This is a genomic window from Myxococcus sp. AB025B, assembly GCF_006518215.1.
Classification (GTDB): Bacteria; Myxococcota; Myxococcia; order Myxococcales; family Myxococcaceae; genus Myxococcus; species Myxococcus fulvus.
The window spans coordinates 1-54531 of sequence record NZ_SRLW01000021.1 but is presented as its reverse complement, the minus strand read 5'-3'; the positions used below and the strand labels follow the sequence as shown (position 1 = coordinate 54531).

General features: G+C 70.3%; 43 protein-coding genes and 1 pseudogene. 31 read left to right on the top strand and 13 right to left on the bottom strand.

Translation table 11 applies throughout. The annotated features are described in order from the left end of the window. From FL311_RS05785 to FL311_RS05775, 3 genes are all read right to left on the bottom strand, one after another. The coding region (locus FL311_RS05785) for a response regulator transcription factor (RefSeq protein ID WP_141323934.1) at positions 1-541 on the bottom strand (541 nt) is incomplete at its 3' end. Continuing rightward, positions 538-1821, bottom strand: coding sequence for a sensor histidine kinase (locus FL311_RS05780; protein WP_141323933.1), 1284 nt, complete (start codon positions 1819-1821; stop codon positions 538-540). The genes FL311_RS05785 and FL311_RS05780, both read right to left, overlap by 4 nt. Positions 1822-1927: 106 nt before the next feature. Next, the gene (locus FL311_RS05775) at positions 1928-2425 is read right to left on the bottom strand and encodes a hypothetical protein (protein ID WP_141323932.1); all 498 of its coding nucleotides are present in this window, start codon (positions 2423-2425) and stop codon (positions 1928-1930) included. Positions 2426-2524: 99 nt separating this feature from the next. Here FL311_RS05775 and FL311_RS05770 point away from each other — a divergent pair, with 99 nt between their 5' ends. The 9 genes from FL311_RS05770 to FL311_RS05730 all read left to right on the top strand — a co-directional run bounded on the left by FL311_RS05770 (position 2525) and on the right by FL311_RS05730 (position 7990). After that, positions 2525-3292 (top strand): HesA/MoeB/ThiF family protein, encoded by a 768-nt coding sequence (locus FL311_RS05770; RefSeq protein ID WP_141323931.1) that lies wholly within the window; start codon positions 2525-2527, stop codon positions 3290-3292. Positions 3293-3580: 288 nt separating this feature from the next. Next, entirely contained in the window at positions 3581-3820 is a 240-nt protein-coding gene (locus FL311_RS05765) for a sulfurtransferase TusA family protein (protein ID WP_141323930.1), read from the top strand. A 7-nt stretch (positions 3821-3827) separates the two neighbouring features. Next, complete coding sequence (locus FL311_RS05760) at positions 3828-4100, top strand: MoaD/ThiS family protein (protein WP_141323929.1); 273 nt, start codon at positions 3828-3830, stop codon at positions 4098-4100. Positions 4101-4106: 6 nt separating this feature from the next. After that, entirely contained in the window at positions 4107-4739 is a 633-nt protein-coding gene (locus FL311_RS05755) for a ThiF family adenylyltransferase (protein WP_141323928.1), read from the top strand. Continuing rightward, entirely contained in the window at positions 4736-5158 is a 423-nt protein-coding gene (locus FL311_RS05750) for a M67 family metallopeptidase (protein ID WP_141323927.1), read from the top strand. The genes FL311_RS05755 and FL311_RS05750 overlap by 4 nt, the downstream gene beginning before the upstream one ends. A 193-nt stretch (positions 5159-5351) precedes the next feature. Then, positions 5352-6143, top strand: a complete 792-nt coding sequence (gene cysC / locus FL311_RS05745; protein WP_141323926.1) for an adenylyl-sulfate kinase — start codon at positions 5352-5354, stop codon at positions 6141-6143. Positions 6144-6246: 103 nt separating this feature from the next. Next, entirely contained in the window at positions 6247-7140 is an 894-nt protein-coding gene (gene larE / locus FL311_RS05740) for an ATP-dependent sacrificial sulfur transferase LarE (RefSeq protein WP_141323925.1), read from the top strand. A 56-nt stretch (positions 7141-7196) separates the two neighbouring features. Next, positions 7197-7766, top strand: a complete 570-nt coding sequence (locus FL311_RS05735) for a hypothetical protein (protein ID WP_228556688.1) — start codon at positions 7197-7199, stop codon at positions 7764-7766. 59 nt (positions 7767-7825) lie between these two features. Further along, positions 7826-7990 (top strand): ribbon-helix-helix domain-containing protein, encoded by a 165-nt coding sequence (locus FL311_RS05730; protein ID WP_074956984.1) that lies wholly within the window; start codon positions 7826-7828, stop codon positions 7988-7990. Between the two features lie 25 nt (positions 7991-8015). On the opposite strand, the gene FL311_RS05725 is transcribed toward FL311_RS05730, so the two are convergent. Then, positions 8016-8864, bottom strand: a complete 849-nt coding sequence (locus FL311_RS05725) for a tRNA pseudouridine(38-40) synthase TruA (protein ID WP_141323924.1) — start codon at positions 8862-8864, stop codon at positions 8016-8018. Between the two features lie 44 nt (positions 8865-8908). Here FL311_RS05725 and FL311_RS05720 point away from each other — a divergent pair, with 44 nt between their 5' ends. The 3 genes from FL311_RS05720 (at position 8909) to clpX (ending at position 12011) form a co-directional block, all read left to right on the top strand. Then, positions 8909-9826, top strand: a complete 918-nt coding sequence (locus FL311_RS05720; RefSeq protein WP_141323923.1) for an AgmX/PglI C-terminal domain-containing protein — start codon at positions 8909-8911, stop codon at positions 9824-9826. 45 nt (positions 9827-9871) lie between these two features. Further along, positions 9872-10510, top strand: coding sequence for a hypothetical protein (locus FL311_RS05715; protein ID WP_141323922.1), 639 nt, complete (start codon positions 9872-9874; stop codon positions 10508-10510). Between the two features lie 223 nt (positions 10511-10733). Further along, positions 10734-12011, top strand: coding sequence for an ATP-dependent Clp protease ATP-binding subunit ClpX (clpX, locus tag FL311_RS05710; protein ID WP_141323921.1), 1278 nt, complete (start codon positions 10734-10736; stop codon positions 12009-12011). Positions 12012-12091: 80 nt separating this feature from the next. Here the strand turns inward: clpX and FL311_RS05705 are convergent, their stop codons facing one another. After that, positions 12092-17407, bottom strand: coding sequence for an ATP-binding sensor histidine kinase (locus FL311_RS05705; protein ID WP_141323920.1), 5316 nt, complete (start codon positions 17405-17407; stop codon positions 12092-12094). A 180-nt stretch (positions 17408-17587) separates the two neighbouring features. Between FL311_RS05705 and crtI the strand changes: the two genes are divergently transcribed. After that, complete coding sequence (crtI, locus tag FL311_RS05700; RefSeq protein WP_228556687.1) at positions 17588-19084, top strand: phytoene desaturase family protein; 1497 nt, start codon at positions 17588-17590, stop codon at positions 19082-19084. Between the two features lie 148 nt (positions 19085-19232). Then, a complete protein-coding gene (locus FL311_RS05695; protein WP_141323918.1) occupies positions 19233-20039 on the top strand; it encodes a hypothetical protein in 807 nt (268 codons plus the stop codon). A 63-nt stretch (positions 20040-20102) separates the two neighbouring features. Here FL311_RS05695 and FL311_RS05690 read toward each other — a convergent pair whose 3' ends face one another. Then, a complete protein-coding gene (locus FL311_RS05690) occupies positions 20103-22292 on the bottom strand; it encodes a carotenoid oxygenase family protein (RefSeq protein ID WP_228556686.1) in 2190 nt (729 codons plus the stop codon). A 217-nt stretch (positions 22293-22509) separates the two neighbouring features. Here FL311_RS05690 and FL311_RS05685 point away from each other — a divergent pair, with 217 nt between their 5' ends. After that, entirely contained in the window at positions 22510-24531 is a 2022-nt protein-coding gene (locus tag FL311_RS05685; protein WP_194869070.1) for a response regulator, read from the top strand. 21 nt (positions 24532-24552) lie between these two features. Here FL311_RS05685 and FL311_RS05680 read toward each other — a convergent pair whose 3' ends face one another. After that, the gene (locus FL311_RS05680; protein ID WP_141323915.1) at positions 24553-26076 is read right to left on the bottom strand and encodes an Hsp70 family protein; all 1524 of its coding nucleotides are present in this window, start codon (positions 26074-26076) and stop codon (positions 24553-24555) included. Positions 26077-26394: 318 nt separating this feature from the next. Here FL311_RS05680 and FL311_RS05675 point away from each other — a divergent pair, with 318 nt between their 5' ends. The 6 genes from FL311_RS05675 to FL311_RS05650 all read left to right on the top strand — a co-directional run bounded on the left by FL311_RS05675 (position 26395) and on the right by FL311_RS05650 (position 34849). Further along, positions 26395-28644, top strand: a complete 2250-nt coding sequence (locus FL311_RS05675) for a PrkA family serine protein kinase (protein WP_141323935.1) — start codon at positions 26395-26397, stop codon at positions 28642-28644. Between the two features lie 126 nt (positions 28645-28770). Then, the gene (locus FL311_RS05670) at positions 28771-29646 is read left to right on the top strand and encodes a serine protease (RefSeq protein ID WP_141323914.1); all 876 of its coding nucleotides are present in this window, start codon (positions 28771-28773) and stop codon (positions 29644-29646) included. Between the two features lie 77 nt (positions 29647-29723). Beyond that, positions 29724-30176 (top strand): cytidine/deoxycytidylate deaminase family protein, encoded by a 453-nt coding sequence (locus FL311_RS05665; protein ID WP_046713582.1) that lies wholly within the window; start codon positions 29724-29726, stop codon positions 30174-30176. Positions 30177-30427: 251 nt separating this feature from the next. Continuing rightward, positions 30428-31078 (top strand): HAMP domain-containing sensor histidine kinase, encoded by a 651-nt coding sequence (locus FL311_RS05660; RefSeq protein WP_083560397.1) that lies wholly within the window; start codon positions 30428-30430, stop codon positions 31076-31078. 78 nt (positions 31079-31156) lie between these two features. Then, positions 31157-32593 (top strand): sigma-54 dependent transcriptional regulator, encoded by a 1437-nt coding sequence (locus FL311_RS05655; RefSeq protein WP_141323913.1) that lies wholly within the window; start codon positions 31157-31159, stop codon positions 32591-32593. 288 nt (positions 32594-32881) lie between these two features. Beyond that, a complete protein-coding gene (locus FL311_RS05650) occupies positions 32882-34849 on the top strand; it encodes an ArsA family ATPase (RefSeq protein WP_141323912.1) in 1968 nt (655 codons plus the stop codon). Between the two features lie 27 nt (positions 34850-34876). Here the strand turns inward: FL311_RS05650 and FL311_RS05645 are convergent. Next, a pseudogene (locus FL311_RS05645) lies at positions 34877-35670 on the bottom strand (hypothetical protein). On the opposite strand from FL311_RS05645, the gene FL311_RS05640 reads away from it, so the two are divergent. From FL311_RS05640 to cmk, 3 genes are read left to right on the top strand one after another with little or no spacing between them, the layout of a single operon-like run. Further along, on the top strand, positions 35664-36632 hold the full coding sequence (locus tag FL311_RS05640; RefSeq protein ID WP_141323911.1) for an acetyl-CoA carboxylase carboxyltransferase subunit alpha: 969 nt from the start codon (positions 35664-35666) through the stop codon (positions 36630-36632). The pseudogene FL311_RS05645 and the gene FL311_RS05640 sit on opposite strands and share 7 nt — an antisense overlap. 47 nt (positions 36633-36679) lie before the next feature. After that, a complete protein-coding gene (gene hisC / locus FL311_RS05635) occupies positions 36680-37771 on the top strand; it encodes a histidinol-phosphate transaminase (protein ID WP_141323910.1) in 1092 nt (363 codons plus the stop codon). Next, complete coding sequence (gene cmk / locus FL311_RS05630) at positions 37768-38463, top strand: (d)CMP kinase (RefSeq protein ID WP_141323909.1); 696 nt, start codon at positions 37768-37770, stop codon at positions 38461-38463. Before hisC ends, cmk begins: the two co-directional genes overlap by 4 nt. A 40-nt stretch (positions 38464-38503) precedes the next feature. Here cmk and FL311_RS05625 read toward each other — a convergent pair whose 3' ends face one another. Continuing rightward, the gene (locus FL311_RS05625) at positions 38504-40642 is read right to left on the bottom strand and encodes a transglycosylase SLT domain-containing protein (protein WP_141323908.1); all 2139 of its coding nucleotides are present in this window, start codon (positions 40640-40642) and stop codon (positions 38504-38506) included. Positions 40643-40994: 352 nt separating this feature from the next. On the opposite strand from FL311_RS05625, the gene FL311_RS05620 reads away from it, so the two are divergent. After that, positions 40995-41228, top strand: a complete 234-nt coding sequence (locus FL311_RS05620; RefSeq protein ID WP_046713590.1) for a hypothetical protein — start codon at positions 40995-40997, stop codon at positions 41226-41228. An 81-nt stretch (positions 41229-41309) separates the two neighbouring features. On the opposite strand, the gene FL311_RS05615 is transcribed toward FL311_RS05620, so the two are convergent. Both FL311_RS05615 and FL311_RS05610 read right to left on the bottom strand, forming a co-directional pair. Next, positions 41310-42899: a CAP domain-containing protein gene (locus FL311_RS05615; RefSeq protein WP_141323907.1), complete on the bottom strand. Its 1590-nt coding sequence runs from the start codon at positions 42897-42899 to the stop codon at positions 41310-41312. Then, a complete protein-coding gene (locus FL311_RS05610) occupies positions 42896-43195 on the bottom strand; it encodes a DciA family protein (RefSeq protein ID WP_046713591.1) in 300 nt (99 codons plus the stop codon). Before FL311_RS05610 ends, FL311_RS05615 begins: the two co-directional genes overlap by 4 nt. Before the next feature lie 179 nt (positions 43196-43374). On the opposite strand from FL311_RS05610, the gene FL311_RS05605 reads away from it, so the two are divergent. Together FL311_RS05605 and FL311_RS05600 are read left to right on the top strand one after the other, a co-directional pair. Continuing rightward, positions 43375-45993 (top strand): carboxypeptidase regulatory-like domain-containing protein, encoded by a 2619-nt coding sequence (locus FL311_RS05605; RefSeq protein ID WP_141323906.1) that lies wholly within the window; start codon positions 43375-43377, stop codon positions 45991-45993. A gap of 96 nt (positions 45994-46089) precedes the next feature. Continuing rightward, positions 46090-46965 (top strand): GGDEF domain-containing protein, encoded by an 876-nt coding sequence (locus tag FL311_RS05600; RefSeq protein WP_046717966.1) that lies wholly within the window; start codon positions 46090-46092, stop codon positions 46963-46965. Positions 46966-47010: 45 nt separating this feature from the next. Here FL311_RS05600 and FL311_RS05595 read toward each other — a convergent pair whose 3' ends face one another. Further along, positions 47011-48669 carry a lysophospholipid acyltransferase family protein gene (locus FL311_RS05595; protein WP_228556685.1) on the bottom strand — a complete coding sequence of 553 codons (1659 nt, stop codon included), beginning with the start codon at positions 48667-48669 and terminating at the stop codon, positions 47011-47013. A 779-nt stretch (positions 48670-49448) separates the two neighbouring features. Then, positions 49449-50414: an SDR family oxidoreductase gene (locus tag FL311_RS05590; protein WP_141323904.1), complete on the bottom strand. Its 966-nt coding sequence runs from the start codon at positions 50412-50414 to the stop codon at positions 49449-49451. Between the two features lie 101 nt (positions 50415-50515). Here FL311_RS05590 and mutL point away from each other — a divergent pair, with 101 nt between their 5' ends. The 4 genes from mutL to FL311_RS05575 form a co-directional block, all read left to right on the top strand. Continuing rightward, a complete protein-coding gene (gene mutL, locus FL311_RS05585) occupies positions 50516-52381 on the top strand; it encodes a DNA mismatch repair endonuclease MutL (RefSeq protein WP_141323903.1) in 1866 nt (621 codons plus the stop codon). Positions 52382-52509: 128 nt separating this feature from the next. Beyond that, entirely contained in the window at positions 52510-52668 is a 159-nt protein-coding gene (locus tag FL311_RS43960; RefSeq protein ID WP_170300476.1) for a hypothetical protein, read from the top strand. Between the two features lie 18 nt (positions 52669-52686). Beyond that, complete coding sequence (locus tag FL311_RS05580) at positions 52687-53415, top strand: outer membrane protein (protein WP_141323902.1); 729 nt, start codon at positions 52687-52689, stop codon at positions 53413-53415. A gap of 109 nt (positions 53416-53524) precedes the next feature. Next, positions 53525-54531 (top strand): tol-pal system YbgF family protein (locus tag FL311_RS05575; RefSeq protein ID WP_141323901.1); only part of this gene is annotated, 1007 nt, incomplete at its 3' end.

Below are 54531 nucleotides of genomic sequence, written 5' to 3'. Positions count from 1 at the left end.
GGGTCTTCGGACGCGAGGCGGCGGGGGCGGCGGTCAGCGGCTCGGAGGGGACGGGCGTGGCGTCCGGCTCCACGCGGAAGTGCCGCAGGAGCCTGCGGGCCAGGTTGGGCTGGATGACGGTGCCGCCCGCGCGGACCTCCTTGATGGCCTCGATGATCTTGTCGACCGGAGAGCCCTTGAGCATGTAGCCGGAGGCGCCCGCCTTCACGGCCTCCAGCACTTTGTCCTCCTCGTCGAAGATGGTGAAGATGAGGATCTCCATCTTCGGGTAGACGGCCTTGATCTCCCGCGTGACGTCGATGCCGCTCATGCGCGGCAGGCCGAGGTCGAGCAGCAGCACGTCCGGCATCAGCCGGGGCACGTCCTCCAGCGCGGCCTCACCCGACAGCGCGGTGCCGACGATGTCGATCTCCGGGTGACCCTCGAACAGGCGCAGCTGGTTCTTGAGGATCTTGGTCTGGTCCTCGACGACGAACACGCGGATGGGCGGCTGCGCGGGAGTGGAGGGAGGCTGCGGGGCGTCCACGGGGGCTCCGGTCATGTCGGGGGGCAGGGAAGGGAGAAGGCCACCTGGGCGCCCGAGCCGGGTGACGAATCGACGATGAGCTGACCACCGAGCTTCATGGCGCGCTCGCGCATGTTGAGCAGGCCGTAGTGGCCCCGCGGCGTGTGCTTCGGGTCGAAGCCCTTGCCGTCGTCCTGGACGATGAGGTGCACGCGGTCCTCGCCGTAGTCGAGCTTCACCTGCACGAGCTTCGGCTCCGCGTGCTTCACCGCGTTGGAGAGGCACTCCTGGAGGATTCGGAAGAGGGCCAATTGCACGTCGGGCGACAGCTTGCGCTGCGCGCCCGTGCGCTCGAAGCGGATGGGCAGGCCCGTGCGCTCCTGGAACGTCTTGGCGTAGTCCTCCAGGCCCTGCGACAGCTCGAAGTCCTCGCGCATCATCCGCAGGTTGCGCCGCAGCTCGTCGATGGACTCCTCCGCGGAGGCCTTCAGCTCGCGGATCTCCTCGCGCAGCCCGTCCTCGCGCGCGAGGTTCAGGATGTACTCGGCCTGGATGATCATCGAGGAGAGCGACGCGCCCAGGCCGTCGTGGATCTCCCGGGCCAGGCGGTTGCGCTCCTCGACGACGGCCAGCTCCTTGAGGTCCCCCTGGAGCGCCACGACCTCGCGGTGGGCCGCGGCCTCGCGCTCGTTCAGGTACACGAGCACGTAGACAATGATGAAGTTGAGCGCCAGGTACCAGAGCAGCGTGAGCAGCTCCACCGCCGTCACGTTGCGGTTGAGCAGCAGGTCCAGCCGCGTCGTGATTGGCAGCGCGAGCAGCGGCGGGAGGATGGCGAGCGGCTTGGGGTAGAGGATGGAGAACAGCGTGGTGAAGAGCAGCTGGGTGGCGAGCAGCGGGCTCTGCAGGCCGCCGCCCACCTGGGGCTTGGCGATGAGGACCACCAGGATGACCAGGTCCAGGCACAGCGTGGTGTACGTCACCCAGCGGCCGGCCTTGGGGTGGTCGATGACCAGCAGGTTCGCGACGCTGTAGAGCAGCATCGTGAAGTAGCCCAGGAAGGAGAGCGCTCCGGTGAGGCCGAAGTAGCCGCTCCACGTGGGCACCGCCAGGATGAGCAGCCCCAGCGTGAGGAACATCATGCGGGCGTAGAAGAGGGCGCGGGCCCGGGCGACGAACCGGTCCTGCTCCCAGGACGCGGTGGCCTGCTCGGTGGAGACGCTGTCCGTCAGCTTGCGGCGCGAGAGGACCTCGCGCACGCGCGCACGCAGGTCATTGGCCGGGGTCTCCTCGCCCAGGGCGAGATTCGAATCCATTGGGCCGGCAGCTTACGAGAGCCGCCGGGTGTGCGGGAATCCCTGGGGTGGTCCGTTCACCTTCTCGGCGAGCGAGAAGGCGGACGGGTGTCCCCGCGCGCCTTGGTCATCGGGAGGATGGCTGCATGCAGACCTTGCGGGCCTCGGGCCTGCTCCGGAAGATGAACTCCATCCGGTCCGTGGACTCGCCGGTGCGCTCGTCGAAGAGGGGCGTGCCGCCCGCGTACACCGTGCCCTCCTTGTTGCCGTACGGGTCCAGGTTCTGCTTCTTCAGCCAGCGGTCCACGCACGCCTCGAGCGCGGCGCGGCGAGACTCGGGAGCCCCCGCGTCCTTGAGGTTCGTCCCCGTGGCCGGGGTGGAGGCGTCGGGGGACTCGGCGACGAGCGTGCCGGAGTCCGTCCCGGTCTTCTCGGCGCCCGCGACGGGGGCTTCGAGGGTGGAGCCGCTGTCGACGGGCTTCGTCGCCTCGGCGGGGGCCGTGGCCTCGGCGGAGGGCTGGGTCGCGGCATCCGCGGGGCCGGCGGTCTCGCCGGTGTTCTTGTGGCACCCGAGCATGAGCAACAGGGTGGTGGAAAAGACGAGCACGCCGGTCAGGTTTTTCATATGTGTGGCAGCTGGTAGGGGCGCCTGCGCCCAACGGTCGCCTGATGCGACGCAGGGGTCCGCACGTTATTCGCATCCGCCTTCGCGGAGCAGCATTCGATGCACGGCCCAGAAGAACACCACCATCCCCGCATTCCCCACGCGTCCCGGATTGAGCGCGCGAGGGTGCTCGTCGTGGGAGCAGGCGGGCTCGGCTGCCCCGTCTCCCTGGCGCTCGCCCAGGCCGGTGTCGGCCACCTGACGCTGGCGGATCCGGACCGCGTGGACGTGACGAACCTGCCCCGACAGCTGTGGCACCGCGCCGAGGACGTGGGCCGCAACAAGGCGGAGTCCGCCGCGGCGGGGCTCGCCAGGGCGTTCCCGGGGCTGAGCACGGAGGTGCTGCCCGAGCGCGTGGACGCGGACAACGTGGAGGGCCTGTTCCGCTCGCACGACGCGGTCATCGACGCGACCGATGGCGTGGCGACGAAGTTCTTCCTCTCGGACGTGGCGGTGCTGACGGGTGTGCCGCTCGTGTATGGCGGCGTGCTGCGGATGCAGGGGCAGGCGATGCGCGTGGAGCCGGGAGGCCCGTGCCTGCGCTGCCTCTACGAAGCGCCGCCTCCGCCGGATTCCGTACCCACGTGCGCGCAGGCGGGGGTGCTCGGCTCGCTGGCGGGGCTGGTGGGCTCGGTGCAGGCGCTGCTCGTGCTGGAGCTGCTGGCGGGCGCGGCGCGGCGGGTGCCGGGTGAGACGGTGCTGCATGTACTGGACGGGCGGACGATGCTGGGGCGCGTGACGCGGGTGACTCGCGCGGAGGAGTGCCCGGGCTGTCAGGTCACCGCGGTTCCGAGCTTCCCGGACGAGGCCTCGGCATGTGCGCGATGAGTCGAAGCGGCGCTGGGGCGATGAGGCACGTGCTCGGATTCGATGCGAGGGTGAAGGCGTGTTCGAGCCCCATGCACGCGAAACGTGCTCGGGCGACGCCGCGTTCGTGCCTGGGCGGGTGGTGGTCGGCGCAGGACAGGCGTCGCGATGGAGCGACGGTATTTCGTGCTCGGCCCGGAGTGAACGGCTGCTCGAGGCGACGTTCCATGCACTCTCGTGCAGCCGGTGATGCGACGACGCCGCGGGAAGGCGCTGGCGCTCGTGCCTTCACGGAGTCGGGGGGCGTGCATGGGTGACACGACGGCGACGCTGGACATCACGCGCGAGGTCTGTCCGATGACCTACGTGCGCACGAAGCTGCGGCTGGAGTCCCTCGAGCCCGGCGCGCTGCTGGAGGTCTTCCTCCGTGGCGCCGAGCCCCTGAAGAACGTCCCCCGCAGCGCGCGGGAAGAGGGGCACGAGGTGGTGTCTCTCGAGGCTCGTGACGACGGGACGCATCGGCTGGTGCTGCGCAAGCAGGGAAGGTGAGTGGTTCATGGCGACGATTCGGATTCCCTCGACGATGCGCACGCTCACGCGCAATCAGGCGGATGTGGTGGTCCCGGGCGCCACCGTGCGCGAGGTGCTCGCGAACCTGGACGCGAGCTACCCCGGGATCGGCGCGAAGCTGCTCGACGAGCGCGGCGCCGTGCGGCGCTACGTCAACGTGTTCCTCAACGAGGACGACATCCGCGCGCTTCGCGAGCTGGACACGCCGGTGAAGGACGCGGACCGGCTCACGCTCATCCCCGCGATGGCGGGAGGGTGAGGGCGCATGGCTCTGCGTGAAGATCAGATCCAGCGCTACTCGCGGCAGATCCTCCTGCGCGACGTCGGCGGTCGAGGCCAGGAGGCGCTCCTGACGGGCTCCGCGCGTGTGGATGCCACGGGCGCCTCGGGGATGACGGCGACCGCGTACCTGGCGGGAGGCGGAACCCCGGTCGCGGGCGTGGGCTCGCTGACCCTGGGGCCGTGGGCTCCCGGCTTCCTGGTGTCGGCCGGGGACGTGGGACAGCCCGTCCCGGAGACCCTGGCCCGTGAAGTCCCCGCGCTGAACCCGGACGCCGCGAACCCCGAGCGCCGGGGCGGCCTCTTGGCAGAGCTGCCCACAGCCTGGAGCGGCGAGGCGCCCTGGGTGGCCCTCTGCGGCGACGGCGCGAGGGCCGGCGTCGTGTTCCGCGGAAGCGAGGGCTGTGTGTGGTGCTTCGGCGAGACGGTGCGGCACCTCGGCTCGCCACCGGATGGCGCGCTGGGCGTGGCGCTCGGAGCCCTGGGCGCGATGATCTTCCAGAACCTCCGCCTGGGCCTGGCCCCCTCGCTGGGAGGCCGCTGGCTGGTGCCTCCGGGCGGCCTGGAGGAGATGGAGCTGCGTCACTGCTCCCGCTGCGCCGCTCGCGCCGAGCCGTGAGCCCCTGGGTGGATCCGCGCTGGCCGGAGCCCGTGCGCGCGCAGCTACTCCGTCACCTGGAGGCGTCCTACCCGCTGGAGGGCTGTGGCGTGATCCTGGCGTCGCCCGATTCCGCCCGGGTCCTCCCCCTGCGCAACGTGTCCCCCCGGCCCGCCGTGGCCTACGCCTTCGAGCCCCAGGAGTGGTTGAAGGTGTGCCTCCAGGCGGAGTCGAACGGCGAGCGGATCACCGCCGTCTTCCACTCACATGTCGACAGCCCTCCCACCTTTTCCCCGGAAGATCGGGCCTGGGCGGCCCCGACAGGGCATCCGCTGCTACCGGGAGTTTCCTACCTCATCGCATCCGTACACCGAGGCTGTGTCACCTGCGTGTGTGAGTACGAGTGGAGCGGGGGAGAATTTCGAACGCGACAGGTTTGAATCCCGCATTGCAAGAACGAAAAAGCCGAGTCGGTGCAGGCACTTGGCTGCCCGTTACCCCTACCTGCGGAAAGGTGCGCGTGAATTGTCAAGTGCGTGGGTTTTCGTCTATAACCACGCGCATCTTCTGGATCTGCGGCGTCCCAACGCGGCGTGCAAGAAGCGCTCCGGACGCAGGGAGTTGAAAATCCTTATGGCCTCCAACACTGGATTCACCCTTTGGCTGACCGGCATGTCCGGTACGGGGAAGACCACCACTGCCGCGTACATCGCGGCGCGGCTCCGTCAGGTGGGCCGTCACGTGGAGATTCTCGACGAGGGTGAGCTCGCCGATGAGCTGTGGGCGGGGCTGGGCGACTCGAAGGACGAGCGCAATGTCATCGCGGGCCGGCTCGGCTTCGTGGCGAACGTGCTGACGCGCAACGGCGTCGCGGCGCTGGTGCCCTGCGTGAGCCCGTACAAGGCGAAGCGCGAGGAGAACCGCCGCGCCATCGGCCGCTACGTGGAGGTCTACGTCGACTGCCCCACCGAGAAGCTCATCGAGCGCGACAGCACGGGCCGCTACAAGAAGGCGCTCAACGGGGAGATCCCCAACTTCATCGGGATCACGGAGCCGTACGAGCCGCCCACGTCGCCGGAGGTCACCATCCACTCGGACGTCGAGTCGGTGGAGGACGGCGCCGCGAAGATCTTCCAGTCGCTGCTGGACCTCGGCTACATGTCCACCGAGGAGCTGAAGATCATCACGGGCAAGAAGATGAAGGCCAACCCGCTGCCGGCCAAGGGCGAGAGGGCCGAGAAGCCGGAGAAGAACGGCGGCGCGAAGGCGCGTCGCGCGGAGGAGCCGAAGCCGGCCGCCGCGACGAAGGCCAAGCCCGCGAAGGCCGACAAGGGCGCCAAGTCCCGTCCCGCCACGCGCGCGGCCCGGGTGGCCAAGCCCTCCAGCCCCGCGAAGAAGCCGGCGGCGAAGAGCAAGGCTCGCTGAGCAAGGGGGCCGACACCCGGCCCCGTCAGTGTCCATGACAAGGGCTCCTGGTTGCCGCGCGATGCGCGTGCAATCCGGGGCCCTTCCGTTTTAGGAGTCCAGCATGCTGAGCCCCGAGCGAATCCAAGCCCTGTGTGAGTCGTCGCGCCCCAAGCTGGAGGCCATGCGGGCCGCGCTGCGCACCCACGGCAGCGCGCTGGTGGCGTTCTCGGGCGGGGTCGACTCCACCTTCGTCCTGAAGATCGCCGTGGAGGAGCTGGGCGAGAGGGCCCTGGCGCTGACGGCGCTGTCGGCGTCCGTGGCGCCCGAGGAGGCGGAGGAGGCGAGGGCGCTGGCGTCGAAGCTGGGCGCCCGGCACGTGGTGGTGAGCAGCAACGAGCTGGCGAACCCCTCGTACGCGGCCAACCCCACCAACCGGTGCTACTTCTGCAAGACGGAGCTGTACGACCTGTGTGAGGCGCGGCGCCAGGAGCTGGGGCTGGCGGTGGTGCTGGACGGCTTCAACGCGGACGACTTCAAGGACCACCGCCCCGGTCACAAGGCGGCGCGGGAGCACGCCGTCGAGTCCCCGCTGGCCGCGGCGGGCCTGACGAAGGAGGAGATCCGCGCGTGGAGCCAGGCGCTGGGGCTGCCCACGTGGGACAAGCCGCAGATGGCGTGCCTGGCGTCGCGAATCCCGTATGGGACGTCGGTGACGCGCGAGCGGCTGTTGCAGATCGCCTCGGCCGAGTCGGAGCTGCGCAAGCTGGGCTTCCGGCAGTTCCGCGTGCGCTACCACAGCGAGGTGGCGCGACTGGAGGTGGCGGCGGAGGAGTACGAGCGGTTCCTCGCGGCCGACGTGCGCCAGAGGATCAACACCGCGTTCCTGGCGCTGGGGTTCAAGTTCGTGGCGTTGGATCTGGAGCCGTTCCGCTCCGGCCGGATGAACGAGGCCGCCGGCGTGACGAAGCCCGCGACGCCGGGAGCCCCGAGCTTCGCGCTGCCCGTGGTGAGCTGATCCCCGACTCGCTTCTCCGCCTGACACCCACGGCTGCTGGAGCTCCGGAGCAGATCATGACGGTCGAGCAGTCTTCGCGGCGCGAGCGGTTCTCCTGGCTGCAGGGCGCCGCGGGCGTGGTGCTCCTGGGGCTCACCCCTGGCCTCGCCCACGCCGCCGAGTACGTGGACTCGCCGTACCGGGACCGGCGCTCCTTCTCGCTGATCCTCGGTCCGGGGCTGTCCTACACGGAGCTGATCGGCGACTCGGACGCGGACGTGGTGAAGGGGCTGGATGCCCAGCTGGATCTGGGGGCCAGCCTCTCGGTGGGGCACGGGGGGGACGAGGTCTTCGTGTTGATCCGAGGGAGCCTCCGGGGGCCGGATCTCTCCGTGGTGGGGGGCTTCCGGAGCGTCTTCGGGATGGAGGCGTGGCAGTCCTTCGTGGATCTCGGCGCGGTCGTGCGGCCGTTTTCTGGGCCGTGGGTGGGGCCTCGCGTAGCTTTCGGTTTGCGACACACCTTCTCGGAGCGGCTCGCGGTGTACGGGGGGCTCGGGCTCACGCTCGGGTTCGGATCCGGACTGCGCGCCGACGCCGAGGGCTTCACCGGGGTGCAGTGGATCTTCCCGGTCAGCGGATCCGAGTGAAAATCTTGCGATCAGAAAGGGCTGTGAGATGGTGTGTGCATCTGTAGGAGGTTGCGCACTTGGAACTGAATCCCCGCCTCACCTCGGTGGTCTTCCGGCTGAACCGCGAGAAGCTCGACGCCCTGAAGGAGCTGTCGCGCTCCACGCGCATCCGCCAGAGCGAGTACCTCCGGGAAGCCATCTCGGATCTGCTGGCGAAGTACGAGGAGCGGCTCGTCGATTGACGGCTGCTCGTGGATCCGCCCCGTGTCACTCCGAGAAGGGTGACTCCGGCGGCAACCCCGGAGGTTGGAGACGCTCTGGGGCCGTGAAGGGATCCACCTTCGGAGGGTAGTGCACCTCCCAGAGCATCAGGCCGTGAGCGGGCGCCTTGAAGCCCTCCATGGCCGCCCCCGTCTCCAGGGCCGCGTGCCACGCTTCCTCCGGCAACAGCCCCGCCGCCACCTTGAGCGCGCCCCCCACCAGATAGCGCACCTGGTAGCGAGCAAAGCCGTCCCCGACCAGCCGCACCTCGTACAGCCCTCCGCCCCGCTCGTGCAGGGTGGCGGACTCCAGCGTGCGCGGCTTCTGGGGACTGGACTTCTCGTGGAAGGCGATGAAGTCCCGCGTGCCCTGGGCCCTGGCGAGCAGCGCCGCCACCCGCTCGGGCGTCACGGCGCCGCCTCGTCCCAACACCCCTGGCTCGCCCGGAACGTCGAGCGAGTAGGGTGCCCAGTCCTCCGTCTGGGGCCCCCCCAGCCGCAGCCGGTATCGGTACGCCTTGCCGCTGGCGCTCCACTGGGCATGGAAGCCCTGGGGCCGGCGGACCAGGCACAGCCCGAGCCCCGGCGGCAGGTGCCCCGGGAGCCTTTTGGCCAGCGACTCGGGCGAATCCCCGGCCTCCAGCCGGACGCTCACCACCTGCATGCGGGCATGGACGCCCCGGTCCGTCCGCCCCGAGGGCATCACCGAGGCCGGGACGCCCACCGCCCGCAGCGCCGTCTCGAGCGCCTCCTGGACGGTGGGGCCCTCCGTCTGACGCTGGAAGCCGCGGAAGTTTCCGCCGCGGTACCAGATCCACAGTGCGACGGGAATCCGCTTGGAGGTCGAAGTGAGCACGGCGTTGCGAGGTCGCGGGGTTACACGGGATAATCGCGCGCGAAATGGCGGCTGGACAAGAACTCGCGGCGGACGTGGATGGGCAGTGGCTCTTCCGACATGGTGACCTGGTCCTCGGACCTGTCAGCGGCTCGGTCATCGTGGAGAAGCTCAAGACAGGAGAGCTGACCCCCGAGTCCCCGCTGGCCCTGGCCGGCGAGCGGGACTTCCATCCGATGCGCGAGGTGGAGCCCTTCAAGGTCCACGTGGCGCTCTCGGAGGCGCGCGCCCGCGTGGACGCGGCCGTCCTGGTGGAGCGGGAGAAGAACCACAAGCGCGTGCTCGTGCTCGGCGGCGTGGCCGCGGGCCTGGCCCTGGTGCTCGGCACCGTCGGCATCTACGTGGCGCGCAACGCCGCGGTGCACGGCTGGTTCGGCGAGGACGAGTTCGAGGGCATCGAGATGGAGGCCCCCGTCATCCGCGTGGCCCAGGCTCGACAGGACGACGAGGAGCTCTTCGACTACCCCACGCACGGTGCAGTGAAGCCCGGTACTCCCGCGGGCACCAAGCCCACGGGCGCCTCCACCGGCAAGCCCACCGCCGTGGCCTCCGCGTCCCGGACCGATGACCGCCGGCCGCCGCGCCCCGCGGGCAGCGTGGGCACGGACCCGGACGGCATGGAGGTGGCGCAGCAGTTCGACCAGTCCGCCATCAACCGCGTCGTGGCCGGCAACAAGTCCACGCTCTTCAAGTGCTTCAAGGAAGAGGCCGAGCGCAGCCCGGGGCTCGCGGCGAAGATTCCGCTCGAGTTCGTCATCGGCAACGACGGCAAGGTCAACAAGCTCTGGGTGGACAACCCCCAGTTCAAGAAGGGCCCGCTCTACGAGTGCCTGTTGACGGAGCTGCAGAAGTGGCCGTTCCGGGCCTACGAGGGAGAGCGGGCGACCGTCGGCCTGTCGTTCAACATCGGCAAGCGGGGCTAGGGTCACTTTCTTGCCCACCCCCCGGGCATGGCTCATACCGGGGCCATGTCCGCCGCATCCGTTGCCGAGACCGAAATCGCGAAGAAGGCGCTGAGCGTGCCGCCGGGGACCTTCCGTCACACCGTGCTGGTCGCCGCCAAACGCTTCAAGTCCACCTGGGCCGAGCTGGGCAAGCTGCTCGTCACCGTCCGGGACGAGGCGAAGTTCGAGGAGTGGGGCTATCCCACCTTCGAGGCCTACTGCCTCAAGGAACTGCACATCAAGAAGCAGACGGCCCTCAAGCTCACCCGCTCCTTCAGCTTCCTGGCCAAGCACGAGCCCGAGGAGGAGCTCAAGGCCCAGGAGTTCCCGGAGAAGGCGCCCGCCTTCGAGGTCATCGAAGTGCTGGCCGACGCCGAGGAGCGTGGCCAGTTGTCTCCCACTGAATACAAATCCCTACGTGACAGCATCTGGAGCCCGGAGAAGAACCCGACGGAGCTCAAGAAGGAGTTCACGGAGCGCTTCCCCCGGCCGCCGCCCGAGCCTCCCCCCGAGAGCCTCCAGGTGCGCAAGCTGGCGTCCATGGCCCGGAAGCTCGCCAGCGAGCTGGCGGGGTGCCGCAAGATTCCGAACGCTGTCGCCGAGCGGGCAGCCGCCCTGGCGGATGACGTGGAGGAGCTCGCCTCGGGCGTGACGGACGCCTGAGCCGCTGTTACTGAACGCTCACCCGTTGCGGCCGCTGTACGGTCCGTAACGGGCCCGCACCGTTGGGCTTCCTGCCCAGGTGACAGGGCCCTATAGTGGTTCAGGGCCCCGGTGTAGGTGGGCCTGACGGCTGTTCGAGACGTGGGCAGGCCGTGTGGGTAGGGGAGCGGTGGACGGCGAAGTGGCTCCGGCAAGTCTGGGGTCGGCGAACTCGGAGGCGGCAGTGAAGAAGGAGCACCACGTCAACCTGTCCTGCTCGTTCTGCGGAAAGTCGCAGCGCGAGGTCCGCAAGCTCATCGCGGGACCGACGGTCTACATCTGCGATGAGTGCATCAAGCTGTGTAACGACATCATCGCGGACGAGAACGAGCGAGAGGAGGGCAAGCCCCAGGTCAGCTTGCCGACGCCTTCGGAGATCAAGGCGTTCCTCGACGACTACGTCATCGGTCAGGACCAGGCGAAGAAGGTCCTGTCGGTCGCGGTCTACAACCACTACAAGCGCATCTACCAGAAGAAGCCCACGTCCCGACCGCGCCCCGGCGTGAAGAGTCCGTCGGGCGAGGAGGTGGAGCTGAGCAAGAGCAACATCCTGCTCATCGGCCCCACGGGCTCGGGCAAGACGCTGCTCGCCCAGTCGCTGGCGCGCTTCCTCAACGTGCCGTTCACCATCGCGGATGCCACCAGCCTCACCGAGGCCGGCTACGTGGGTGAGGACGTCGAGAACATCATCCAGAACCTGCTCCACAACGCCGACTACGACGTGGAGAAGGCGGCGCGCGGCATCGTCTACATCGACGAGATCGACAAGATCGCCCGCAAGGGTGACATGCCCAGCGCCACCCGCGACGTCGGCGGCGAGGGCGTGCAGCAGGCGCTCCTGAAGATCATCGAGGGCACGCGCGCCAACGTCACCCCGCGGGGTGGCAAGAAGTACAACCAGCAGGAGTACGTCCAGGTCGACACGACGAACATCCTGTTCATCTGCGGCGGCGCGTTCCACGGCATCGACGGCGTCATCAAGCGCCGCGTGGGCGAGAAGGGCCTGGGCTTCGGCGCGAAGATCACCCACCGCGAGGAGCGCAGCGTGGGCGAGCTGCTCGCGCTGACGGAGCCCGAGGACCTGATGAAGTTCGGGATGATTCCCGAGTTCATCGGTCGTCTGCCGATGATCGCCACGCTGAACGACCTCAAGGAAGAGGACCTGGTCACCATCCTCGCCCAGCCGAAGAACGCGCTGGTGAAGCAGTACCAGAAGCTCTTCGAGATGGAGAAGGTGAAGCTCACCTTCACGAAGGAGGCGCTGCGCGCCATCGCCCGCGAGGCGATGCGCCGTCACTCCGGAGCGCGCGGCCTGCGCGCCATCCTCGAGGACGCCATGCTGGAGATCATGTACGACGTGCCGTTCCGCGAGGGCGTCAAGGAGTGCAAGATCACCGAGACGGTCATCACCCGCCACGAGCCGCCGCAGCTCGTGATGGAGAAGGAGAAGAAGACGGCCTAGCGGCCCTTCTGCTCCGTGCCGTTCCCCTCGGCCCCTCCTTCCCTCACGGGAGGCAGGGGCCGAGTCGTGTCCGGCGCCCGTTACGCGGCGGCCGTCGTGGGCAACAGCGACGGCAGGGAGATGACGAACTCGGAGTACTCGCCCATGACGCTCTCCACGCGAATCTCGCCCTGGTGCTCCTGGACGATGTCGTGGACCAGGGACAGGCCCAGGCCCGTGCCGGAGCCCGCGGGCTTGGTGGTGAAGAACGGGTCGAAGAGCTTCTCGCGAATCTCCAGCGGGATGCCCGGCCCGTTGTCGCGCACCCGCAGCTCCACGCGCGCGGCGAGCCGCCGGGTGGAGACCAGGATGCGGGGCACGAAGGCCTCGCCCTCGCCGCGGCGCTTGGCCAGCGTCGCGTAGAAGGCGTTGTCGAGGATGTTGATGATGAGCCGGCTGATGTCCCCGGCCACCACCTCGACGGTGCCCACGCGCGGGTCCAGCTCCGTGTCCGTCTCCACCAGGGCCGCGCCCTCGCGCACGCGCAGGCCCTGGACGGCCAGGTTGACGCTGTCGCGAATCAGCATGTTCAGGTCCACGCGGGTGCGCGAGCCCTCGGAGCGGCGCGAGTGCCGCAGCATCGTCTTGATGATGTCCGAGGCACGCCGCCCGTGGGTCTGGATGCGTCGGGCGTTCTGCTTCAGGTCCTCCAGCGTCTCGAGGATGTCCTCGGCGGTGGTGGACTCCAGCTTCTCCGTCTGGGCGCGCAGCGTGGTGTCCAGCTCCGCGGCCAGCCGCGTGGAGAGCTCCGAGAAGTTGTTCACGAAGTTGAGCGGGTTCTGCAGCTCGTGCGCGATGCCCGCCGTGAGCGCGCCCAGCGACGCGAGCTTCTCCTGGGCGACCAGCTGGCGCTGCATCTCCTGGATGCGGGTGAGCGTCTCGGCCAGCTCCACGTTCTTGCTCTGCAGCTCCGCGGTGCGCTCGTCCACGCGGCGCTCCAGCGTGTGGCTGTACTCCTCCAGGCTCGCGTACAGCCCGGCGTTCTCCAGGGAGATGGCGGCCTGGAAGGACAACAGGCGCAGGACCTCCAGTCGCTCGGGCGTGAAGGCCCCGCGCGTGGCGTCGTTCTCCAGGTAGAGCACGCCGGTGAGCGAGCCCTGCTTGAGCAGGGGGCTGCACAGCACGGACTTGGGATGCGCGGTGCGCACGTACGGGTCCTCGGAGAAGGGCTCCTCCGTCGCCGCGTCGTCCAGGATGACCGTCTCGCCGGTGCGCACCACGTAGTGGACGATGGAGGCCGGCAGCGCGGTGGAGGACTCCACCGGCACGCCCTGGTCCAGCAGCACCCGCGCGCCGTCCACCGAGCCCTCGGCCTCGATGTAGAGCCCCTCGGGCCGCATGAGGATGAGGAAGCCGCGCCGCGCGCCCGCGTTCTCGATGAGCAGCGTCATCAGCTTGCGCAGGAGCTTGTCCAGGACGATTTCGCCGGACAGCGCGCGCGCCGTCTTGAGCACCGATTCGAGGTCCAGCGAGGCCAGCGGCGTGCCCGCGGACTCCTCGGCCCGCACGGGCTCGGGGGTGGAGGGGAGCAGGTGCGGGTACTCGCGCTCCAGCCGGGTGGCCACCGCGCGCGCGCCCCACCGGACATACGCGGCCCGGGAGTCCTCCAGGTAGCCATGGGCCACGCGCTCTCGGCGCTGGTCCAGGTGGAACCTCGCCGCCAGCTCGCAGCCGACCGCCTCGTCGAGCGACAGGCCGTGCTCCCGCGCGAGCCGGATGGCCCGGTCATAGCCATCCGCGGCCTCGGCGGGCTTGCCGTCCACCCGGGCCCGCTCCGCGTCGAGCAGCTCCGCGCGCGCGGCGTAGTTCATCGGGGCGATGCGGGCCCAGCCGCGCATCTGCTTGCGGAGCGCGTCGATGGTGCGGGACGCGCGCAGGCGCTCCAGCGGCCCTCGCGACGTGTGCAGCTCGAGCAGGGCCAGGCCCTGGAAGAACTTGTACCAGGGCAGGTAGATCTGCCCGGTGATGAGCTCCGCGCGGGCATCCACCGCGGCCGCGCTCTCCAGGGCGCCCTTCGCGTCGCGCCACAGCCAGCGGCGCATGGTGCGCATGACCTCGCAGGTGGCGATGCCGTTGGAGTAGCCGGCCTGGTGGTACGGCGCGACGATGTCCCGCTCCCGGGCCTCCACGTCGCCGGTGAACGCGCCGGTGAGCACGTCGAGGGTGTGCCGCGTGTACTGGAGGAACGGCACGTTCGTGTGCCGGTGGCTCGCGAGCGCGTCGCGGAAGCGGTCGACGCGGGGGCCATGCTCCAGGAGCCCGTCCCGGCCGATGAGGGACACGGCGCAGCCGGCGCTCGCGTTGTACGCGAAGTACTCGATGTCGCCCGTCTCCTGGCCCTTGCTCGCGCCGGCGAAGAAGTCATCCAGGCACGTGCCCAGCGGCTCCTTCCAGTGACGGATGAAGAGGTTGAAGACGAAGTGCACCATCGAGCGCAGGCTCTCCGCGCCGAAGCGGTCCAGCGTCTTCAGCGCGAGCCGCCCGTAGCGATAGCCCTCCTCGGGGTTGCCCAGGTGGACGCTGAGCATCAACCCGTAGCCCACGTAGCCGAAGGCGGCCGTGCCCGTGGCGCCGTGGCGGATGGTGAGCTGGAGGTTGCGCAGCACCACGAGCGGGAAGAGCAGGGGGCGGGCCATGAACGCGGCCGTGGCCAGCTTCATCATCACCCGCAGCGTCGCGACGAGCAGCGGGTCCCGCAACTCGGGGAGCGACTCCAGGTCCTCCGGCTTGCGCAGGCCCAGCAGCACCTTCGTCTTCGCCACGCCCGCCAGCACGTGCGCCTGGATGGGGCGCGCGGGCAGGTGCTGGCCCAGCATTCCGAGCACCTCCAGGCCCAGGTCCACGGCGCGCTCGTGCTCGCCGCGGTGGGAGTGGCACTGGATGCGCACCAGGTGCACGCGCACCTGCTCCAGCCGGTCCTGGGCGTGGTCCAGGGCGGCGGTGGCCAGCCGCTCCATCTGCTCGAAGTCCGCCGCGAGATACGCGGCCTCGGCGGCCTCGACGTGCAGGTCGAACGCGAGCGCGCGGTTGGCGCTCCAGCCGTCGTCCCCGAGCAGCTGACGGCCTGTCGTCAACAGGCGCAGCGCCGCGGACCACGCGCCGCGTGACTTGGCGCCGCGACCCGCGCGCAGGTCCAGGGCGGCCACCCGGTGTCGCTCCCGCGCGTCCTTCAGCACGGGAAGGGCCAGGTGGAAGTGGCTGACGATGTCCGCGAGCTGCTCGTCCATCAGCTCGGGCGGCGTGTGCCGCAGCAGCAAGCGGCCGATGCGCGCATGGACCTCCGGGCGTTGCTCCGGGGGCGTCAGCTCCAACGCGGCCTGCTGGACGCGGTCGTGCGCGAACTGGAAGCTGTCGGAGGGCTCGGTGTCCGTGAGCCGCTCGCCCACGGGCGCGACCAGGGCCGCGTGGAGCACCTCGTCCAGCACCTCCGCCGTCTGCTCGGGCGTCTGCTCCAGCACCGTGGAGAGGTTGCGCAGGGTGAAGGCATGACCGAGCGCGGCGGCCACGGGCAGCAGCGCCTGGGCGCCCGGGCTCAGCTCCCGGATGCGCGCGGTGAGCAGCGCCACCACGCCGTCGCTGAAATCCTGACCTCGCAGGGCGCCGCCGTCCCAGCGGAAGCCTCCACCCTCCGCGTCGAAGCGCACGAGCCCGCGCTCGTAGAAGGCGCGCAGCAGCTGCACCGCGAAGAAGGGGTTGCCCTCCGTCAGCGACAGGACCACCGCGTCGAGCTGCGTGTCGGGCTGTCCCGCCGCCGCCGGGAAGACATCCGCGACCAGTCGCGACAGCTGCTCGGGAGACAGGGGCTCCAGGTCGATGCGCTGCACGGGCGTGCCCGCCTCGCGCAGGGTCTGGGTGAGCCCCACGACGGGGTGCTCGGCGTCGAGGACCTCGGTGCGGCACGCGGCGACCACGAGCAGGTTGCCCAGCTCCCGGTCCGTCAGGAGCTGGCGCAGGAACTGGAGGCTCGCGCTGTCCGCCCACTGCAGGTCGTCCAGCACGACGACGAGCGGATGCTCGGGCGTGGCGAGGACGCCCACCAGCTTGCGCAGCACCAACTGGAAGCGCAGCTCCGACTCCGCCGGGTCCAGCTCGGCCACGGGCGGCTGCTCTCCCAGCACCAGCCCCAGGCGCGGCACCGCGTCCACGACGAGCTGGCCCATGCCGCCCAGCGCCTGCAGCAGGCGCTGACGCCACAGGTCCAGGCGCTCCTCGCCGAGCAGGCTGCGGGCGACCTCGCGGAACGCCTCGAAGATGCCGGAGTAGGGCGTGTCGCGCAGGAGCTGGTCGTACTTGCCGCGCACGAACAGGCCGTGCTTCTCCGACACGGGACGCTTGAGCGTGCCGGTGAGCGCGGACTTGCCCATGCCGGCCGCGCCGGTGACGAGCACGAAGCCGGAGCGACCGGTGGCGGCCCGCTCGAAGGCGTCGCGCAGCGCGGCCTGTTGAGGGGCCCGACCATAGAGCCGCTCGGGGACGGCGAAGCGCTCGGGGACGTCCTTGGTGCCCAGCTCGAAGTCGGGCACGCCCTTGCCCGTCTCCAGTCCATCGAGGCAGCGCCGCAGGTCGGCCACCAGCCCGTAGGCGCTCTGGTAGCGGTCCTCGGGGGACTTGGCGAGCAGCTTGAGGATGAGGTCCGACAGGGTGCGCGGCAGCTCCGGCACCAGCGACTGGGGCAGCGGCGGCGGCAGCGCGACGTGCGCGTGGACGAGCCCCAGCGCATCGGTGTCCGCGAAGGGACGGCGGCCGGTGAACAGCTCGAACAGCATGACGCCGAGCGAATAGAAGTCGCTGCGGGAGTCGACGCTGCGGTGCGTGCGGCCAGTGGCCTCGGGGGACAGGTACTCGAGCGTGCCCTCGAGCCGGTCCGGGGCGACGGGGGCCACCTCCGCGCGGGCGCGCCGCGTGGCGAGGGTGAGCCCGGTCAGCTTCACGGACACGCCGTCCGCGCCCACGAGCACGGACGCGGGCTGCAGATCCCGGTGCAGGATGCCGGCGGCGTGGAGCTGGCCCACGGCGCGCGCGAGGGCGACGGCGAGCCGGCAGCCGGCGAGGACCTCCATCCGCCCCACGGCCAGTCGCTGGGCGAGCGTCGTCTCGCCGAAGCCCTCGAGCACGAGCACGGACATGCCGGGACGGGACTCCTCCAGGGCCAGCGGGTGGAGGACGCCGTCGAGGCGCAGGGGATGGGTCAGCTCGAATTCGTGACGGAGCCGCTGCGTGAGGGCTCCGGTGCGCGAGGGCTCCGCGAGCTTGAGGTTGACGGTGGCTCCATCGTTGGCGCGGGTGGCGCGAACGAGTTGGAAGGAGCCGGAGCTGCAGAGCGCTCTGTCGCTTCGGTATCCAGGGACATCAATCATTGCTCGACCCGTGCGCGCAGGGGCGCGGCACCCCCCTTGGGGCCGGCAGGCTAGCTGTGCCCGCCAGCGGCTCGCAACCGAACCGGCCCCGCTTCTCGGGGCGGCTGCCTGCTCACCGGAGTGGTGGTCTGGGGCCGGGTGTGCCATGCAACCTCCACGGTGATGAGCGCGACGGCCAGGGTGGAACAGGACACACGGCGGGACGGCAGGCGCGTCCTCGTCATCGGCAGTGGTTTCGGAGGGCTCGCGGCGGCGGTGCGTCTGGCCGCGCGAGGCTGGCGAGTCACCGTCCTGGAGCGTCGCGCCGTCCCGGGGGGGCGCGCCCATGCGTTCCAGCAGGACGGCTTCACGTTCGACGCGGGACCCACGGTCATCACCTGTCCGCACCTGCTGGAGGAGCTCTGGGCGCTCGCGGGGCGGAAGCTCTCGGAGCACGTCGAGCTGCGGCCGGTGACGCCGCTCTACCGGATGCGTTTCCCGGATGGCTTCACGTTCGACTACCACACGGACCGGGAGCGGATGCTCGAGGCCGTGCGCCGCGTCTCCCCCGGGGACGAGGCGGGCTACCTGGCGCTGTCCGCCCGGGTGGAGCGGCTGTACGAGGCGGGAATCGGCCCCTTGATGAGCGCGCCCGTGCCGCACGTGCTGAGCCTGGCGCCCTTCACCGCGGCGCTGGTTCGAGACGAGGCCTTCCGGACGATGTACGGCCTGGTGGCGCGGCACGTGAAGGACGAGCGGCTCCGGCAGGCGCTGAGCTTCCATCCGCTGCTCATCGGCGGCAGTCCGTTCTCGGCCGCGAGCGCGGTGTACACGTCCATCCAGTTCGTCGAGCGGCGCTGGGGTGGGTTCTTCCCCGTGGGAGGAACGGGCGCGCTGGTGCGGGGCCTCGTGTCTCTGCTGGAGTCGCTGGGCGGTCAGGTCCGCTACGACAGCGAGGTGTCGGAGATCACCGTGGAGGGGCGCAAGGCCACGGGGGTCCGATTGGGCTCGGGGGAGTGGCTCCCCGCGGAGGCGGTGGTGTCCAACGCGGACGCGGCGTGGACGTACCGGTACCTGCTGCCGCGTCACGTGCGCAGCCACTGGACGGATGACCGCATCCAGCAGGCGCGATACTCGATGAGCGTGTTCCTCTGGTACTTCGGCACACGGCGCCAGTACCCCGAGGTCGCACACCACACGCTGCTGTTCGGTCGGGATTTCCGAGGCATGTTCTCGGGCCTGTCGGGCTCGGGTCAGCCGTCGCAGGACCCGCTGCTGTACCTGCACCGTCCCACCGCGACGGACTCGGGCCTGGCGCCGCCGGGACATGACGCGTTCTATGTCCTCGCGCCGGTGCCGCATCTGGGCGAGGGCTCGAACTGGAAGGCGAGGGCGGAGACGTTCCGTCGCATGCTGGCGGAGCGACTGTCGCGCACGGTATTGCCCGGGCTGGAGTCGGAGTTGATGACGTCGAGGGTGTTCACGCCCGAGGACTTCCGGGATGATTTGCGCTCGTTCCGGGGCGCGGCGTTCAGCTTCGCGCCCACGCTGTTGCAGACGACGTTCTTGAGGGCGCAGGCGAAGAGCGAGGACGTGGACCGGTTGTATCTGGTGGGCGCGGGGACCCATCCCGGCGCGGGCCTGCCCGCGGTGCTGTGCTCGGCGAAGATCGTCGACACGGTGATGGCGGGGGCGTGAAGGGGGGCCTCGGGCGCGGGCTCGCGACGAAGAACGGCGCGCGCCAGAACGCCGGAGGTGTCACGCTCTGTCGTGCATGGCGAGCGTGGGCTGCATGAGCGCCGGGGCGAGGTGTGACATTGCCCATGCCGTGCGGAGGTGAAGGGACATGGCGGAAGTCGCGGGACTCGAGCGCTGTCACGTCATCCTCAAGGCCGCGATACTCGCGGCGAAGCCCGAAGACCGGCCCGCGATTCGTTGGGCGCTGGGCGGCCCGCGTCCCGTGTGCCCGGCGGCGGGGCAGGTGGAGCTGGGGTTGTGGTTCTCCTCGCTCGTGTCGCCGTTCCTCGCGGACCGCTTCGAGGAGGCCGTGGCGAGCCGCATCGTCGAGCGCGTGCGGGACTTCCTGTCGAAGCCCCTGCGCCTCACGCCCCAGGAGTCACTCTCGCTGGGGCACGACAAGAAGCTGACGAGCAAGGCGGGCCGCGCCTATCACGCGCTCATCGCGGACTCGCGCTCCGAGGCTGACGAGTCGGAGGCGCTCGCGGTGGTCCGGCGGACGGCAGGTGCTGCGGCGGCGCTGTGTCGCGGCAAGGACACCTTCGTGCACCTCACCGCCGCGGTGGCCCGTGTCGTGAAGTACCTCGACGAGGAGCCCGGTCGCGCGGGGCTGAGCGTGCAAGGGCTCCTCACGGAGCTGGATGCGCGCATCCTCAGACTGGAGTGCCACGCAGCCATCGCACCGCTGCTCGCGGGGAGCGCGCCTCCGGACCTCGAGGCTGTCCTGTGGCGCGCTGACGGCGGCAAGGGGACCGCGAGGCACTTCATCGCGAGGCTTCGCGGCGGGAAGCTCGGACTGGTGACGAAGCTGGGCGCGAGGTGGACCTGGATTCAAGGAGGGAAGGACGAGGTCCTCGCCTCCGTGCCGGATGCCTGCTTCGAGGAGGCGACCTGCGCGGTCATGGCGGGTGACTGAGTCGCGCGAGCCCGTGCCTCGGAGAACCCATGCATCCTCCGAGGCACCACCGCCGTCATGCCGCTACTTCTTCCGAGGCGCTCTCATCGTGAAGCGCGGGTACACGTCGTTCTCGAACACCTCGCGCAGCTTGGGGAAGTTGAGCACCCAGCGCACGCCCATCCGCCACGGTGCGAAGAGGGCGCGCGGCACGCGGGGGAACAGGCCCGGCAGCCAGTTCTCGTAGGCCTTCTGCATCGCGCTCACGTCGTAGTCCTCGCGAACGTCCACGCAGTAGGGCGGGTCGTTCGGCACGTGGCCATCGAGGATGTCCCCCAGGCCCGGCGGCAGATACGTCGTGTGGAGCGTCATGCCGATGTCGAAGTTCTTGCTGCCCAGCCGGCAGATGGGGCCCTTGGCGATGTCCTCCGAGTCGAAGATCCACACCTCGTCGCCTGTCGAGTCCGGCGGCAGGCTTGGCGTGGGGTCCGACACCACCAGCGCCACGACGTAGCCCTTCCAGTACGGGACCAGCGGCAGCTTGATGCTCGGCACGAACTGCGGCGCGAACCCGAACCAGCCGGTGGGCAGCACGTAGCCCTCGAAGCGGCCGGAGTTGACGAAGAACTTGAAGAAGCTCGCGGCCCGGCCCTCGCGGATGGGCATGCCCTCCCGGTCTCCGACGATGGGCTTGTACATCTGGTAGATGAACTCGGGGACCATGTCCGCCGTGAAGCCATCCGAGTTGAAGTAGATGGCCAGCTCGTCCTCCGGAATGCCCCAGTTGATGCCGCCGGGGAGCTCACCGCCAGGAGGCGGCTCGCGGGGGACCTCGTCGAGGTACAGCTTCAGATTGGTCTCGAGCTCGCCGTTGATGAGGCCCGTGTTCGAGAAGACGGTGAGCCCCCACGTGTAGTCATCGTGCGAGTGCAGCTTCGACTCGATGGTCCGCCGGCGCATGTCGATGTGGTGCACGCCCAGCGAGCTGCGCGTCACCGGCACCGCCGTGGGCATGCCCTGCTGGTACGCCAGGGCCCGGTTGCCGTTGATGAGCAAATCTCCCTCCTGGATGGTGTGGGAGAGGTCCTCGGTGGGCGAGTGCCCCACGACAATCGTGATGACGTCGTCCGGGTTCTCGTAGCGCGCCGCGAAGTGCAGACCGCCACCGCCGGACTGGAAGCGGTACGCGGGGATTCTCGGCGGGTCATCGGGCAACAGCGTGCCGGGCGAGGGACGCAGGTCCGAGCGCTTCACCACCCAGAACACCGCCTGGGGATAGGAGGGCTCGGAGGTCAACCGGCTCACCAGCCGCTGCAGCCGCGTCATGCCCGGCAGCGCGGACTGCACCGCGATGCTCCAGAAGTTGACCGGGAAGTTGCTGTCCAGCAGGACGACGTAGTCGCGCGTGACGGCGATCTGATGCAGCGACTGCGTCACCACCGGCTTGCCCGTGGCCGCGTCGATGAGCGACCAGTGGTGCAGCCGGTTCTCCCACGTGTCCCAGCTCACCAGGTGCGTCCAGCCCTCCCCGAGCGGCCACTTGGGCGCGTGATTCGTCAGGAACAGGCGCGGCTTCTGCCCGGCGCCCGGCGCCTCGGAGATGGCCACCGGGTGCTCGAACGCGAAGGCGGGGTGCGCGGTGCTCTGCAGCAGCGGGAACGTCCACGGCGTGCCGATGGCCGGCTTCCACTCGCGCAGGTAGCCCAGCGGCGTGTACGCCTCCAGCGTCATCGGATGGATGGCCCACGGACGGCCCGCGTCCGTCGTCACCAGCATCATGTTCTCGCCCTGCACCAGGAAGGGCGCCGTGTTGGGGGCCTCCTGCGCGCCCAGGGCGATGGACACGTCCGACAGCGTCGTCTCCCGGAATTCGTTGAGGTAGCGCGTGAGCGGCCCGCGCGACGTCTTGCCCGCGTTGACCGGCTCGCGCGCCACGTACGACGGCGTCTCCATGATGGAGGAGCTGAACGTCGCGTGGGCCCCGTCGAAGTCGAGCCGCAGCACGAGCCCGTCGGAGGCCAGCGCCGGTGAGCCCTCGGACACGCTGGGGCCGGCGACGAAGACGTGGCCGTGCAGGTCCGGGGGAAGCTTGCCGGCGAGCACGTGCAGCGGCTCGCGCGTGAAGCGCTCCCGGTTGGATGTCATCGCGTTGCGCGGCATCCCGGGGCGAGGACCCGGAGGGACGGCGACACCAGGGTACGTCGTCCCATCCGGCAGATGGGGCGGCGCGGGCGGCGGCACATCCTCCGCCGAGGGGGAAGGAAGGGGAGACACGGCGCTTCGAGTCACATCAGGCATGACTCCTCCACGGGTAGGGAGCTGCGGAACAGGTCGGGGAACGGGGCCAGCACGGTAACACGTGCGACGTCCGCGACTCGCACGAGGTGGCACGTCCGCCAGGGGAGGGAGGGGGCGGGATGGTGTTCCGGCGTGTGGACCCGATGTGCCATCATCGCGACGCCCGGTGCGACCAACCATGAACCAACACGACATGTCTGAGCCGCGCATCATCGGCGGGCGATACGTCCTCGAGCGGGTGCTCGCGGGCGGTGGGATGGGCACGGTGTGGGTGGCGACGGATCCCAAGCTCCAACGCCGCGTGGCCCTCAAGCTCATGGCCACCCACTGCGCGCCCACCCCGCACGCCTTGCGCCAGTTCGAGTGGGAAGCCCAGGCCATCGCCCGCTTCCAGAGCCCGCACGTCATCCAGATCCACGACTGCCATCTGGAGGGAGACACCCCCTACATCGTCATGGAGCTGCTCGAGGGCGAGGACCTGGAGGCCCTGCTCAACCGGCGCGGCCGCCTGTCGCTCGCCATGGTGGAGCGGCTGCTCACCCAGACCTCCCGCGCCCTCACGGCCGCCCACGCCGCCGGTGTCATCCACAGAGACCTGAAGCCCGCGAACATCTTCCTTTCCCGGAGCGCGTCCGGAGAGGTCGTGAAGGTGCTGGACTTCGGGCTTGCCCTGTTGACCCAGGGTGGCACGGCGCATCCGCACCCCGAGGAGGAGATGGCGGGGACGCCGCGCTACATGAGCCCCGAGCAGCTCCGGGGGCTGTCGCCGAGGTTGGACCACCGCTGCGACCTGTGGGCGCTGTCGGTGGTGGCGTACCGGGCGCTCACCGGACAGCACCCGTTCCCGCTGGAGTCGCTGCGCCAGTTCCGCCTGGGCAACGTGCCGCCGCCGCCGGTGGCGCCGTCCTCGCTGGCGCCCGAGCTGGGCACGGAGGTGGACGCGTTCTTCGCGCGGGCGCTGGACGTGGACCCCTCGAAGCGCTTCCAGTCCGCGCACGAGCTGTCCTCGGCCTTCAGCGCGAGGGTGGAGGCGGGGCGGCCCGCGCGTCCGGCCAAGGTGCTGGTGGTGGACGACGAGCCGGATGTCGCGGTGCTGATGGAGCAGGTGTTCCGCAAGCAGGTCCGCCGCAACGTCTACCAGTTCCTGTTCGCGGCGGATGGCGAGGAGGCGCTGGAGGAGCTGCGCCAGCACCCGGACACCGAGGTGGTCCTCTGCGACATCAACATGCCGAGGATGGACGGGCTCACGTTCCTGTCGCGCATCGGCGAGGTGACGACGCTCACGCGCGTGGTCATCGTCTCGGCGTACGGGGACATGAGCAACCTGCGCACGGCGATGAACCGCGGCGCGTTCGACTTCATCACCAAGCCCATCGACTTCCCGGACCTGGAGGCCACGCTCGTCAAGACGCTCAAGCACGTGCGCGAGCTGCGGCGCACGGTGCGCTACACCGAGGAGAACGGCCTCTTGCGCATGTTCGTCCCGGGCGGCGTGCTGGAGCGGCTGCCGCCGATGATGCAAGGCACGGAGGCCATGGCGGGCGAGTGGGTGGAGGGCACCGTCGTCTTCGTCGACGTGCACGGCTTCACCCCGGTGCTCAAGGACGAGGCGCCCCCGGAGTCGCTGCGGCGGCTCAACGCCATCTTCGAGGCCATCGTCCCGGAGGTGCTCTCGCGCGGTGGCACGGTGGACAAGTTCGTGGGCGACGCGGTGATGGCCGTCTTCCGAGGTCCCGGCCACGTGGACCACGCGCTGGAGGCGTGTCTGTCCATCCGCCAGCAGCTCGAGGTCCTGGCCACGCGAGGAGGCGAGGGCGCCCCGTATGCCCATGGGGTCTGCATGGGGCTGGACTCCGGCGACGTGGTGTCCGGCAGCATCGGCGCGAAGGCGTCCGGGCGGCTCGACTACACGGTGCTGGGGGACGTGGTGAACACCGCGGCCCGGCTGTCCACCCTGGCGCGGCGCGGGCAGGTGCTGCTCAGCGAGCGCACGAAGGAGCGCGCCCAGGAGCCCTTCGACTACGCGGCGCTGGGACCCCAGGTGCCTCCAGGGGCCTCGGTGGAGCTGTTGGTGTACGAGCTGCTCCGGGCGGAGGGGGCACGCAAGCCGGCGTCGGAGGACTCGACGCCGTACATGCCCTCTTCGGGGAGCCACGAGGAGCCCGGGGAGGGCTCGCACGAGGCGGCGGGACTGGTTGCGCAGCCGTCCCGGTGAGGTGGGACGGCGCGCGGCGCTTCAGCTGCTCTGGGTGACGCGCACCGTGGTGTTCATCTCCCGGCCGGTGGCCGGATCCCGGGCGCGCATGGTGAGGATGCCTTCGATGTTCACGTCGAAGGTGATCTCCACCTGCACTCCTCCGGCGCGGGCCTGCTGGATGCCGGAGAAGGTGAACTCACCGAGCATGTCGTTGCGCGCCACCATCTCGTGGTCGCCCTGGAAGATGCGCATGGCCAGCTCGGTCTGGTTGTCCATGCTGGTGGTGGCGAGCAGCTGCTTGGCGTTGGGGATGGGCGCGTTGCGCGGGAAGACGACGTGGAACGCGCCGCCGGCCTTCTCCAGGCCGATGGCCATGGGAATCACGTCCAAGAGCTGGATGCGCAGGTTGGTGTCGTCCTGGAGCGAGTGCGCGTAGAGCGCCGCGCCGATGGCGACCGCCTCGTCCGGGTGCACGGCCTTGCTGGGCGCCTTGCCGAAGAACTTCGTCAGGCGGTCCTGCACGATCGGCATGCGCGTCTGGCCGCCGACCAGCATCACCTGGTCCACGTCCTTGGTGGACAGCCCCGAGTCCACCAGCACGCGCGCCACCATCTGCAGGGTGCGGTCGACGAGGTGGTTGGTGAGCTGCTCCAGCATCTTGCGCGTGAACTTCATCTCGATGTTCAGGGGCTGGCCCTGGGACGTCATCGTGATGAAGGGGATGTTGAAGGGCACCTCGTCGCGCGCGGACAAGTCGATCTTGGTGCGCTCGGCCAGGTCCTTGATGCGCTGCATGGCCACCGGGTCCGTGGCCAGGTCGATGCCCGTCTTGGCCGCGAAGTCCTTGAGGACGTGGTGGATGATGGCGTTGTCGAAGTCGATGCCGCCCAGGAACACGTCGCCGCCGGTGGACTTCACCTCGAAGACGCGCTCGCGGATCTCGATGATGGAGACGTCGAAGGTGCCGCCGCCCAGGTCGTAGATGACGACCTTCTCCTTGAGGCCCTTGCCCACGCCGTACGCGAGCGCCGCCGCGGTGGGCTCGTTGATGATGCGCACGACCTCCAGGTCGATGAGCTTGCCCGCGTCCTTCACCGACTGGCGCTGCCGGTCGTTGAAGTAGGCGGGCACCGTCACCACCGCCCGCTTGATGGGCATCTTCAGGTAGTTGGACGCGACCTCGCGAATCTTGCCGAGGATCTTCGCGCTCACCTCCTGGAGCGTGAACTCACGCTTGCCGACGTCCAGCGTGACGTCGTTCTTCTTGCCGGGGCGCATGTTGTACGCCACGACCTTCTTCATCGTCTCGACGACGTCGCTGCCGAAAGGACGGCCCACCAGACGCTTGGCGCCGTAGACGGTGTTGCGCGGGTTGAGCTGCCACTGGCGCTTGGCCTCGTAGCCGATGAGCTCGTTCCCCTTGTCATCAATCGCGAAGATGGAGGGGATGGTGTACTCACCGCCCTTGTAGGGGATGAGCTTGACGTTCCCGCTGTCCTCGACAATCGCCGCGCACGAGTTGGTCGTGCCGAGGTCGATGCCGATGATGGGCTCCTTGTGCATCGTGTCTGGGCTCCGGGTGGCCACCGAAGAGAAAGGCTGGACCGTAGCGCACCCCGGCCCACCACGCGAGTAAGCTGACACCCACCTGCGACAAAGCCCTGCAACCCCGCACCATGTCGGGCGAAAAGTGCACCTGGGCTACTCTCCCCCCTGGAGGACAGCCGACGGCCCGAGCACGTGGGGTGGACGACACGGGGCCAATGGGCCCTGGACTTTCCGGAGGGCGGGCGGGAAAGGTCGGGCAGCGCAGAGGACGGCCTGCGGCGCGCTGGTGCCGTGGCTAGATCAACGGACCTGGACGACGACGAGGAGAGCCACGTGGACGCGAAGGGGTATCTGCAGGAAGTGGGCTCGCAGGTGAACGCCGACTTCGTCAAGAACCGTTCGATCCTGTCCTTCGAGGAGTACCTGTCGCTCTTCCTGAACGACCCCAAGGCCCAGGCGCGCAACGCGGCGCAGTACCTGCGGGACGTGATGGACCACTTCGGGACGGAGACGGTGCCGCACCCGACGGGGAGCATCCGGCGCTTCAAGGTGTTCGATGCGCAGCACAACGAGCGCGACGGGCGGGTGGCGGGGCAGGAGGAGGTGCAGAACGCCATCTACCGGGTGCTCGGCAACTTCGTGCGCGCCGGCCGCATCAACAAGCTCATCTTCCTGCACGGCCCCAACGGCAGCGCCAAGTCCTCGCTGGTCAACGCGCTCAAGTCCGGGATGGAGACGTACTCGCGGCTGCCGCAGGGGGCGCTGTACCGCATCGCCTGGGTGTTCCCCTCGGAGAAGCTCATCAAGGGCTCCATCGGCTTCGGGGAGCGGGCGAGCACCGGGGACGGGGAGCTGACGACCTTCGCGCACCTGGACGCGGAGTCCATCGACCTGCGCATGCCCTGCGAGCTCAGGGACCATCCGCTCTTCGCCATGCCGGCCGCGGACCGGCGCAAGGTGCTGGAGACGGCGCTCAAGAAGAAGGGGCTGGGCAACGGGGACGGGGAGACGGGGGACTTCATCCTCTCCGACTACGTGCGCGACGGGGAGCTGTGCTCCAAGTGCCGGCGCATCTACACGGCGCTGCTCAGCTCGTACAACGGCGACTGGCTGAAGGTGATGCGCCACGTCCAGGTGGAGCGCTTCTACGTGTCGCGGCGCTACCAGGTGGCCACGGTGACGGTGGAGCCGCAGATGAGCGTGGACGCGGTGGTGCAGCAGCTCACCGCGGACCGCACCCAGCTCAACGTGCCCGCGCCCCTGCACAGCACCGTGCTCTTCGAGCCGCACGGGCCCCTGGTGCACGCCAACCGCGGGCTCATCGAGTACGCGGACCTGCTCAAGCGGCCGCTGGAGGCCTTCAAGTACCTCCTGGGCTTCAGCGAGACGAGCGAGGTGCCGCTCGAGCCGTTCGTGCTCCAGCTGGACGAGGTGCTCATCGCGTCCTCGAACGAGAAGCACCTGGGGGCGTTCAAGGAGCTGCCGGACTTCGCGTCGTTCAAGGGCCGCATCGAGCTGGTGCGCGTGCCGTACCTGCGCCGCTACCGCACCGAGCAGCAGATCTACGACGCGCAGGTGTCCGCGACGACGGTGGGCAAGCACGTGGCGCCGCACGCGACGGCGGTGGCCGCGATGTGGGCGGTGCTCACGCGGCTCAAGAAGCCGATTCCGGACCGCTACCCCAGCGACGTGAAGGAGCTCATCGACCACGTCACGCCGGTGGAGAAGCTGCACCTGTACGAGGAGGGCGCGCCGCCGGACCGGCTCAGCCTGGCCAACACCAAGGAGCTGCGCAAGCTGCGCGAGGAGCTCTTCACCGAGTCGGACGCGTACCCCAACTACGAGGGGCGCATGGGCGCCAGCGCGCGGGAGATAAAAACGGCGCTGTTCAACGCCGCGCAGAACCCCGACTACAAGTGCCTCAACGCGCTCGCGGTGCTGGAGGAGCTGGAGGCCATCTGCAAGGACAAGAGCGTCTACGAGTTCCTGCTGCAGGAAGTGGTGGACGGCTACCATGACCACGAGGCCTTCGTGCGCGTGGCGGAGACCGAGTACCTGGACCGCGTGGACACCGAGGTGCGCGAGTCCATGGGCCTGGTGTCCGAGGGCCAGTACCGGGAGCTGGTGGAGCGCTACATCCAGAGCGTGAGCCACTGGGTGCGCGGCGAGAAGATGCGCAACCGCGTCACGGGCGAGATGGAGAAGCCGGACGAACAGCGCATGCAGGAGGTGGAGGCCATCGTCATGCCCCGGGGCGAGGAGGCGGCGGACTTCCGTCGGGGGCTCATCGCCTCCATCGGCGCCCACCGGCTGGACAACCCGGACGTGGTGATGGACTACGCGCGCGTGTTCCCGGACATGTTCAAGCGCCTGAGGGACCACTACTTCGAGGAGCGCAAGCGCGTCCTGCGCAAGAACAAGGAGAACGTCCTCAAGTACCTCTCCGAGGACCGGGCGCAGCTGACGTCGCGCGAGCAGACGCAGGTGCAGAGCACGCTCAAGACGATGGCGGAGCGCTACGGCTACTGCGAGCACTGCGCGAAGGACGCCATCCTGTTCCTGATGAAGAAGCGCTACGCATGAGGAGCGGGCGAGCGGGCTGACGGGGCCTGCTCGGGCGCCTGCTTTTCATGGGTCAGCGGGCTCGGGAAGATGGGGGCGTCGAGCGAGTTCGCAGTCCCACGCGCCATCCTTCATCCCGGAGAGTCGATGACCCGCTTCCTCCTGGGCGCCCCCGTCGCCCTGCTCGCCCTCGCGTCGTGTGCCGGCGCCTCGTCGCCCCACGCGAGTGCTCCCACGCCCAAGGCCCCTGCCGAGGTCGTGCGCGTGGTGGCGATGCCCGAGCCCGCGCGGCCCACGCGCAAGGAGATGGTGCGCCGCATCCTCCCGCACAACGTGCGGCTGCAGCTCGCCGAGGGCGAGAGCGTGCGGCGCACGGCGTCCGGCGTGGTGGTGGGCTCGGAGCGGGGCGAGGACGGCGTGGTGGCGTGGGTGGTGACCAACGCGCACGCGGTGGTGATGGAGGACCTGAAGGCCCCGGAGCTGCGCGTGCTGGTGGACCGGCGCGGGGACGTGGAGACGCACGTGGGGCAGGTGGTGGCGCGCGGCAAGGTGCCGGAGATGGACCTGGCGCTGCTTCGCGTGCCGGGGCTGGGGCTGCCCGCGGTGGAGCTGGCGGAGGAGGCCGAGCTGGAGCTCGGCGAGGACGTCGTCGTGGCGGCGTCTCCGTTCGGCCGCGCGCTGTCGTTGTCCGGCGGCATGTTGTCCCAGGTGGAGTGGGACCGGGAGTCGCGGCGGCCGAAGCTGGTGAAGACCGACGCGCCCATCGGCTACGGGGCGTCTGGCGGTGGCATCTTCAGCCTGGAGACGGGCCGGCTGCTCGCCATCGTGGAGGGCTACCGCACCGCGCAGGTGGGCTTCGAGGTGCAGCAGGAGAGCTTCAGCTTCGATGTGCCCATGCCCGGCGAGACGTTCGCCGCGCCGAGCACCAAGGTGCGCCAGTTCCTCAAGGCCCAGGGCTTTGGCCGGCTGCTCGAGCGCAGCCTGCCTGGTGAGGGAGGCGTCGCCCACGCCGCGGGTCGCTGACCCGCCTTTTTGTCGACAGGCGTCCCGTCCGCGCTACATCCGTCCCGCTCTTTTTCGCGTCACCAGGAGGCGAGCGCATGTCCGGACGGGTTTCGTGGGATCAGTACTTCATGGACATCGCGAAGCAGGTGGCCACCCGGGCCACGTGTGATCGCAAGCACGTGGGCGCCGTCATCGTCCGGGGCCGCACCATCCTGTCCACCGGCTACAACGGCTCCATCCGCGGGCTGCCCCACTGCGACGACGTGGGCCACATGATGGAGAACGGCCACTGCGTGGCCACGGTGCACGCGGAGGCCAATGCCATCATCCAGGCGGCCACCAACGGCGTGGGCATCGACGGGGCGACCATCTACACCACCGCCAGCCCCTGCTGGCCGTGCTTCAAGCTGATCGCCAACGCGGGGCTGGTGCGCATCGTCTTCGGCGAGTTCTACCGGGACCCGCGCATCTTCGAGGTCGCCACCCGGCTCAACCTGGAGCTGGTGGGCCTGGGCGAGGCCTCGCGCCCGCCCGCGTCGTCGACCTGAGCGGGGAGCACCCCCCCGGAAACACGCTGTCGGAAGCGCCACGGGAAACGTCGCCTGAAGAACACTCGGGAGCCTGCGCAAGTAGGCGTCGCTACACGGGAATTTGCCGGTTCCGGCAAGAATTACCGACCCAGGGTTGACGTTGTGGAACACGCTCCCTAACTCTTGGCCGCGGTGGGGTGGCGGCGGGGGAGGGAGACGAAAAACCCGAGGAGTTTCCGTTGGTTAGCTCGACGGCTGTGTCCAGCAGCATGGTGCGTGTCCAGGAGTCGACGGATCCGGTGGTGGGCGCTGCCCGCTACGGCGCCGTGCAGACGCTGATGGACAGCCTGCTGCACGACGTCCGCAACCCGCTCAACGCGATGGCCATCCATCTGGAGGTGCTGTCGGAGAAGCTGAAGGCGGAGACGGGGCAGGTGCCCCCGTCGCAGGAGAAGAACCTCAAGGCGCTGCGCGAGCAGATCCAGCGCGTGGACGGCATCCTGCGGCAGTTCTCCGACTTCATCGTGTCCAAGGGCGGCGCGGCGGGCGAGGTGGACCTGTCGGACGCGACGACGCGGGCGATGAGCGTGGTGGCGCACGAGGGCCGCAAGCGCCGCGCCACGATGCAGGTGGCCGTGGAGGCAGGGGTGCGGGTGCGCCTCTCGGACACCTCGGAGCTGGGTTTCTTCGTCATCCAGGCGCTGCTGCGGGGAGTCCGGCGGGCGGAAGGTGGGGGCTCGGTGCGCGTGACGGTGCGCGCGGACGGCCCGGTGGCGGTGCTGGAGGTCGAGGACACGGGAGGGGACGGCGCGCCGGAGCTGGCGGACGCCGTGGCCGCGCTGGGGCTGCGCTGTTCGCAGCTGGGTGTGGACCTCCATGTCCGCGGCGGCTCCTGCCGTCTCATCTTTCCTCGCGCTTGAGGGCTGTACCGAGCAGCGGGCTTCTCATTCAGAGTCATCCCCAATCCGCGTCACGACGCAGTACCGGAGGTCTTCATCTTGGGTAGCGCACGAATCCTGGCCGTGGACGACGAACGCGACACGTGCGAGGCGCTGGCAGAGATGCTCAGCTCCTGGGGGCACAAGGTCGAGACGGCCTTCGACGGGCACGATGCCCTGCGCAAGGCCGGCGAGTTCCGCCCGGACGTCGTCCTGTCGGACCTGGCGATGCCCGAGACGGATGGACTGTGGTTGCTGCGCAACCTCAAGGAGGAGCTGCCGGACTGCCCGGTGGTGTTCCTCACGGGGCGCGGCACCATCGACGCGGCGGTGGAGGCCATCCGCGAGGGCGCGTATGACTTCATCGTCAAGCCGCTCGACACCGCTCGCCTGAAGGTCTGCATCGACCGGGCGCTGGAGAAGAAGGAGACCCTGCGCGAGGTGCAGACGCTGCGCCGGCGGCTCAAGCAGCTGGGCTCCTCGGACCTCATCGCCCAGTCGGCGGGCATGCGCAAGGTCATCGAGCTGGTGGAGAAGGTGGCCCCGTCCAAGGCCAGCGTGTCCATCAGCGGCGAGTCCGGCACTGGCAAGGAGGTGGTGGCGCGCGCCGTCCACAACCTGTCCCTGCGCCGCGACAAGCCCTTCATCGCCATCAACTGCGCGTCGATTCCCGCCACGCTGATCGAGTCGGAGATCTTCGGCCACGAGCGCGGCGCCTTCACCGGCGCGGATCAGCGCCGTCCGGGCGTGTTCGAGCTGGCCCACGGCGGCACGCTGTTCCTGGACGAACTGGGGGAGATCCCCATCGACCTGCAGGCCAAGCTGCTGCGCGTCCTGGAGGAGGGGCGCCTGCGCCGGCTGGGTGGCAAGGTGGAGATCGAGGTGGACGTGCGCGTGCTGTGCGCCACGAACCGCGACCTGAAGCAGGAGATCAAGAACCAGCGCTTCCGCGAGGACCTCTACTTCCGCCTCAACGTGTTCCAGATCCACCTGCCGCCCCTGCGCGAGCGGCGCGAGGACGTGCCCATCCTGGTCCAGCACTTCGTGGACAAGTTCCGGGGGGACTCGGCCAAGCGCGTGTCCGGCGTGCACCCGGAGGCCATGGAGGTCCTGAAGAACTACGAGTGGCCGGGCAACATCCGCGAGCTGCGCAACGCGGTGGAGCGCGCGGTGATCCTCTGCGACGGGGAGCTCATCACCCGCGAGCACCTGCCGCCGGACATGGCTGGCAAGGGCCCGGAGCGGCATACCTTCCGGTTGCCATTCGGGTTGAGCCTGGACGCGGTGGAGCGTGAGTACATCCTCGGCAGCCTCCAGCGCAATGGCAACAACAAGGCGCGCACGGCGGAGGTGCTCGGGGTGAGCGAGAAGACGCTCTACAACAAGCTCAACCGCTACGCGGCGGAGGCTCGCACCCAGCAGTCCGGTCCTGGAGGGCCGCTGGGCGGGCAGGGGAGCGATGGTCCGCTGAGCGCCAGCAACCTGCTGGCGCGCTGACCTGACGGGTAGGAAATCCCCTCCGGATTCCGCGCTGTTGGAGCGGCTCGGAAGGGGTGCGACGGGGGCCTCGGCAGGAGGGGTCGGCAGGGGCCGACCCTCCGCGAAACCCCGCGTCAATTCTTGACTTTTGACCTCTGGACAAGGGATTCTGCGGTCGCCTCCCACCCACAGGGAGGGCCCGGCCGTACAGGTCGACGCTCCGGGCGACTCCGAAGCCTTCAACTCGGCAAATCAGGAGTGTGCATCAGGGTGCCGCCGGGGGGGCACAAGGAAGGCCACAACGCAATGAGCGACGCGCGAGTTCTTCACTTCTTCGGCGGCAAGGGCGGGGTCGGCAAGACCACGCTCGCGGCGGCGTACGCGTTGCGGTTGTCGGAGGAGGCCCCGAAGGAACGGGTGCTGCTCGTCTCGCTGGACCCCGTGCGCTCCCTGTCGGATCTGCTCAAGAAGAAGCTCGGCGCGAAGCCGACGAAGCTCGTCGCCGGCAAGGGCGAGGGCGGCGTCTGGGGCCTGGAGCTGGAGCCCGCCGCGCTGCTCAAGCCCTTCCTCGCGGAGTACCTGCCCGCGCTGAAGAAGGCCGCGGTCAAGGGTACGCACTTCACCGAGGAGGAGCTGGGCTCGTTGTACCAGCAGGCCATCCCCGGGCTGGAGGAGCTGGTGGCGCTCTTCCATGTCGTGTCGCTGATCGACGACAAGGATTTCGATCGGATCATCGTGGACGCCTCGCCCACGTCGCACACCCTGCGGCTGTTCGATCTGCCGGTGGGGCTGCGCAAGTTCCTGGGCCTGGTACGCGCCGGTGAGAAGCCGGCCGCGACGACGGGCAAGGGCAAGAAGGCGCAGGAGGCGCAGGCCGCGGAGCCGGGCTTCCTGGAGGTGCTGGGGCAGAAGGCGGAGAAGCTGCTGGCGCTCTTGAAGGACCCCGCGCGCACGGCCTTCCACCTGACGGCGCTGGCGGAGCCGGTCCCCGAGGCGCAGACGCGCATGCTCTTCACGCAGCTGCGCGAGCGCGGGCTGCCGGTGACGGAGATCGTCGTCAACCAGGTGGAGGACCGCGAGGGTTGCCCCGCGTGTCAGGGCCGCCGGGGACTGCAGGCGCCGCACGTGCGCAAGTTCCAGGCGCTGGACAAGACGGTGCCGGTCCACCTGCTGGGTCGGCGCGAGGTGGCGCCGCGAGGGCTGGACGGCGTGGGCCTGTTCGCCAAGGCGTGGGCGGGTGGCAAGGAGACGAAGGCGCTGGAGTTCGCCGCCGCGGAGGGCCCTCCGGCCCTGGTGCGCGCGCCGTCCATGCCGCCCATCGCCGCGCCGCCGCTGCCTCCCACGCGGCTCATCTTCTTCGTGGGCCAGGGCGGCGTGGGCAAGAGCTCCTGCGCGGCCGCGGCCGCCGTGACGCTGACGGAGAAGGAGGGGCCCGTGCTCCTCATCTCCACGGACCCCGCGCACTCGCTGTCGGACGTGCTGCAGAGCCGGCTGACGGACACCGAGACGCAGGTGAAGGGCACCAAGGGCCTGTACGCGCGCGAGCTGGACATGGCGGGCTGGTTCAATGCCCTGCGCAAGCGGCTCAAGGAGAAGGCGGAGAAGGCCTTCGAGGGCGCGCCCAAGGCGGGCAGCGAGGTCCCGGCGGATCTGCTGTACCTGCGAAATCTCCTGGAGTGCGCGCCCCCGGGCATCGACGAGCTGGCGGCGATGAGCGTGCTGACGGACGCGCTGGTGCAGGAGCGGTTCAAGCGCATCGTGGTGGACTCGTCGCCGGTGGTGAACTCGGTGCGGGTGGTGGAGCTGGCGCAGACGGCCAAGACCTGGCTGGGCGCGCTGCACACCGTGCTCACCAAGCACCGCGCCAAGGGCCTGGGCGAGCTGGCGGACGACATCGCCGGGATGATCAAGCACGCCAAGCGCTTCGAGGAGGCCCTGGCGTCTCCGACGGAGGCGCGCTTCGTGGTGGTGACGCGCGGCGAGGACCTGGCCGCGGCGCGCACCGAGCGCGTGGTGGAGTACCTGAAGGAGAAGAAGCTCCCGGTGGAGCGCATCCTCGTCAACCGCGTGGGCCCCAAGTCCACGTGTGAGAAGTGCGAGAACCGCCGCAAGCTGGAGCTCAACGCGGCGAAGGCCATCGAGAAGAAGCTGGGCCTGCCCGTCACCATGGCCCCGGCGCTCGGTCGTCACCCGGCCGGCCTGCGCGAGCTGAAGGCGTTCCGCACGGCGTGGTACGCGCTGTCGCCGCCGGCCGCGAAGATCAAGGCCGCCTGAGGTCTTACTGGGGCGGCTCTGGCCGCCTCAGGCGTCACACTCGGACGGCGCGTCGGTGAAGGTTCCCCACTGGGGGAACGTCAGCGCGCCGGTCTCGGTCAGCGTGCCCGTCACGAGCGCCTCTCCGCGCAGCCTCAACTCCACCTGGCGCCCCTTCACCGAGTACGTGCCGGAGCGCTCCGAGCGGTGGGGCTTTCCCTCCGCGTCCACGTCGCGATTCCAGAGCGTCACGCGTCCCTGGGGGCGGAAGCGCAGGCCCCGGGTGGTGCCGTGGACACCCACGCCCGGGCCGTACCAGCTCACGTTGCGCAGGAGGAAGGGGACGTCGGCCTCCTTCTCCGGGACGCGGCCCTGCAGGCGCTGCCAGCCGAGGGTGTCCCGGATGCCGTCGAAGTCCGCGTCCTGGCGGGCGCGCGTCAGCCGGCGGGCGTCCCGCTTCACGGCCTGGGTGAGGTGCTCGACGATGACGTCCCGGTGGGCGCCGTACTCGCAGATCTGGCCCTGCTTGCGGAGCACGCCCAGGGTGGCGGCGGTGTTGTAGCGGGGCAGGGCGTAGTCCGGGGCCGCTCGGACGGCGGCCTGGAACTTCTCCAGGGCCTCTGGATAGCGGCCGGCCTGGTACAGGCGGAAGCCCTCGGTGTTGAGGGCCCTTGCGGGGGCCGGGACGGGGGCGGCGCTCAGCGCGAGGACGAGCAGCGGCAGGGCATGAAGCATGGCGTCCGGAGGGGCGTGGGGTGTCCGGCACCGTGACACGGTGCGGTGCGTAAGTGCTTGCGCGTTGAAAGGTGCCATACCCTGGTGCTAGTTCCGCGCCATGGCAACCGGCATCAGTTACGCGCTCGACTTCGAGCGCCCGCTCATCGAGCTGGAGAAGAAGATCGATGAGCTCAAGGCGTTGTCCACGGGTGGATCCGCGGACTTCACCTCGGAGATTTCGAAGCTCGAGAAGAAGGCGAAGAAGCTCCAGACGGAGATCTTCAGCGACCTGACGCGGTGGCAGGTGGTGCAGATGTCCCGCCACCCCGCGCGGCCCTACTTCCTGGATTACGTCCGCTTCCTCTTCACGGACTTCGTGGAGCTGTGCGGAGACCGGCACTTCGGCGAGGACCCGTCCATCGTCGGCGGTTTCGCGCGCTTCGACGGCAAGCCGGTGATGGTGATGGGGCACCAGAAGGGCCGCAACACCAAGGAGAACATGGCGCGCAACTTCGGCATGCCGCGCCCGGAGGGCTACCGCAAGGCGCGCCGGCTGATGGAGCTGGCGGAGCGCTTCGAGAAGCCCATCCTCACCTTCGTGGACACGCCGGGCGCGTACCCGGGCATCGGCGCGGAGGAGCGCGGACAGGCCGAGGCCATCGCCGTCAACCTGGAGGTGATGAGCCGGCTGCGCGTGCCCATCATCTCCACGGTGGTGGGTGAGGGCGGCTCGGGTGGTGCGCTGGCGGTCGGCGTGGGCAACCGCGTGCTGATGCTCCAGAACAGCGTCTACTCGGTCATCTCGCCGGAGGGCTGCGCCTCCATCCTCTTCCGCGACGCCAGCAAGGCGGACAAGGCGGCGGACGCGATGAAGCTGACGGCGAGCGACCTGCTCCAGATGAAGATCGTCGACGAGGTCGTGCAGGAGCCCGCGGGTGGCGCCCACCGCGATCCGGCGAAGATGGCGGAGGCCTTGGGCAAGACGCTGCGCAAGCACCTGACCCAGCTGGCCGAGCTGACGCCCGACGGCCTGGTCAAGGACCGCTACGCGAAGTTCCGCGCGCTCGGTGTGTTCTCCGGGCGCTGAGCCAGCCACCGCTCATTCGAGCCACCACTTCCAGGGCCCCGTCTCCCATGCGACCTCTCGTTCCTTCCTACGTCGAGACGCTCAAGCCGTACGTCCCGGGCAAGCCCATCGAGGAGACCGAGCGCGAGTTCGGGCTCTCGGGCGTCATCAAGCTGGCCTCCAACGAGAACCCGCTGGGGCCCTCTCCGCGGGCGCTCGAGGCGATGCGGCACGCGTCGTCCCAGGTGCACCTGTATCCGGATGCCACGTCCTTCCACCTGGTGCACCGGCTGGCCGCGTCCCTGGGCGTGCAGCCTCAGGAAGTGGTGCTGGGCAGCGGCTCCAACGAGCTCATCGAGCTGCTCATCCGCACCTTCACCACGCCGGAGGATGAGATCCTCCTGTGCAAGAACTCGTTCGCCGCGTACCGCATCTCCGCGCAGGCCCACGGGCGGCCCTTCGTGGAGGTGCCGATGCGCGAGGGCTACCAGTACGATCTGGAGGCCATGGCGCGCGCGGTGACGCCGCGCACGCGGCTCATCTTCCTGGCCAACCCGGACAATCCCACGGGCACGGCGTTCGGCCGCGAGGCGCTGGAGAAGTTCCTGGCGGCGGTGCCGTCCGAGGTGCTGGTGGCCTACGACGAGGCCTACTTCGAGTTCGTCGACTGGCCCGAGTACGTCAGCGGGGTGGAGCTGTTCCGGCGCCACCCGAACCTGGTCGCGCTGCGCACGTTCAGCAAGATCCACGGGCTCGCCGGCATCCGGCTGGGCTACGGGGTGATGGACGCGAAGCTGGCGACGTACGTGCAGCGCACGCGCATGCCCTTCAACCTCACGGTGGTGGCGCAGGCGGCGGGGCTCGCGGCGCTCGAGGACACCGAGCACGTGAAGCGCACGCGCGAGAACAACCGGGAAGGGTTGCGCTACTTCGAGGCGGAGCTGCCCAGGCTGGGCATCACGCTCACGAAGAGCCACGCCAACTTCGTGTTCGCGGACTTCCGCCGCTCGTCCACGGAGCTGTATGAGCTGCTGTTGCGCAAGGGCGTCATCGTCCGGCCGTTCGCGGGCGGCGGCTTCCCCACGTGCCTGCGCATCTCCGTGGGCACCGCGTCGGAGAACGAGCGCTGTGTGCGCGCGCTGAAGGAGGTGCTCGCGTGACGGGTGCTCGCTGCTTCATCGTCGCCATCGACGGTCCCGCGGGCGCGGGCAAGTCCACGGTGTCCAAGCTGCTGGCGCGCAGGCTCGGCTTCAGCCTGGTGGACACGGGCGCCATCTATCGCTGCGTGGCGCTGCTCGCGCGGCGTGAGCGCATCGCCTACGACGATGATGCCCGCCTGGGCGAGCTGCTCGGCCGCGTGCACATCCACTTCCAGGTGGTGGGCGAGGAGAACCGCGTGTTCCTCGGCGACGAGGACGTGTCCGGGGAGATCCGCTCGCCGGAGATCTCCATGGCCGCCTCGCAGGTGTCGGGCCGTCCGGTGGTGCGCGCGGGGCTCTTGCAGCTCCAGCGGCGGCTCGCGCTCGAGTCGAGCAAGGGCTCAATCCTGGAGGGGCGCGACATCGGCACGGTGGTGTTCCCGGACGCGGACGCCAAGTTCTTCCTGGAGGCCAGCCCCGAGGTGCGCGCGCGTCGTCGCTTCGAGGAGCTGTTCCAGAAGGGCGTGGAGAGCAGCCTGGGCGACGTGCTCGCGGACCAGACCAAGCGCGACAAGGACGACTCCGCGCGCGCGGTGGCTCCGCTGAAGGCCGCGGACGACGCCGTCCGCGTGGACTCCAGCAGTCTTCCGCTGTCGGAGGTCGTCCACGACATGGAGGCGGAGATCCTCCGCCGCATGGCCGCGCGAGGGTAGGGGACGGGCCCGGAGCGACGGGCCCGCCGCCGCTCGACTTCTAGAAGGTGACGCCCTCCTTCGAGGGGGCGGGCACCACGAGCGACAGCCGGGGCTGCTGGGTTCCCTGGGCGCCGTAGAAGCCGTGGTACAGGAACAGGTCCGCCACCACCTGCTTCACGTAGCCGCGCGTCTCGCGGAACGGGATGGACTCCACGAAGAGGTCCAACGGCAGGTCCCCGCGCTCCTGGGCCCACTTCGCCGCGGCGGTGGGGCCCGCGTTGTAGGCGGCGGCCGCGAGCACCGGATGCGCGAAGCGCTCCATCAGCCGTGACAGGTACCAGGCCCCGTAGCGGATGTTGCGCTCGGGCGAGAAGAGGTCCGCGGGCGCGGGAGCGGGCTCGGCGAGCTTCTGCGCGATCTCCGTCGCCGTCTTCGGGATGATCTGCATCAGCCCGCGCGCGTCCGCCGCGCTCATCACCTCGGGCTTGAACGCGCTCTCGCGGCGCATGATGGCCCAGACGAGGAACGGGTCGACCTTGTGCGTGGTCGCCGCCTGCTCCACGGCGCTGGAGAACGCGCGGGGGTAGAACGCCGCCAGCGCGTCCGGCTCGCGCGAGCCGAAGGCCCGGCCCCACAGGTGTCGCGCCGCCACGGTGTGCGCGTGGCCGAACTCGCCCAGGCTCAAGAGCGCGTGCGCGAACGGCAGCGCCTGGTCCGCCGAGCGCAGCCTCGCCACGTGGGTCTCCACCTCGTCCGCCGCGTCCCGGAAGAGCCCCGCGCGCGTCAGCTCCACCGCGAGCGCCAGCTCGGGAGGCCGTGGCAGCTCCAGCGCCAGGGGCGGCTTGGGGAAGCGCGCCGGAGCCGGCCGTCCCAACTCCTGGAGCCGCTCCGAGGCGAGCAGCGCGTAGAACGACGCCGGAGACGAGGCGATGAGCCGCTCGTACTCCGGCCCCACCACGTCCGCCGTGGCGCCGCCCAGTTCCTGGCTGCGCGTCATCCAGTAGCGGGCCTGGGGCGCGAGGCTTCCTCGGGGATAGGCCGTCACCAGCGCGTCCAGCGCCTCGCGCGCCTTGGCGTAGTCCGCGAGCCGCAGATACGCGAGCGCGCGGAACCACATGCCCTCGTCCCGTCGGCGCGAGCGCGTGTAGCGGTCCGCGTGTGAGGTGAAGGACTTCGCGGCCTCCTCGAAGCGGCCCGACTGCAGATCCAACCAGCCCGCGAAGAAGGCGCCTTCCTCACCCGCCGACTGCGCCGCGTACTTCCTGGCCAGACCCGCCATCAGCTCCCGGGCCTTGTCGTTGTCATCCGCCTTCAGGGCCCGCCGCGCGACGACCAGCTCCGCCTCCGCGGCCGTCTCCGGCGAGCCCTTGCGCGCGAGCGCCAGCGCCTTGTGCGCCTCCTCGTCCCGCTTCTGCGCGAACAGGCCCTTAGCCCTCAGGAGCGACACCTTCGCCGACTGTTCCTTGCCGAGCTTCTCACCCGCGAGCGCGTCCAGCTCCGCCAGCGCGCGCTGCGAGGCACCACCGGCCAGGAAGCCCTCCGCCCGTCGCGTGCGCTCGGCGAAACCCAGGCGCACCGCGGGGCGACGCTCGGAGAGCGCCTTCAACGCGTCATCGGCATACGGGTGTGTGGGAAAGCGCAGCGCGACCTCCAGCAGGTCCGCCTGCTGGCCCGCGCGGTTGCCCGACTCGCCCCGCGCCTGCGCCCGCTGGAACAGTAGCTCCGGCGTGGGCGTGGCCTTCACCGCCGACTCGAGCACCCCTGCCGCCTGCTTCGCCTTGCCCGCCTTGAGCAGGGATTCCCCCAGCCGGGCCCGAGCGCGGGTCACCAGGTCCAGCGGCGCCCCCGGGAACTCCAGCACGCGCGCGAAGTCGAGCGCGGCGCCCGGTGCGTCCCCGGCGTAGAAGCGGGCCTGGCCCAGGTAGAAGGCGCGGTAGGGCTCCAGCAGGGCGGGGGCGGGGTTGGCCGCCAGCATGTCCCGGGCCTCGGCCGCGCGTCCCTCGGAGAGGGCCAGCGTGCCCGCCAGGAGCCCCAGCCGTCCCGCGTCCGCGCAGCGCTTCGCCGCGCACTCGGTCCACTCCCGCTCGGCCAGGGAGGTCGCGTCCGCCTGGTGAAGCCGTACGGCCTCCAGGGTTGTCGGGGATTGTCCGAGGGAAACCCCCAGTGCACACCCCGCGACCATCCCCATCCAGCTCATGTGGTTCTTCCTTTCACGACGCGGCTTTGCGACCCACCAACGAGATGCATCCGTCAGGCATTCCCCTCTCACACGAGGGGGGTGGTTTGACAGCCGGCCCGACAAGTCCTAAATCCGCGCGCCATCGGGCCGGTCCGAACTGTTCTTCATCCGCAGCATTCGCTGAAAGCGTTCAGGCGATTACGTGCTCTTGGGTCCGCCGAGTGGACCCATTGCGTCACCCGGGGTGCATCACTACGTTGCGCGGCCGTTGCGCGCTACCCCGGTCCGTCGAAGCCTGGCGGGACCTGTCGTCCGGTAACACTGCTCGTTCACAGCGCTCGGGGGGGAAACAGCACAGAGGGAGGGCTCCATGAAGCCGTGTCCAGCCGATCTGCCGCAAACCATCAATCCCGAGGCCGGGCCGAAGCGTGCCGGCGTCGAGACGCATCGCAATCTGAATTGCCATCAGTACGACAACTGCCTGGATGAGGCGGTGCGTCGTGGGTGGCAGTCCTTCACATGCATGAAGTGCCCGATGTACCAGCACGTCGCGCCCCCGCAGATGGGGCTCGAGGCGTACGCCACCCAGCGTCGCCCCGTCTGATGCCGCGCCGGAGTCGCTTCACCGTGTGAGGGGATGCCCCGTTATGGAGAGGGGCGCCCCACACGGAGGTTCCGCCCGTCGTCACTGCACGGCGGCGTAGATGACGGCGACCCAGTATTGCTTCGCGCCGAAGCGCTTCGAATCCCCGCGCACCACCCCGACGCCCACCCGGTTGTTGGTGGCCTCGGCGACGCTGCGGGACTCGGGGAGCGAGGCCGGGTCCGACACCACGAAGAAGTCCACCGACGCCGTGCCCGCGTCGGGCAGCACCTGGAACACACGCTCGTGCAGCGGGGCCTCGCCCGGCTGCGCCGCGGGTTGGTCCATCTCCAGCGCGTGCCGGGCGTGCGCCTGCGCGAGCGACTCCAGCACCTCGCTGCGCGCCATGGGCGGCAGCTTCTTCGCCGTGCGGTGGCGGGCCAGCGCGTCGTAGGCATCCTGCCTGGGATTCTCCGGGTCCGCGGACGCGGGAGACGCGGCGGTGAAGACCTCGGTGACGATGGCCTCGTTGCGTCCGCCGACCTTCTGGAAGGTGACGCCCACGCCCATGAACCGGAAGCCCGGGTCCAGCAGGTTGCGGCGGTGGCCGGGGCTGTGCTCGATGCCGAAGTGCGCCGCGAGCGGCCCGGCCGCCTGGCCCAGGTTCTCACCCGCCCGTACGTAGCGCGTCCCCGGCGGAAGTCGACGGGTGAGGGTGCTGCCATCCGGGGCCACGTGCGCGAAGAAGCCCTCGGTGGACATGCGCTGGCTGTACGCCTGGGCCACGCGCTCGAGCAGCGGGTCCGGCGTCAGCTCCACCAGGCCATGCGCGCGGCGCAGGGCGTTGATGCGCTCATGGAGCGCCACGCGCGCGGCCTCCACGGTGGTGGGCTCCACGTTGCTCTCGCGCAGCCCGCGCCGGCGCACCTCGCCAATCTGCGTGAGGAACAGCGAGGTGACCTCCGGCCCCGCTTCGCCTCGCGCCACCACCTCCACCGTGTAGGTGCCGGGGGTGAGGAAGTCCAGGCGCGAGCAGAAGTCGGAGCCCTGGGTGCCTCGCCGCGTGAGCGGGACGGTGATGACCTCACCATCGGGACGGGTGACGTAGATCTCCGGCTGGCTCAGCGAGGGGCCCAGCCGTCCGCAGAGCGTCTGGACCGCGCGCTCACCGGGCATGACGCGCGGGAAGGGGCGCAGCTCCGCCTTGCGGTCCGACAGCAGCGTCACCAGCGCGGCGCGCTTGTCGACGAACGCGACGCCCACGCCGAAGTGGGTGGCCCGCTCCGTGTTCAGGTCCGGCCGGGCGCGCAGGGACTCGAGCGCGTGCTGGTGGGCCCAGGCGCGGATGACGAGCGCCCGGGGCGCGGGGTCCGCGGCGCCCGCGTCGCTGATGGCCTCGGTGAGCGTGAAGAGGTCCGGCGCGCCGGTGAAGGCCCCGCTGAGCGCCTCTCGCGCCAGCCGTCGGGCCGCTTCGACGAGCGAGGCGTCCTCGGCGGGGGCGCGGCGGCCCACGCGCTCGAACTCGCGCACCACGTGCTGCGCGGCTTGCTGCTCCATGGCCTCGGTGGGTGTCAGCGGCACCTTCGGCTTGGGCGGGGGCGCGGGGGCCTGCTGTTGTGCAGGCGGCGCGGCCGGCGCACGCGGCGCGGGCGCGGCGGTGAGCAACAGGGAGAGGGCGAGCGCGGCGATCATCGCCCCTCCCAACGGAAGGCGAGCGCCTTCACCGTGTCCGCGCCCAGCCGCTCGTTCAAGCGGACGCAGAGCGACGCGGCCTCGGGCTCCAGCGTGCGCGCCCACTCGGGGCTCGTCACCGACACGAGCAGGGTGCCACCCTCGAGGGCACGTGGGGTCGCATGGCGGGCAATGTGCGCACCCACCACCGAGGCCCACACCGGCGCCAGGGGATGTCCGCGCCCGGACTCACCGGCGAGGCGACCCAGGACTCGGGGGAGAAGGCTCTCAAGTGACTTCGGCTCGCCGCGGGCCATCGCGCGCGATGATGATTCGTGAGACCCTGAAAGCCAACCTTCCATTGCGTGGTGGAAGGGCGAGCGGGCGGCCGGGTCCGACGAAGTCCAGTGGAGGCAGCTCGAGCCTCCACGACGTCGCGCGTCGGTCGTCGTCCCTGTAAGGTCGAGGGTGTTCCGCCCCCCGGGAGCCGCATCGCATGAGTCGCTCGCTTCGTCCCTACCTGCTGTCGGCCCTCGTGTGGGTGCTGGGGATGCTGGCGGGCTGTGGTGACGCGTTCGACTCGACCCCTGGCATCCCCGCGGAGCCCAAGCCCAAGCCGACGGCGTGCGCGGTGGACCAGGACTGCCCGGACCCCGCGCTCTTCTTCTGCAACACCGCGCAGTCCCGCTGTGAGCCCGCGTGTCGCACGCGCGCGGACTGTGGCTCGGCCCGGCGTCAGGAGTACGCGCTGCCCATGTGCGACGCCCCGATGGGGTGCGAGTGCGACATGAACCGGTGCGTGGCGGCGCTGTGCGCGGCGGACGCGGACTGCGAGGTGGACGAGGTCTGTCGCGATGGCGCCTGCGTGGCACCGCCAGCGCCCGTGCTCGCGGCCTCGTGTCAGGTGACGCCGGACGTCGTCATCGGGCGGCCAGGCACCTCCGTCGTCTTCAACGTGTGGGTGCGTGACGCCGCGGGCAGGCCCGTGGTCCCTCTTGAGGGAATCGCGTGGGAGGCGCGCGCGCCGAGGGTGAAGGGGGGCGGCTCCGGGCCCCGGGTCGCGCTCGTGCTGGGTGAACCCGGGGTGGATCGCGAGGCCGTCACCGTCCGCGTCGGCTCGGCGGTCTGCTCCGCGAATGTCACCGTGCTGAGCCCCGAGGTCCCCGACGGCGGGCTCCGCGTGCTGGTGGTGGATGAGCTGACGGGACGCTCCCTGCCGCTCACCACCATCGCCATCTCCAACGAGAAGGGCGAGGTGCTCGATACGGCGCTGACGGGGCTGGACGGCACCGCCTGGGTGCCCGCGTCGGGGACGGTGGGCGTGACGGCCTTCCACCCGGACTTCGGCTACCTCACCCTGGCCCGCCATGAGGTCGAGCAGGGGCGCGACCTGCGACTCGCGCTGCGGCGCAACCCGCTGGACCTCTCGGGTGGACTCCAGGTCGACTTCGTCGAGCCGCGCGTCGTCACGCCGCCTCCGTTGACGACGCGGGCGCGGCTGCGGCTGGGATTGACGGGCCTGTCGGTGCCGGGACTCTTCTCCGAGGTCTCGACGGAGACGTTGCTGGGGTTCGAGCGCGAGGTGGAGGTGGACGTGGGCGGCACGCGCCGGCTGTCGCTGCCGTCGGGCACGGCGTTGTGGGTGGAAGGAGAGGTCGCGCCGCGGGTGTCCGCGCCGGGCGTGGCGGGGGTGTGTGACGTGTCGCTGTCGGGCGTGTTGGAGCCGGAGCTGTCCATCGCGATGGGCGCGTGCGGCACGCGCTCGGCGTGGGCCGTGACGGGAGGCCTGCCGGTGGCGGAGCTGCCCCTCAACGCGTTCGACCTGGGCATGGATCCACTGCTGATGCTGGGTCGGCTGCTGGTGCTGTCGCCCGACTTCCACTCGTCGGTGGTGCGCGACGCGTCCTTCCGCCTGGTCCCCACGCCGGGCCTCGTCGAGGGGGCGCCCCGACCGGAGGCGGTGACGTATCCGGAGGGGGTGTCGCTCGACTTCGAGGGCGTGCGGCTGGCGTTCCCGTTCGCCGTGCGCGTCCCGGCGCTGCCTCGCTACCGGGGTGCGTATCTGGACCGGGCCTATGTGCTGAGCACCGTGGCCGCGCCGGGTCGGGGGCTCGTGCCGCTGGGCCTGGGCGCCGCCGCCAATGTCGCGCCGGCGGATCCGAACACGGACGCGGACTCGCGTCTGGGACAGCCCGGCGTGATGTTCGTGCGCATGGCCCCCGCGCACCACGGGCTGGAGGGGCAGCCCTACCGCCTGCTCATGGGCGCCTCGTCCCGGGCGGCGCGGGATGATGCCTCGGCCGGCGTGGCGACGAGCCTGGTGGTGGCGGACCTGGCGGGGCCGCTGTTCGACCCGTCGGGGGAGCACCCGGTGCAGACCTGGTCGGGCTTCCTGCCCATCCCCGAGGACGTCCGCTACAACTTCGATGGCGCGGCGGAGGCCCGGGGGCTGGGGCCGCGTGAGCTGCGCGGCGAGGTGGACGGGCCCGCGACGTTGATCCGCGTCGTCTTCACCAACCGCCTCGGGCGCAGGTGGACGGTGCTCGTCTCTCCCGATGACCTGGAGGACGGGGTCCGGGTTCCCCGGGCGCCCATGGGCATCGAGGACCGGACCTTCTTCGGGGACCACCAGGGCTCGCGCTCGCTCTTGCGCACGGAGGTGTTGCAGGTGACGGGGCGGGACTCGCGGGATGAGCTGGGGCCCTCGCGACTGGCCGCGGCCGATGGGCCCGGGCTCGACCATGTGGGGGACCTGACCCAGGCCGCGTCGTCCCTGGACGTGGGACGTCCCGAGGTGGCCTGGCTCTATCCGGAGCTGGAGGGACAGCGGCTCACCCGGGGGAGCGCCGTGCGGGTGCGGGTCACCGGTTTCCGCCTGGGGACCAGCGCGGAGGCGGACGGCCGCGTGCGCATCGTGGTAAGGGGCGGCGCCAAGGGGTGCGAGGAGGTCCTCGTGAGTGACACGGCCTCATCTCCCACCTCGGGCGAGGTGGAGCTCCGGCTGCCGGCGAGCTGCTCCGGCCTGGGGGTGTCACTCATCGCGTCACTGGAGGACCCCGAAGGTCGCCTGCTCCGGCCCGCGGTCTCGGCCCTGCGAGGCGTGGATATTCCCTAGGTCAGGCGCGGATTCCCTACCCGGAGTCGCGTGCTCTGACTCGCTTTCTTGTTTTGCAGGGTGGTAGCGTCCCGAGGGTCGTTTGCTGGAGGAGTGGTGCAGAACGAGACGGTCGTCACGGTCATCTCCAAGATTTCCGACCGGCCGGTCAACCTCGACGCGGCGCTGGTCGTGATCTACGGATTGGACCTGGGTCGGAAGCACGATTTGACGCGCGAGGAGACCCTGATTGGTCGCTCGTCGAAGTCGGACATCCAGATCGACCAGGAGTCGGTGAGTCGCAACCACGCGGCCATCTCCAATACCCGGGAGGGCGTGCGGATCCGCGACGCGGGCTCCACCAACGGCACGTTCATCAACGACGAGCTGGTGGAGGGGGTTCGCGAGCTGCGCAACGGCGACCTGGTGAAGATCGGCCGCACCATCTTCAAGTACATCGCCGGCGGCAACATCGAGGCGGCGTACCACGATGAGATCTACCGGCTGACCACGATGGACGGCCTGACGCAGATCTACAACCGGCGCTATTTCGACGAGCAGCTGGACCGGGAGCTGTCCCGCAGCCGCCGGTACGAGCGCGGGCTGTCGCTGGTGTTGATCGACATCGACCACTTCAAGAAGGTGAACGACAAGTTCGGCCACCTCGCGGGGGACTCGGTGCTCAAGCAGCTGGCGTCCACGGTGCGCACGCGCATCCGCCGTGAGGACGTCTTCGCCCGCTACGGCGGTGAGGAGTTCGCCGTCCTGTTGCCCGAGGTCGCGCTGACGGGGGCGCGTCAGCTCGCGGAGAAGGTGCGCCGGCTGGTGGAGAAGCAGCGCTTCGAGTTCGACCGTCAGGCCATCCCCGTCACCATCTCCCTGGGCGTGGCGGTGCTGGAGCCTCGCCACCGCGAGCCCGGAGACCTGGTGCGCGCGGCGGACGAGAAGCTCTTCGAGGCGAAGACGACGGGCCGCAACCGCGTCGTCGGTTGAGGGCTCCGCGCGGAGGATTCGCGCGAACCGGTGGGGTCCCCCGCTTCAGCCCGCGAAGACGGAGCGCCGCTCGCGCAGCAGGGAGTGCAGCATTCCCTGGATGGCCTCTCGGGTGCGCTCGGTGAGTCGTCCCACCTCGCCCAGGTCGTCCGCGGCCTCGGGGGGCAGCCCGTCCATGGCGATGGGCTCGCCGAAGCGGATGCTCCACTTGGCGGGCAGGGGCAGCGGGCCCGGCATCAGCGGCAGGTAGGGCAGGCCGAGGAAGCTCGCGGGAATGCGGCCGAGCATGGGGGAGGTCTCCTCCGCGCCGACGATGGCCACCGGGACGATGGGCGCGCCCGTGCGCAGCGCGAGCTTCACGAAGCCGCCGCGCCCGAAGCGCTTGAGGCGATAGCGCTCACCAAAGGGCTTGCTGAGCCCCTGGTAGCCCTCGGGGAAGACGACGAGGGGGCGCTGCTCGTCGAGCAGCCGCAGCGCGTTCTCCGGGCACGCGCGCACCGCGCCCAGGCGGTTGAAGAGCGTGCCCAGCATGGGCGCGTGGAAGACCTGGTCCTCCACGAGCCAGCGTGACTCGCGCAGGTCCGGCCGCTCACGACCGAGCGTGAGCGACATCACGAGGCCGTCGTAGGGCAGGGCACCCGAGTGGTTCGCCACCAGGATGACGGCGCCGCCGGGGATGTGGTCCGTCCCCTGCGCGGAGACCCGCCAGTACTGGCCGTAGAGGAACTCGAGCACCGGCTCCAGCCGTTCGACGAGGGACGGGTCCTTGCCGTACTCGTCCAGGTGCGCGCCGCCGCCCGTTCCCAGGCCCGCGCGCACCGCGTCCAGCATGCCGTTCATCGCACCCCACGCGCGTCCCAGTCCCTCGCTGGCCAGCGCCTGTCCGGCGATCTCCCGGGCCAGGGCGAACATGCCGCTGGCGCGCTGGGCGAGGGGACGGGGGGCCCCGGCGTCGTGAGGGGGCTCGGAGGACGCGCCGTGAAAGGCGTCGTCTCGCGAGGGGGGCACCAGGGACAGCGGGCCTCGGCGGCCCGGGGGGAACTCGTCGCGCGTCGTGTCTGGCATTTCCACCTCGGGCGCCTGGAAGGTGCTGTCCACCACGGGCCTGGAGATGGTCCGCTCCCAGCCGTCCTCGACCTCCTCGGGGGTCTCGTCGAGGTCCTCGAGCTCCAGCACGGCGCCGGCCATGGCCAGGTCCTCGCGCAGCTCCAGCGTGGAGACCTCTTCGTCCTCGGCCAGCTCGTCGAGGAAGCCCACCGTGGCGCGCTCCTCGAAGGAGTCGGTGAAGGGCGGCTCGGCGGAGCGGTGGACCATCACCTCGGCGACGGCGAGCTCGGCGGCGCTCTCGGCGACCTGCGCGGCGACGGTGGCGGCGAGCTCGCGCTCGTGCTCCGGCTTGCGTGTGACGGGGCTGTGGTCGAGGACCTCCTCCACGGCGGCCTCCGCCAGTCCGGTGGCCATCTCCGTGGCGAGCAGCCGGTCCGTGGCCTCCTCGCGGCCGGCGCGTCGGTCCATGGCTTCGTCCACGGCGTGCTTCGCGGTGACCTCGGCCACCTCGGCGGCCAGGGCCTCCGCGAGCGCGTGGTCCACGTTGCGCTGCTGGGGTGTCCGCTCCGCGGCGCGGTCCTCGAGCACCGCGGGGGGCCGAGACGGCGGTGCTGCTCGCGGAGTCACCGGCGCCGCGGGCTCGCGCAGCGGCTCCACTTCATTCTCCGTCGCGGCGGGCGGGCTGCTGGCGGACGCGCCGGTACCACGCGAGGAGTGGCTGGCGGCGACCGGAGACTGAGCACGGGCCGCGTGAGATGGGTCGAGCGGAGGCGTCGATGTTCCGCGGGAGTCGCCCGCCGCGGTGGAGGCTTCTCCACGGGGCCTGCTCGCACCCGGGGTGGCGCCCGCGTGGAGCGCGCTCTCGCCCGTATCGGAGCCGCCCTTGTTGGTTTCAGAGGGCGTGCCACGCGCTGGGGTGGTGAGAGGCCGCTTCAGGCCATCCCTCTCTTCGGCGGAGCCTCCTGAACGCGAGCCCTGCGCGGCGGTGGACGGCGGCTTCACCCCAGCCGGGGCGCCGCGTGCGGCCTTGTTGTTTCGCGACGTCGAGGCAGGCCTCGTGTTGGCGGGGCGCTTCTCTCCATTCGACTCACCTTTCGCGCCCTTGTTGTTCCGAGCGGTCGAGTCATGTCGGTGGTCGGCGTCGCGCGCGGAAGAAGGCGCGGACCTCTTCGCCTCCTTCGGCTGGGAGCGCCCGTTCTGCTCCGAGCCCCGGGCCTCGGGGCCCCGGGACTTCGTCTTCCTGGAGGCGGGCTTTCCACGAGCGGGCTGCTTCTTCGCATTGGCCCCGTTCTTCGAGTGGGCCTTCTGCGTCGCCGTGCCCTCGCGCTCGGAGGGCGAGCGGTCCCGCGGAGGGGTGCCGGGTTTCGTGCGCTCGCCCTCGCGGGAGGCGGCTCCGCGCTGGAAAGGATCGTTCCCGAGGACACCCTTGGCCATCTCTAGCTCCTCTTGAGCGCCGCCGCGGCGTCCCTGACGTGGTGGAAGGGGATGAAGCCGAGGGCAGTCTCCGCGCGCTCGCCGTCGGCCACCCACGAGTAATGGATGTAGTCGAGAAGGGCTACGGGCAACGTGTCCGCGCCAACCACATCCAGCGCGTGGAGTGCGCCACGGAACAATGGGCCGGGAAGGGGGAGCGGCCGGGCACCCGCCTGGCGGATGAGGCCGGACAGCGGGAGTACGCCTTGGCCAACGATGTTGAACTCCCCGGACGCCTCCGCCCGCAGCGCCAGGTGCAGCGCCCGTCCCGCGTCCTCCTCGTGCAGCCCCTGCCACAGCGGGTCGAACCCCAGCAGGGTGGGAACCACGGAGGTGCGCGTCAGCAGCCGCGTGACGGGGCTCTCGAACGCGGCCCCCAGCACCGGCGCGAAGCGCAGCACGAGCACCTTCATCCCGGGGTGCCGCTCACGGAACGCGCGGACCTGTCCCTCCACCTCCACCTTGTCGGTGACGAAGCGGCTGTGCGGACAGCCCTGCAGCGGCGAGTCCTCGCGCAGGAGCGCCGGGTTGTTCCCCCGCGCTCCATAGACGGCCGTCATCGACGGCACCACCAGCCGGGGAATGCGCGCGCGCCCCGCCGCGGTCAGCACGTTCATCGTGCCGATGACCTCCAGCTCGTGCGCCAGCGAGCCGTTGCGGATGGGGCCGAACAGGAACGCCAGGTGGTAGAGCGCGTCCACGGGGCGCTCGGCCAGCGCGTCGGTGAGCTCGCTCTCGGCGTCGTGCCGCGTGAGGTCCACCCGGTGGAACTCCACCTTGGCGCCCTCGGGACGGTTCACGTCCAACACGACGATGCTCTCCACCTCCGGATCGCGCTCGAGCCGGGGCAGCAACAGCTTCCCGTACTCGCCGCTGGCTCCCGTCACCGCGACACGCAGCCGTCCCTTGCCTGGTCGTGACTCGTCCATACGCGAGGTCTCCTGTTAGCCCAGCCGCTCTCGAATGTCAGCCTGCACGGCTCTGTCTTGCTGGACAACGTCGTCCGGGTGGCGGAGGGTGGACGATTGCCATGGCACGCATCGCCCGTCTCAGTGACGTCCTCATCAACAAGATCGCCGCCGGCGAGGTGGTGGAGCGGCCCGCGTCCGTCGTGAAGGAGCTGGTGGAGAACTCGCTCGATGCCGGGGCGAGCACCGTGCGCGTGGACCTGTCGGGTGGGGGCGTGGACCGCATCATCGTGTCCGACGATGGACACGGCATGGGCCGCCAGGACGCCACGCTCTGTCTGGACCGCCACGCCACCAGCAAGCTGCGCGAGCTGGACGACCTGTTCCACATCGACTCCATGGGGTTTCGCGGTGAGGCGGTGCCCGCCATCGCCTCCGTGTCCCGCTTCAGCCTGCACACCGCGGAGGTCGGCGCGGACGTGGGCACGCGGGTGACGCTGGAGGGTGGGGTGGACGTGGTGGTGGAGGACGCCCCGCCGCGCACCGGCACGATCATCACCGTGGAGGACCTGTTCTTCAACGTGCCCGCGCGCCGCAAGTTCCTGCGCCGGGGCGACACCGAGCTCAAGCACGCCGAGGAGGCCGTCGTCCGGCTGGCCCTGGCCAACCCGGACGTGGGCTTCTTCGCCACCCACGAGGGCAACGAGCTGTTCTCCAGCGCGGCCTGTCCGGAGGACCCGCGCGAGCGCATCGCGGCGGCCCTGGGGCCCGCCTGTCACCCGCACCTTTTCCCCGTCGAGGAGCGGCGGCTGGGCGTCAGCGTCACCGGCTACGCGGCCTCGCCCGAGTTCACCTTCCCCAACGCGCGCGGCCTCTACACCTTCGTCAACCGCCGCTTCGTGAGGGACCGCGGCCTCATCGGCACCATCCAGCGCGCGTACCAGGACTTCCTCGCCGCCGGACGCCAGCCGGTGGTGGTGCTGAACATCGACGTGGACCCCGTCGCCGTGGACGTCAACGTCCACCCGCAGAAGCTGGAGGTCCGCTTCTCCGATGCCCGCGGCGTGTATGAGGCCATCAGCGCCGCGCTCAACCGCATGCTGCGCGCGGCCCCCTGGCTGGGCACTGGCGCCGACGCCCAGGCCGCCATGGGCAACACGCCGCGAGACGCCGCGCACTACGCGCACGCCGTGGAGCGCTTCCTCACCCGCGCGCAGGAGGCGTCGTGGGGCGGCCCGCTGCCCACCACGCTGGACGCCGCCTCGCCCGGTCCAGGCCCCTCGCCCCTGTCCGGCGCGCCCAGCCCCATGGCCGGGATTCCCGCGCCGCTGCCCTTCGCCCACACCGGCATGCGCCCGCCCGCGTTCGGCGAGGCCCAGCCCCAGCTCAACGAGGCCCCGCCGCCGGGCTACTTCGCCGCGCTCAGGCCCATGGGCATGCTGGGCGGCCGCTTCCACATCTGCGAGGGACCGGGCGGCACGCTGGTGGTCCTGGACCCGCACGCGGCGCTGGAGCGGGCCCGGTTGACGACGTACCTGCGCGCGCTCGAGGACGAGAAGGGCCCTCCGGCGCCGTCGCTGTTCGGCACCACGCTGGAGTTCCCCGTCGCGGTGGCCAAGGCGCTCGTCGAGGGCCGCGAGGCGCTCGGCCGGCTGGGCGTCGACGTGGAGCCCTTCGGTGGCACCACCGTGGCGCTCAAGACGGTGCCGCCGGGGCTCGAGGGCGCCGATGCGCGCTCGCTGCTGGAGGCCCTGGCGCGCGCGCTGCCGCCTCGCGGCGCCACGCTGGACGCCGTCACGCTGGCGGAGGCGGTGCGGGTGCTGGCCTGTCACGCCGCGCGCAAGGCGAACACCGTGCCGCTCACGGACGCGCAGCTGCGCGCGCTGCTGGGCGAGCTGGACCGGGCCGACTTCCATCCCCCGTGCAGCCACGGCACGGTGGTGGTGCTGGAGATGCCGCTGTTGGAGCTGGAGCGCCGCGCCCGTTGACCTGGCTGGAAAGTTGACCCGTGGGAGGTCACTGCTACGGTGGGCCACACGCCTGTAGCACCGGGCGTTCTCCGGCACGGACGTCCAGGACGAGCACCCCTCACGGCAACGCACACGGGAGTGGCCACATGCGCGGTGTCATCACCCTGCGAGACGTGGTGTCCAACCTGGGCGTGGTGCTCCGCGAGTTCGGGGCCTTGTGTGTCGTCCGCTGCGTGGTCGCGTCGCTGTGTCGTCAGCGGACGACCTTCCTGGAAATCGCCGTGCGCTGCTCCAAGCGCACCTGACCTTCGCCTCCGAGTCCGATGCTCCGTCGCCTCCTGCCGCCCCTCGTCCTGCTCCTCGCCACTCCCGCCGTCGCCCAGGACGAGGAGGAGCCCATTCCCACGTCACTGGAGGGGGTGGGGCGCATCACCGTGCAGGGGGGCTGGCGCGTAACCTCCAACGAGACGCTCTACAAGAGCTGGTACGGGGCCGAGGCGAACACGGGCCTGTCGCGGGCGCGCGAGACGGGCGGCGGTCCGCTCGGCGTGGCGACCTTCGCCTACTCCATCTCCGACCTGGTGGAGGTGGGCATCGACCTCTTCTTCACCGGCTCCAAGCTGTACCTCAACAGTCCCGGCCTGGAGGGCGCCGCGCCCGTCGAGCGCAGCCTGGAGACGATGGGCTACGGCGCGCTGGTGGGCGTGCGCTTCCAGACGGTGCTCCCGGAGGTCGGCCCGTATGGCCTGGTGCCCTTCGCGGGGCTCGCCACGGGGCCGGCCATCGCCAGCTCCAAGCTGTCCGGAGAGAAGCTGGAGGACAAGACCACCCAGGCCTGGGCGGGCTCGCTGGGGGCCACCTGGCGGCTGTCCCCCCGCTGGGGTCTTTCCGCCGAGTACCGGTTCATGTTCCTTCGTGGGCCCGTGGGCCCGGCGCTGAACGACCAGGACAAGCGCATCGCCTCGTTCAGCCTCGGAGGCAGCTGGATGTCCCTGGGCGTGACGTACACTTTTCCGCCCGAGCCATCCCGCTCGTTGACGGGCGGCCTGTAGCCCGAGCAGGCATGCGCCGAGCAGGTTGAACGCTTCCGGAAATGCGGTGGAGCGATTGCGGTGTTCCGCTGCGGAAATTGTCGCCGTATGACCGGGAGAACTCCTTACGATGCGTGAGTCGGCCGAGATCGTTACCGGGCCCAGGAAGATGTCCATGCCAGAGCAGGCGAAGACCGAGATTGATAAGGAACTGGCGGACCTCCGCCGCGAAGTCGTCGAGGCCCGCAACCTCGTCATCAAGAGTGACAACCTGCTGAAGAACCTCCACGCGGAGGTCAAGGCGGTAGGCAAGCGTCACGAGGACTTCCAGAAGCGTCAGTGGGTTTCTTCCGCGGCGGCGTATGTGCTGTTCGCCGTCATCGCGGTGGGCGCGGCGGTGATGATCACCAGCGCCCGCTCCTCCAGTGCCACGAACGAGCGCGAGCGGCTGGAGAAGATGGTGGCGGACCTGACGGGCCAGCTGGAGAAGCAGCGCGCGGACACGTCCGCGCACCAGACGGCCCAGCGGGGCGCCGCGGAGGTCTACAAGATGATGACCTCGCTGCCCGGCGACGAGCGGCTCAAGGGCATCGACGCGCTGATGAAGCTGGACACCTCCCGGCTCAGCTCGCTGGAGCGTCAGGCGCTGAACGACCGGGCCTCGTCCCTGCGTCGTGAGACGGGCGACGTCGCCTTCGAGCGCGGGAAGATCGCCTTCCGCAAGAACGAGATGGACCAGGTCGTCGCGGAGATGGAGCGCTTCCTGGCCATGAACCCCCCGAACGAGCAGGCGCTGGACGCGTCCTTCTTCCTGGGCACGGCCTACAACCAGCTGCGCAAGCACGACAAGGCCGTGCCGCTGCTGGCGCGCTTCGTCGAGGGCGACCGCACCTCCAAGACGCGCGACTACGCCATGCTGCTGCTGGCCCAGTCGTACCAAGAGGTCGGGCAGATGGAGAAGGCGCTGGAGACGGCGCGTGACGCCGCGGGCAGCTACCTCAACAGCCAGTACCAGCAGCAGTTCCGCAGCCGCATCGCCATGGTGAAGCGCGCCATGAGCGGCAACACGGAGGCCGCGGGGCCCGCCCCGGCGGCCCCCGCCGCGGCGCCCGCCCAGCAGGTGGCGAGCCCCGCCGG

Excerpts from the sequence above, each read along its gene's own strand:
- FL311_RS05780 (WP_141323933.1), bottom strand. The coding sequence starts at position 1,821 with ATGGATTCGAATCTCGCCCTGGGCGAGGAGACCCCGGCCAATGACCTG.
- FL311_RS05775 (WP_141323932.1), bottom strand. The coding sequence starts at position 2,425 with ATGAAAAACCTGACCGGCGTGCTCGTCTTTTCCACCACCCTGTTGCTC.
- FL311_RS05770 (WP_141323931.1), top strand. The coding sequence starts at position 2,525 with ATGCACGGCCCAGAAGAACACCACCATCCCCGCATTCCCCACGCGTCC.
- FL311_RS05765 (WP_141323930.1), top strand. The coding sequence starts at position 3,581 with ATGGGTGACACGACGGCGACGCTGGACATCACGCGCGAGGTCTGTCCG.
- FL311_RS05760 (WP_141323929.1), top strand. The coding sequence starts at position 3,828 with ATGGCGACGATTCGGATTCCCTCGACGATGCGCACGCTCACGCGCAAT.
- FL311_RS05755 (WP_141323928.1), top strand. The coding sequence starts at position 4,107 with ATGGCTCTGCGTGAAGATCAGATCCAGCGCTACTCGCGGCAGATCCTC.
- cysC (WP_141323926.1), top strand. The coding sequence starts at position 5,352 with ATGGCCTCCAACACTGGATTCACCCTTTGGCTGACCGGCATGTCCGGT.
- larE (WP_141323925.1), top strand. The coding sequence starts at position 6,247 with ATGCTGAGCCCCGAGCGAATCCAAGCCCTGTGTGAGTCGTCGCGCCCC.
- FL311_RS05735 (WP_228556688.1), top strand. The coding sequence starts at position 7,197 with ATGACGGTCGAGCAGTCTTCGCGGCGCGAGCGGTTCTCCTGGCTGCAG.
- FL311_RS05720 (WP_141323923.1), top strand. The coding sequence starts at position 8,909 with ATGGCGGCTGGACAAGAACTCGCGGCGGACGTGGATGGGCAGTGGCTC.
- FL311_RS05715 (WP_141323922.1), top strand. The coding sequence starts at position 9,872 with ATGTCCGCCGCATCCGTTGCCGAGACCGAAATCGCGAAGAAGGCGCTG.
- FL311_RS05705 (WP_141323920.1), bottom strand. The coding sequence starts at position 17,407 with ATGATTGATGTCCCTGGATACCGAAGCGACAGAGCGCTCTGCAGCTCC.
- FL311_RS05695 (WP_141323918.1), top strand. The coding sequence starts at position 19,233 with ATGGCGGAAGTCGCGGGACTCGAGCGCTGTCACGTCATCCTCAAGGCC.
- FL311_RS05685 (WP_194869070.1), top strand. The coding sequence starts at position 22,510 with ATGTCTGAGCCGCGCATCATCGGCGGGCGATACGTCCTCGAGCGGGTG.
- FL311_RS05680 (WP_141323915.1), bottom strand. The coding sequence starts at position 26,076 with ATGCACAAGGAGCCCATCATCGGCATCGACCTCGGCACGACCAACTCG.
- FL311_RS05670 (WP_141323914.1), top strand. The coding sequence starts at position 28,771 with ATGACCCGCTTCCTCCTGGGCGCCCCCGTCGCCCTGCTCGCCCTCGCG.
- FL311_RS05665 (WP_046713582.1), top strand. The coding sequence starts at position 29,724 with ATGTCCGGACGGGTTTCGTGGGATCAGTACTTCATGGACATCGCGAAG.
- FL311_RS05660 (WP_083560397.1), top strand. The coding sequence starts at position 30,428 with ATGGTGCGTGTCCAGGAGTCGACGGATCCGGTGGTGGGCGCTGCCCGC.
- FL311_RS05650 (WP_141323912.1), top strand. The coding sequence starts at position 32,882 with ATGAGCGACGCGCGAGTTCTTCACTTCTTCGGCGGCAAGGGCGGGGTC.
- FL311_RS05640 (WP_141323911.1), top strand. The coding sequence starts at position 35,664 with ATGGCAACCGGCATCAGTTACGCGCTCGACTTCGAGCGCCCGCTCATC.
- hisC (WP_141323910.1), top strand. The coding sequence starts at position 36,680 with ATGCGACCTCTCGTTCCTTCCTACGTCGAGACGCTCAAGCCGTACGTC.
- FL311_RS05625 (WP_141323908.1), bottom strand. The coding sequence starts at position 40,642 with ATGAGCTGGATGGGGATGGTCGCGGGGTGTGCACTGGGGGTTTCCCTC.
- FL311_RS05620 (WP_046713590.1), top strand. The coding sequence starts at position 40,995 with ATGAAGCCGTGTCCAGCCGATCTGCCGCAAACCATCAATCCCGAGGCC.
- FL311_RS05615 (WP_141323907.1), bottom strand. The coding sequence starts at position 42,899 with ATGATCGCCGCGCTCGCCCTCTCCCTGTTGCTCACCGCCGCGCCCGCG.
- FL311_RS05610 (WP_046713591.1), bottom strand. The coding sequence starts at position 43,195 with ATGGCCCGCGGCGAGCCGAAGTCACTTGAGAGCCTTCTCCCCCGAGTC.
- FL311_RS05605 (WP_141323906.1), top strand. The coding sequence starts at position 43,375 with ATGAGTCGCTCGCTTCGTCCCTACCTGCTGTCGGCCCTCGTGTGGGTG.
- FL311_RS05590 (WP_141323904.1), bottom strand. The coding sequence starts at position 50,414 with ATGGACGAGTCACGACCAGGCAAGGGACGGCTGCGTGTCGCGGTGACG.
- mutL (WP_141323903.1), top strand. The coding sequence starts at position 50,516 with ATGGCACGCATCGCCCGTCTCAGTGACGTCCTCATCAACAAGATCGCC.
- FL311_RS43960 (WP_170300476.1), top strand. The coding sequence starts at position 52,510 with ATGCGCGGTGTCATCACCCTGCGAGACGTGGTGTCCAACCTGGGCGTG.
- FL311_RS05580 (WP_141323902.1), top strand. The coding sequence starts at position 52,687 with ATGCTCCGTCGCCTCCTGCCGCCCCTCGTCCTGCTCCTCGCCACTCCC.